The organism is Streptomyces sp. NEAU-174, from assembly GCF_052665095.1.
This window is the reverse complement of the sequence record NZ_JBQTCE010000008.1, coordinates 56,308-113,194: the sequence shown is the minus strand read 5'-3', so window position 1 is coordinate 113,194 and position 56,887 is coordinate 56,308. Positions and strand designations below refer to the sequence as shown.

Below are 56,887 nucleotides of genomic sequence, written 5' to 3'. Positions count from 1 at the left end.
GTCAATCTGCCCGGCTCGACCGGAGGGGTGCGTGACGGCCTTAAGGTGCTCGGCCGCATCCTGGTCCACGCGGTCGACCAGATCCATGGCGGGGACCATCGCAGACCCGCCGACTCCGCCGCCTCCGCCGATGATCCCGCCGATCCCGCGGGGCGGGCCGGGAGCACGCGCTGAACGCCCCCTGGCCGGTCGTGCTGGCGGACGGCGACACCGTCCTCCGCCCCATAAAGCTGCGCGACCAGCGCGCCTGGCGCGAGGTCAACCAGCGCAACCGGGAGTGGCTGCGGCGCTGGGAGGCGACCATCCCGCCGCCCCCTCCGGGCGGCCCCGTCACCCACCGGCCCACCTACCGGCAGATGGTCCGCCATCTGCGGGCGGAGGCGCACGCGGGGCGGATGCTGCCGTTCATCATCGAGTACCAGGGGCGGCTGGCCGGGCAGTTGACGGTCGCCGGGATCACCTGGGGGTCGATGTGCTCGGGCCATATCGGCTATTGGGTCGACCAGGCGGTGGCCGGGCGCGGAGTGATGCCGACGTCCGTCGCGCTCGCCGTCGACCACTGCTTCCGCACCGTCGGACTGCACCGCATCGAGGTGTGCATCCGGCCCGAGAACCTGCCCAGCCGCCGGGTGGTGGAGAAACTCGGATTCCGCCAGGAAGGGCTGCGGCCGCGCTATCTCCACATCGACGGGGCATGGCGCGACCACCTGGTCTACGCGCTCACGGTGGAGGAACTGTCCGAGGGGCTGCTGAACCGGTGGCACCGGACTCGACCAGGAGCATCGCAGAAATGAAATATCTGTTCGAATAGCGGGAGAACATTTCCAACCTGGTCATCCCAACAATCACAAAAAACTTTCGAGATATCAGCCAGATCGTGCGACACACCGCGCCAATTGGCAGATGGCCTCATGCGGACCCCTCTACCGTGTGAGCGTGAGCAGCAGTGGCCTCATCTACGCAGTCATCGTCGGGGCCTGGGCCGCCTATTTGGTGCCGATGTGGCTTCGTAGGCAGGACGAGCTCAATGAGGCCCGTCCGACGGAACGCTTCAGCACCGCCATCCGGCTGCTGTCCGGACGGGCGGGCATGGAGCGTCGTTACGCCAAGAGCCGTGTGGACCTCGAGCGCCCCGGGGACCCGGCGGACGACCCCGCCGAGCGCACCGCCGAGGACGCGGACGCCCCCGCCACGGGTGGCGCCCCCGCCGAGCCGGGGCGCTATGCGGCCGACCCGGAAGCGGTGACCGACGCGGTCGACGTCCGGGCCTTCGCCGAGCCCGTAACCCTGCGTGCCCCCGCCCCCACGGGCGCCGACGCCCCCGCCGAGGGCGCGTCGGCACAGGCGGCCGGGGGCGCGGGCGGTGCGCGGGGCGCGGGCGCCGGAGGTACGAGCGGTGCGCGGGCCCCTGGCGCCGGGGGCGCGAGCGGTGCACGCGGGGCAGGCGGCGGAGGCTGGAGCGCGCTGGACCGCGGGCGGCGCGCCCGAGTGCTCGCGCGCCGTCGCCGCACCACCGTGATCCTCTTCGTCGCCTTCACCCTCGGTGCGATCGTCGCGGCCGTGGGTGGCCTCGCCTTCCTGTGGGCCCCGGGCATCCCGGCCATACTGCTCAGCGCCTATATCGCCTACCTCCGCGCCCAGGAACGCCGTCGCTTCGCCTTCACCATGGATCAGCGCCACGCCGAGCAGGCCGCGCAGCGACTGCGTGAGCGCCGACGTCCGCGGGCCCATCCGCCCGCCGATGGCCCCTCCGCCGAGGACCGCCCCGCCGACCCTCCCGCCCCCGCCGAGGCCGAGCCCGCCCCCGCGAAGGCGCCCTCGCCGCATGCGGCCGGGCGCCGCGCGCTGGTGGAGCAGACCGATCACGCCGAGTGGGTGGACCAGGAGCGCGAGCGCGAGCGGGGCCCGGCGGCCGGCGAGGGCTGGGAGCCGGTGCCGGTCCCGCTGCCCACCTACGTCACCGCCCCGGTCGCCCCGCGCGCCACGGGCAGCGTCGACCTGGCCGCCCCCGACGCCTGGAGCTCGGCCCGCTCCAGCACCGTCGACCCCGCCTCCGCCCATGACCCCGCCCCGGCCCCGGACCCGGTCGCCGCCCCACCCCACGGCACCCGCGACCGCGGCCGCACCCCCCTCTTCGACCAGTACGCCGACGAGGACCGGCCGCGTGCTGCCAACGAGTGACGGGCCCTTCACTGACCAGCGAGGAACGGATTACCAAGCACCCCGGAGGGGATGCTAGAGTTTCACTCGTTGCAAGGGCCTGTGGCGCAGACTGGTAGCGCACCTCGTTCGCATCGAGGGGGTCAGGGGTTCAAATCCCCTCAGGTCCACCGCAGCTCAAAGCCCCCGCCGGGGAAACCTGGCGGGGGCTTTTTCGTGCCGTACAGCAGCGAAGTACAGCAACTACTTCCGACTACTTCCGATCTTGCTTGCCCAAGTGCTTGCCGAGCCTCCGCAGCGCCTTACGGGTGGCCTCGGACGGTACGTGCGTGTAGATCTCCATGGTCACCGCGATCTTGCTGTGCCGGAGGATCTGCATCGCGATGCGCGGGTGTACGTCGAGCGCGGCGAGCAGCGATCCGCAGGTGTGACGGGTGTCATGCAGCCGGATCCGGCGGATGCCCGCCTTGGAGGTCCGATCGGCGAACGAGCGGTTGAAGTTGCGCGGCTCGATCGGGGTCCCGTAGCGGGTGGTGAACACGAAGTCCGAGTCCGTCCACAACTCTCCGGCCGCTTGCTTGGCCGCTTCCTGCTCCTTCCTGCGCACCTGGAGAGCGGTGACACAGATCGCGGGCAGCGGCAGGACGGCCGTTGAGGCTTCGGTCTTGGTCTCGTCGTGCACCAGGCGCCGCTGGATGCGCTGGAGCTGGAGCTGCACGGTCACCTCACCGGCGTCCAGGTTGACGTTCTGCCAGGTGAGCCCGAGTACTTCGCCGCGCCGGAATCCCAGGACGAGGATCAGTACGTACGCCGCGTAGAGCGGATCACGGGCGGTGCTGGCCGCTTCGAGGAACTTCCGGGCTTCCTCCACGGACCAGGGGTCACGCTTGACCTTCCGCGCGGACCGCACCTTGACCAGTCCCGCGACGTTCTTCGAAATCAGCTCTTCCGTCATGGCGTTGGTGAGCGCGGAACGCAGGACGGCACGGGAGTCCTGGACCGTACGGCGGGAGGGGACCTGATCGCAGCATCGGCCGACCGCGCAGCAACGAGGCTCTTCGCGCCGGGCATCCTTGCCCTGTGCGCAGCACTGGCACTGTTCGAGCAGATCGTTGACCCATGTCCGGACGTCCCGCACGGTGAGCTTGTCGATGCGCTTATGGCCGATGCCGGGTGCGATGTAGAGCCGGACGTGCATCGCGTAGGTCTCGGCCGTCTTCGGCTTCAGATCGGGCTCCACGACCTCCCGCAGCCAGTACGTGAGGTACTGCTGAAGCGTCGGCGCACTGGTGGTGACAGGCCCCTTCTTCGCTTCCGCGTGGAGCTTGATCCACTTGTCGTGAACCTCGGTCCGCGTCTTGCCATAGACGTACTTGCGCTTCTTCCTGCCGTCCGGGGTGGTGACCCAGGCGTAGGCGGCAAAGCCGTTCTTGTAGGGGTAGATGGACCCTTCGCCGTTGCCGCGCTTGCCGCTCATGCGGACCACCTCTCGGTGCCGTCCTGGGCACAGCGGTTGACGTACTCGTCGACCCAGGCCGGGAGGATGCGCCGGTTACGGCCGATCTTGACCGAGCGGATCTCGCCGGTCAGGACGAGCATCTTGGTCTTGGACAGCCCGAAGCCGAGCATCTCGGCGACCTCGGCCGTCGTGTGCCACTTACGCGTTATCGCGGTCGGGGTCATCCGGTGCGTTTTCCTTCCGTTCGGGGGGAGGGGACGGGCGGTCATGGCCTCGGGGGCGGTCAGGGCTGTGTGTGTCGTTGGCAGGCCCGTGCTCACAGCCAGGGGTCCCCTTCTGCTTTGCGGCGGTTGGCGTGGTCGCGTGCTTGGGCGATGTCGTGGCGTACCTGGGCGGCGAGGAGTTCTTCGCCGGGGCTGTAGCCGGAGGCCAGGTATTGCCAGTGGGAGACGACGAGGGTGGTTTCCTCGTCCAGCTCGGGCCGGTCCTCTGCGGTGCGTGCTTGTTCGGTGCGCCAGGTGCGGCGGGTGTCGCGGAGTGCGCTGAGGGTGGTGGAGTAGCGGCGGGATTTGCTGGAGAAGTGGCCTCGGAAGCCGAGCATGTGGGCCCACTTCCAGAGCTTGAGTTCGGCGAATTCGGGGAGGTGGCCGAGGTTCCATGCGGTGCGGATCATCTGGCGGACGTGGCTGTGCACGGGCAGGTCCGCGATGGGCTCGGTCTGGCCGGTGCCCTCGCACTCGTCGCACAGGTCGCGGAAGCCGTCGGGGCCGCGCTGGTAGCCGCGCCCGGCGCAGTGAGGGCAGCGCAGGGAGCGATCCACGGTGCCGGAGTCCTCAGCGCTCTTGGTGGCGTACTTCGCGACGTAGGTGGCCACCTTCTGATCAGTCAGTTCTCCGTCGCCCAGGGCGGCGATCTCGCGGATGTCGAGCTGATCGCCCCACCGGAGTTCGCGTTCACCGATGGCTTCGGAAGCCGCAGTGAGCACGACCCGCCCATGTGCTGTTTTGACTGCGTGGGTGAGCGCGTCGGCGGTGGCCCACCGGGGCGGAGGCTCGTTGCTACCCTCAGGACCATCCAGACGGATCACGGCATGGAAGTGGACCAGGCCGCGCCGCTGGTACTCGGCGACCTTCGCGAAGGAGACCCGCAGCGCCGCGTTCAGCGCCTTCTGCGTCATGCCAAGGTGGGCGGCCAGCTCGCGGCGGAGGTAGGTGGTGAAACGGGCCCACAGGGCTCCGGCGTGGGCGTTCCAGAGGACGGCTCCGGTGTAGTCGTAGGTGGCCGGGGACAGCGGGGTGCCCAACGCGGGGTCATCGGCCGGATGGCGGGTGCCGCAGCGGCAGGCCAGGTTCTCGCCCGCCTCCGTGGTGCGGCGGTTGTGCACCGGCCCGAACGACGGAGCGGTCAGCGTGACGAACAGGCGCGGGTGCGTGCGCACGGTCTCCGGCACGCTCTTGCCGCCCGAGAGCCCGGCCCGGATCAGGTGGTAGGTGTCGGCCGCGTACAGGCGCGAGCAGGACGGGCAGCGCGAGGAACGGCGGTTACCGCAGGCGGTCAGCAGCCGCCCAGTGGGTTCGTCAGCGGTGCTGTACGCACGGACAACGGTGCCGCTTGCTGCGTCGCGGGTCTCGGTGGAGCCGACGAGCTGAACCGGTCGGGTGCAACCGCGGATTCGGCTGATCTGGTCTTGGACGCGGTCGAAGTCGGGGAGGTGGGCGAGGTGAATGAGGTCCCGCAGGGCCAGGCTCGCCACGTGGCGCAGGTCCAGAGGGGCTTTCACGGGTGAGGCGTCCTTTCGGGGAAGAGGGGCCCCGGGCAGCACTGGGCCAGGGGTGCGGGTGCTGCTCGGGGCATGACGAATCCGGCCCGCTCGGGGCGGGGGGTTCTGGATTGCCGGGACGGCCGGCACGGGGTCAGAGCTGGGCGTGCGCGGCGGTGGCCAGCGGCAGTGCGACGCCGAGGCGGGTACGGAGCTGAGCCGGGGTGATGGGCTCGCCGTGTTCGGCCCGGTAGGTGTCGGCGATGGTGCGGGCCGCGTTCAGCAGCGGCACGGGCACGGTGACCGCCGGGGAAGTCTCCGGCTTCGGCGCGACCGGGGACGAGACCGGTTCGAGGGCCGGGGCCTTCTCGACCGGAGCGGCAGACGCGGCCGGGGCCGGTGCCGGGGCCGGGGTGGTGTGGGCGACGGTGTGGAAGTGGCGCAGGAGTTGCGGGCCGACGGCTCCCCAGCCCAGGAGGAGGAGCGGGGCGACCGCGTCCACGGCAGCCCGGCCGTAGTGCCCGGCCACGATCGGCTCGGCGACGTTGAGTGCCAGGGTCAGCAGCCCGGACACGTGCATCAACCGAGTAGCGCCCTTGATCTGCTCCGCCGGGACACCTCGCAGGGACAGATACCGCAGGGCGACCAGGAGGCCGACGACGGACAGGTCCACCATCGGCGCGATCAGCGGTGCGATGGGGCCGGGGACGCCGAGGCGCAGGGCCAGGGCCCAGACGTTGCCGAAGGAGAAGACGAAGGCCAGGGCCGCGATGATGCCCATGATCACGGTCACGGTGCGCTGAGTGATCCGGTCCTCAGACATAGAGGATTCACCTCCTTTCGGGTGTCGAGCGAGCGGGACGGTCAGGCTGCTTCGGCCTCCCCCTTGATCAGCGCGTCGCTCTTCCACAGGGCCGAGGACGCCAGTTCTTCCAGCAGTTCGGCGGGGTCGCGGGTCAGGTGCGCGGTGTCGGTGGCGATGCGGGCAGCGTCCGCGTCAGCGACGTAGGGGGTGCGGATGCGGGCGAAGCCGGGGCGGCCCTGGTGCGCCATGGCGGCCACGCCGACATAGGCAGGGTCCTGGAGTGCGGTTGGGCTGGCGTCCGGCCAGTTGCGGATGTCTTCCCCCAGCGCGACCACGGCCGCTTCGGCGGTCTTCTGAGCGAAGGACAGGCCCACCGGGCACACGTCCCGGATGAAGGTGGGGATGGCGTCCCCGGTCGCCTTCTGCGTCGCGATGATCACCAGGATGCCGACGTTGCGGCCCTTCTTCACCAGGTCCTCCACCAGCCGCGCGTTCTCAGCCGCCAGCGCGGCGAGCTTCTTCGTCCGCGTGTCCGACCCCTTGTAGTCACGGAAGTAGGTGTGCGCCTCGTCCACGATGAGCACGGTCAACGGCCAGGCCGCCGAGGGCCCGACGTGCCACATGTTCTTCACGCCCAGCAGGGCACGGATGGACGCCGACCGGTCCCGTCGCAGCTTCACCAGCCGCGTGAAGAGCGCGTTCGCCTCTTCCAGATCGTCACCGACGAACGCGAAGATCCGCTCGGCTAGGTCGGCGTAGTCGCCCTCATGGGATGAGGTCACCTTGCCGTCCGCCACCGCGTACTGCACCGCATCGGACGGCGCCGTATCGCAGATGAACCGGTTGACCAGAGACGTCTTACCGAAGCCGGGCAGCCCCGCCACGGTCACGCCCGGCACGTTGGCCAGGCTCACGCTCACCGGCAGCGCGTACTCATCCACGCCCAGATCCCACACCGCCAGATCCTCCGGCACCGAGCCGGTAGGGGTGTGCTCGGTGGGGACGATCAGCGGATCAACCCGCACCCCACGGATCACCAGCTGTCCCGGCTTGTCCGGCAGGACCGAAACCCGCGTGCACCGCCATGCATCGGCCAGGTACGGGGCCGCCCGCTGGAACTCCGCCAGCCCCACCTTCGGCAGGCACACCGCATGCACCAGCACCCCGTACCGGTCGGCCATGACCCGGATCTTCGGGGTCAGGACCCGGGGCTTGGGCACCTTGCCGTCCGGCGCCACGATCACCGGGGGCGTCTTGTCGGTCACCGACAGCCCGACCATCGGAGCGAGCCGACGCCAGCGTCGCCGTACGCCGATGGCTTGCCGCATGCTGGCTCGCGTCATCTTGTCGGCACGCACATAGCGCACCAGCCACCACAGGGCCCATATGCCGATCAGGGCCAGGGCCGCCCCGGCAACAGCCGGGGCAGACCCGATGACCTCTCCCACCGTCACAGCGCGTCCTTGTTCGTGTAGAGGAATCGGTAGAGGGATATCCGCAGTTCCAGCAGGTCACGGCCGGATGCAAGCTTGGGGTAGCCGTGCGACTCGATCACCTTGGCCACGTCGAAGAGCAGGCCGTTGGTGAACCGCGAGTCGTCATCCCCGCTCTCCGGCGCCACCGGATAGACCGGCTCAGGGGCAGCGGCCGTCACTTGACCAGCTCCAGCGCCGCCGCCCGGTAGGCCACGCCATCGGACAGCTGACCGTTGAAGAGCCGCGCCCACGGAGTGGCGAACAGCTCCGCCACTCGCACCGGCATCCCCGGCTGAAGACCGCCCGGCAGGCCGCTCTCGGGAACGGTGATCTTCATCTGCTCGGCGCGGCCCTCTTCCATGAGGAAGACGGTCAGGGTGTGCAGGGTCTCCCCGGTGTCGCGGTCGGTGGCGACCTCACCCGTGTTCGGGTCCTTCACCTTCGGCACCGGGAGGGTGCCAACGATGAACTGAGTGGAGGGCAGCAGCCCCACGCGTATACGGGTCATAGCCATGCTCGAACTCCCTTTCGTGGCCGACCGCTTGTGCGATCGGGCCACAACTATGACCTAGCCAAGCTAGCTAGGTCAAGCGGGCTAGCTATGAGGGTTCAGGGGTCTGGGTGTGTTAGGTGAGCTAACCCGGCTACCCTTGGACCATGACGCCGTCGACGCACGACGCCCGCCCGCCGTATCAACAGGCAGCCGAGGCCATCCGGGCCGAGATCAAGGCGGGCAAGCTCAAGCCGGGGGAACAGCTCCCCTCGCACCGCGAGCTGCAAGAGCGGTTCGGTATCGCCAACATGACCGCCCGCAGCGCCCTGCGCGTTCTCCGCGAAGAGGGCTTGATCTACACCGTGCAGGGGCGCGGCAGCTACGTAGCCGACGTGATCGGCCCCGGCGGCGAACTGATCGAGGCCAAGCGCTACACGCCTCCGCAGACGACGGCCGGAACGGTTGAGGTCCCGGCGAGCGCAGAACCCACCGGGACCATCACCGAAGCACTCCTAGAGGTCCGGGACCAGCTCCGCACCTTGAACGCGGAGGTGCAGACCCTCAAGCGGGAAGTCGCCGAACTGAAGTCGCGGCAGGGTTCGTAGATCACCCCTTCAAGTCTCGTCGGCGAAGTCGATCGACCGTTGACCTCAACTTAGGTTGAACTTCTAGCGTATCCAGTCATGGAAACCGAACCCGAACACCTCGATGTCTCGGCCCTGGCTGCCCAGCCCGTCGCCTATTGGACATGGGCTACCACCCGTGCGCTTCTCCAGCATGTCCGCAGCTCATTAGCTCGGGTAGACGTCACACAGCAGCAGTGGTGGACACTCAACTATGTCGATGCCGCCGAAAACGGCCTTACACGGGCGCAAATCTGCGCCCGACTGGACGCGTTCCTCGACGAGGTGACCCCCGAAGACATGGGCCACGCTGTTGACAGCCTCCTCCACCGCGGATGGCTCGCTGCTGACGAGGCCGATCGTCTGAGCCTCACGGGCGCTGGGCGAGACGCCAAGGTTCGGATCAAAAGCCTCGTTGCCGAACTGCGCTCGGAGATCCACGAAGGCATCGCAGACAGAGATTATGCGGCCGCCCTCACGATCCTCCAGCGCATGATTCGCAATGTCGGCGGTACGGCGACGCCGCGTTAGCACCGAGAACCACGGCTACCCTGCCAAGGAGTGGTCGTGACCACTGCGTCCGGTGGGTCGTGGGTGACCTGCCGGACACGGCCTAATTTCTTCCACTTGCGCACGTATCTCCTCCAGCTCACCGCGCAGGCGCTCAGCCATGGCCGCGATCTCGGCCAGCAGCGCTCGCTCCTGCTCGGTCAGCACCAGTTCCCCGTTATCGTCTGCGCGTTGGTCGCGCGCATCCCGCATTGCGATCCTTCCGGTGCGAGCTGTTCAGAGTTTCTTTACTGGATCAAGGCGGCCCGCTCGCGCGGCCCGCTCGCGCGGCCCGCTCGCGCGGCCCGCTCGCGCGGCCCGCTCGCGCGGCCCGCTCGCGCGGGCCGCGCGCGCTGGCGGCCCGTGGCCGCCGCCCGCTCCTGTCTACCGCCCCGCTCAGCGGCGCCCCCGTGCCACTCAGCGCGCCACCCCGCACCAGCAGCGCACCTAGCGCAGTCAGCATCTGGAACAGCTCCCACAGAGCTCCTGCCGACCGCAGTGGACGCGCCGACGTAGCAACACGGCCAAGGCCACATGCCCAGTCCTGCCAGCCGTCGAGGGGCGGCTACGCGGAGCGGTTTACATGACCGGCCGTCCGCCGACTGCGGCCATCGTCGTTGTGCGCGTAGCAACGGCCAGCGGGGAGGGGAGGGGTGCCCGGCCGGGGGCATGTCGGTCGTCAGCCCCGGCTCGATGTGGCCGGCCGCCGTACTGTCGCCGTCACGGATGCGAGCGCGTGAGCAGACCGAACTGCCCGGTCCTGGCGGGCGGGGAGCAGCTGCTGCCGCGCGGTGGCTCAGGCCGTCGTGGTCGCTCCGCGTCGGTTTCCGTATCGCGGTGGCCGACCTGCGTGTCGTAGACGCTCTGGTGACCGCCACCATCGAGCCCGCCACTCCGTATCTGCCTCGCACTCGTCACCACCCCTTCGCTTCGACTGAACTCACCTGGAAATGGGCGGCGTCGAAACGAGTACGACAACCACCCCGGTACCATCGGCACCGGGGTCCTGATCACGGACTTCCCACCGGGCTACCCCTTGGCCTGCCAGGGTTTTGAGGGGTAGTCCGGTTTTGCGTTTGCGGTTGTTGTGCTGTGCGGTCCGACTCCCGGCCTCACGGATCGTCTGTTGGGCGCGAGCATGGGGAGCCGGACCGCTGACGGCGGACGGGGCAGTGTCCGCCGCTCCTGGGCGTGGTGGGTGACATCCACGAGGCGAACGGGGCGCTGTCCGCCGCGCAGTCACCACACCCAGGGAGGGCGGGAGCTGCGGGTCCTTCCCATGGGCAGCAGCTCCCGCCCGGTCTCTAGGTCACCCGTCGCTTTCCTGGGCGAGTCCGGAGTTGTTGAGCAGGAACTGACACGTGTAGCCCAGGCTCCGAACGTGCCACTCAGCCGACCGCAAGCCGGAGCCCAGCCCCTGACGCACCTCATGCGGGATGGTGTTCAACCTGCTGCGCTTCGAGTACCAGGCCACAGTGCCCCGGTTCAGACGGTCGATCCGCTTCTCTGCCAGCGGCATCAACGTATGAATGTGCCCCAGCAACGCTTTGTGCAGGTCGCGCAGTTCTTCGTACGGCGGCAGTACCGTCCGCGTCACTAAGGCGTTGACGATCGTCCTCTTGATCTCCTCGACGTCCACTTCGTCTTGCTGCTCGCCTGCGCGTTGCACCGCCGCGCTCATGGCCTTCACCCCGCATGTTTGCTGTCTGTCCGGCCTTAGACATGGTGGGGTTACAGGACGTCCCAATGAAGGCCGCTTAGAGGACTCAAAGAGGACTTCTATGGGACCTGTTAGCGAGGTCAGGAAGGTGAGGGTCCCCAAATGGGCCCTTCAAAGCTACCGTTGGCGGAGCTGACCAGCCCCATCGAAACCGTGAGGAAGTCCAGTGCCCAGGCCAGTGGGAAACGTTCGGCTCAAGGCCGCCCGGCAGGCGGCGGGATACGCGTCTCAGGAAGCGTTGGCGGAGGCCATCCGTAACACCGCTCCTCAGCTCGGCATACGGTCGTTGCAGATCAGCGTGCGCCAGGTCCGCCGCTGGGAGTCAGCGAATCCGCCATGGCCGCAGCCTGACGTTCAGCGGGTACTGACGCATCTGCTGGGCCAGTCCATCGAGGAACTGGGCTTCACCGCACCGTGGGATGGAACGAATTCGACGCGGGAGGGTGCCAGTCGACGGCCCGTCGCAGCATCGGGAGCGCCCGCGATCGGACCCGCCCCCGGACCGTTCCCCAGCGCAAGCAATGCCACGCAACCAGCCACGGTAGGCAGCGACTTCGCCGCGATCACGGCCGCTCACCGACGCCTGTACTGGTCCGTGCAGCCCTCCCAACTCCACGCCACCGTTGTGGAGCACACACGTCTGGGCACAGCGCTCATTGGTGAGACGTCCGGCCGCTGCCGTACGACCCTTGCCGCCGCACTCGCCGAGTCCTACCTTCTGGCCGGACGTATCGACTTCTTCGACCTCCAGCAGCCCAAGGCCGCGAACCACGCGTTTGTGCGTGGCCTCCAGGCCGCCGGGGAAGCCGACGACGCGCTACTGGGAGCGGCGATCCTGGCTCATACCGCGTTCATCCCAGGCTGGGAGGGCCATAGGGAAGACGCCGAAGAGCGCATGTCTGCTGCCCGTGCCTACGCCCGCAGGGGCAACGCCCCCGCGATGATGATCGCTTGGCTTGACGCCGTCGAGGCCGAGTGCATGACACGGTGCAACGACACCCGTACAGCGCTGCGCCTGATCTCCCACGCCGAAGGCGTACTGGCCGAAGGCGATACGGACGAGCCATGCCCGGTGTGGATGGACTGGTTCAGCCCCGTCCGCCTCGCCGCGTTCAAAGGCAACACCCAGCTGATAGCCGGGCACACAGCCCAGGCTCGGGCCACGCTGCTGGGAGTCCTCGACAACCTGCCCGCCGACGACGGCAAGCAGCGGACCATCATCCTCGGCGACCTGGCCGCGGTGGAGGCCGCAGCCGGTAGGCCAGAGGAAGCCTGCCGATGGGCCAACGAAGCGCTCGATCAGCTCAGCGTGACCTGGTACGCCGTCGGCATGGACCGGATACGCGACGTCCGCAAGCGGCTGCACGCATGGCGCGACGAACCGTACGTCCGCAGTCTGGACGACCGGATGTACGGCTGGGGAACGACCGTCAGTGCTCTTCAGCGCTGAGGCTGGCGACCAGCTCCGGCAGCTCGGCGAGGCTGTGAACGCGGAAGGTTGGCACCGCGACGGCGTCCGGCTCATCCCACTGGATCGTTGCCCACGGCCCACGCCGGACCAGCGCCGTCTTCATTCCCACCTTGTCCGCCGGGCGGATGTCGTTGTCCAGCCGATCACCCACGTAAAGGATCTCCTCGGCCGGGCAGGGAGCCGCGTCCGCCACATGGGAGAAGAACGCCGGATCGGGCTTGGACACGCCCCAGTCGTCGGACGTGGCGATGAAATCGGCCGGGAGGTCGAGCGAGCGCAGTATGCCCCCGGCCCGTACCGTCTGGTTGCCCGCGACACCCACCCACAGACCAGCGCCCCGCAGCGCCGTCAGCGTCGGACGCACATCCGAGTACAGGTCGCTGTCATCGAAGTGCTCGGGCTGGCCGGCCTGAGCCCGCTTCTCCCGCTCTTCGTACAGATCAAAGCCAGGGCGGAAGACCTGGAACGTCTCCCGGTAGTCCCGCCCCTGAGCGATCACCGCGCCGAACATCGCCGCGAACGTGTGCCGAGGCACCCCCAGCCAATCCGCCCACGTGCCGTACTCGCGCGTCTCGTCGACCAGGCACTCACCGACATCGAAAACCACAGCTCGGATCATGTTGAGCAGGGTAGGCCAACCGGGTCAGGCGCGGCCCATCGACTCCATGGCACAACAGGTCAGTAAGCGAGTGGTACCCGCGCCGGGACGCCTGCCCTAAGCAGCATCAACGAGCACCTTGCCCCTGGTGAACTACTATTCCCCGGTCTCCGCGTTCCGCCCCCTTCTACGTTCATCAAGCAATGCCAATTCTCCGAGTTTTTCATAATGCGGATATGGGGTCCATCCCAAGTATGCGGCGCGCGACTCAAGGAAGGGCTTTCCGTGACGCTTGTATGTCAAAGCGATTTGACTTCCCCACTCTTCGAGCACCAACTTCTCGTCCACGTATTTGCGTTCTACGTATAGACCCAGAAGGTCGAACATGGCGATAGATTCCGAGATCAGCCAGTGATCTCGTCTGTCATTGCTTGAATAGAGATTGTCGGCCGCCGTCTTGTCGATGATTAGTTCACGCAGGAGCGTGCGGCCCTCCTGGAGGCGCGGCTGCATTAATCGCTCGTTCAGTTGCAGAAATAGGTTGCGTTTTTCCAATCTCTGCGTTGTCTGCCAGACTGCTGTTGAGATGAGAGTCGCAGCTACGGCGGCCAGCATCGAAATTAAGGAGATCATGTCCATAGAGGAAGTCAAGCAGGACTCCCAAGTTCCCGCTTGCTGAATGCGTCGAAACGGTGACACCGGTCGACTCGTACACGGGATGGCGGTTAGTTCCCAGTGGGTAGTGACGGACTGGAGGCTGATGGCCCAAAGCCTGTTCTTAATGGGTCTGGGCGCGGGCCGGTTGCCCACTCAGGACACGGGACACCTTCGCGTCTATCAGTGCCTGTCGGCACGACGGGGGCCAGTCGTGGTGGTGGCAGGACTGCCAACTCATCACCGCCGTGCCGTCTTCGGCTCGCTCCCCGCTGCGGCGAGCAATTCACACTTCACACGGGGAGGGGCACGGTGGTGCTGAAACAGGCCGGCATCGAGGTGGAGCGGGGCGTCCTGGAGCAAGGCTTGGATATGGTGGCGTTCAGCAAGGTGCGACTTAGCCCATGAGGCTCGCCCACACATGATTTGAAGCCATCGTGCCGACCACACCGATGACCCAAGCAAGCAATCCTGGCGACAGAGATACGTGCACGTGTCGGCCTCCGCGAACCTCCAGTCCCTTACGCCCCACGGTCACACTCCATGCGGGCGAGATCTCTTCGTTGTTGGTCACACGTCTTCCTCTCGTTGGGGGCAGTCCTGGTCCTGGGCGCTCCAAGGCGGCGCCCTGTTGATGACTCCATCAGAGCGGTACACACCACGGATGCGCCAGGCAGGCGAACGGATCCGCAAGACAACGGACGCACCCATTGAGTACTGAACAAGCTCACCTGCCTGCCGAACATGACCACGCGCTGATCACGGTGCGGGTAGCGTCCGGGCCTGTTCGGTCGATTCCGTCGCCGTTCGGTGCTGCTTTGCTTATGCTGAGCATGCTTGTACCGATGGGGGGACTCATGCCTGCTGAAGAACGTCCGGAACTAGCGACAATCGGCGACGATGATGCCTACAGGCGAGCGTTGGCCGACTTTGCCGAGGCGCTCGTTGGACTCCATGTGGACTGCGGTGCACCTCCATTGCGGCAAGTCGAGGCGGGCGCGCGGGCAGCGGGCAGAGTGTCTCTTTCGGTGTCTGCCATCTCGGAAGCGCTGAATGGGAAGCGGCTCCCGTCGCTCGACTTCACTGCCGAACTAGTTCGGCAGCTTACTTCTAACGACGTTAACATCTTGCAGCAGTGGAATGAGCGGTGGCGCAATGTAAAGCGACTTCAGCGCAAGGCAGGGAAAATGCAACGGCGTGGTCGCCGACCTGTAAACCAGGGCGCCGCCTCCCAGGAAAGCGATACCCAACCCACGGACGGCGAACCGTTCACCTTTCAGGAATCCTCGACTCGAAAGTTGGCAGAGACCCGCACGGAAAATGAAGCTATTTTAGCGGACGCAAAAACCTACGCGGCGCAATTGATTGGTGAGGCTGAAGCAGAGGCCGCCCGCCTGAGAGCAGAAGCGCAAACGGTCCTGAAGAACACGCAAACTGTAGCGAAAATGCACCAAGAAGAGTTACAGATTCTTCTTGGTGCTGGGAGAGCTGCACTCCGGCAGCGACTACGCCAGCGAAGCTCATTGCGCATTGCTATGGTAGGCCCCCCGGGGAGCGGAAAAGGGACCCAGAGTTTTTTCCTTGCGGAAGAATTCGATGTACCTAGGGTGCATCTCGGAGATGTGTTCCGAGATAATTTGAGACGCGAAACCGCGAACGGCTTAACCGCCAAGGCGCATATAGAATCGAATAGCATTGTGCCGGATGGAATCATAGCTCCAATGATGCTTGAGCGGTTGTCGAACGCGGACGCCAGTCGCGGTTTCCTCCTCCACGGCTTTCCTCACACCCTTGCGCAGGTCGACTTGTTTACGCAGTGGCTTGAAGAAAGAGGTGAGAGGATAGATGTAGCTCTTCTCGTTGATATCCCGGAGGAGGAGGGGCTATTGCGCTACGAGGGTCGTCGAGCCTGCTCCAATGACCCTACTCACGTTTTTCACGTTCAGTTCCTCCCGCCAAGGCGATATGGCATATGCGACTCGTGCGGCGGGACTTTGATTCTTCGCAATGACGATTCGGCGCTGGTCGTCCGCAGTCGGTACGAGTTCTATCAAAGAGAAGTTATGAAGGTGATTCGCCAATACGAGTCGGAGAAAGTGCTTGTCACCATGTCGGGATTGGGCCCCGTCGCAGAGGTGACACAGCATGCTGTGAACGGTATAGCGATGAAGGTCGCTCGTATCGACGGACTCTGCTGATAGCACGAGGGGATCTGTCCGCTGACATCAACAAGGGCACACGCAGCCCCCAACCACTCACTGCGAACCACCGCCCAGCAGGGCAGTGGGTTCGCCACCAATCGGCTGCCTGAGCCAGTGGACTGACGGCAGTCGTTGACGGCAATAGGGGTGCACACCGCCGTATCGCGAGACTCGCCCGCGCACCGGGCGGGCTGGGGCGCGGCGCCGACGGGCTGATCACCACATCAGCGTGACGAACTTGTAAGGCGGAGGTCAGCGAGTGCTGTACAGCAGGGAAGTACCGCAACCACTGCAACCACCGTCGATCGACACCGGCCCCAGCCGACCGGCTGACCAGCCCAGCAGACCTCAGCGACCGCCCCGCGCGTAGTTCGCATCGAGGGGGTCAGGGGTTCAAATCCCCTCAGGTCCACCGCAGCTCAAAGCCCCCGCCGGGGAAATTCGGCGGGGGCTTTTTGGTGTCCGGTGCCCGTGTGGTGGGGATCAGGTGGAGCGGTTTTCCGCGTTGACCATCCAGGCGTGTTTCTCCAGGGAGTCGATGATCGCGTGCAGCAGGTCGGCCGTGGAGGGGTCCTCGGTGTCGACCTGGTCGTGGAGGGTGCGGAGGGTGTCGGCGGTGGCGCGCAGGCGGGCGGTGGTGAGGTCGACGACGGTGCTTACGCTCGCCTCGCCCGGCGGGAACGCGGGGAGTGTGGTGGTCGCTGCCACGGTCTCGGAGCGGCCGTCCGGGATGGCGGACAGGGCGCGCATGCGTTCGGCGATGGTGTCGGCCGACTCGCGGGCGTCGTCCACGATCTGATCCAGTTGAAGGTGGAGGTCGCGGAAGTTGTGGCCGACCACGTTCCAGTGGGCCTGCTTGCCCTGGAGATGCAGTTCGACGAGGTCCACCACGATCTGCTGCAACGCCTGGGCGAGCTGCGGCGAGGCCGTGAATCCGGCGACATCGCTCTCCGAACGTCGGGAACTCCCGGAAGCGGCCATCGTGTGTCCTCCTTCGGAAGCGCCGCGGAGCAGACCCCTGGCAACAGGAGGCCCGTGTTCGTATGCGATCAAGCCTCAAGGAGGTCTCTCCCCGTCGCCACTCCGCTTGATCCGCTCGGGTACCTAGGGGGAATGAGTACCTGGCGCGATACGGCCGTGGGCGGTCAAGCTACAGGGGGCCGCTCAGGTGACGATGGCGATGCTTGCTGGCCTCTCCCTGAGCGTTCGGGAGGCGCGGGGGAGGGTGCGATGTCATGGAATCGTGCTTACCGCGTTCGTGTTTGGTGCGGGCCGGGGGACAGGTGATGGCGCAGGCCAGGGGCACGGGCATAGTAGGTGCCCGGTCCTGTGGCTCCATGGCGTGAAAGCGCCGTAGGGCAGAGGGCGGCACAACAGATCACAGCGCAACAACTGCACCACAACAGGGGGATAAGGCTCCATGCCACTCATACGCCGTTCCACCGTGGCGGCCGCGGCCATGACCGCGCTGCTGGTGGTCTCCGCTTCGGCCTGCGGGCCCGGTGACGACGAGGCGGCTTCCTCGTCGAACTCCTCGGCCGCGTCCACCGGGCAGCAGGCCAAGGACGGGATCAAGCTGCCCGATGGCGTCCCGACGAGTCTGGACGACCTGAAGAAGTGGAAGGAGGGCGGCTGGAAGGACTGGGATAAGTGGGCCCGCAAGGCATCGGAATTCGCCAATCCGATCATCAAGAACTTCTGGCAGCCGTCCAGGATGGCCAAGGCGAAGGACTCGTCGCACACCGTCTCCACGCAGAGCGCCGGCCAGGACCAGGCGGCCACCGACCCCGAGCCGCCCGCCGTGCCGGCCAAGCAGGTTTCGCGGCCGTACCACCAGAACATGGCGCCGGTCGGGAAGGTGTTCTTCGACAGCCCCGAGGGGCCGATGGTGTGCTCCGGGACGGTCATCGACGACCCGGCCCACCCGGGGAAGTCCAACCTGGTGTGGACCGCGGGCCACTGTGTGCACTCCGGCAAGCAGGGCGGCTGGATGCGCAACATCGTGTTCGTGCCCTCGTACAACGACAACGGACTGCCGGCCGAGCAGACCCAGTCGGCGGCGCAGAACGAGGTCAGCCCCTACGGCGTGTGGTGGGCGGACTGGTCGCAGACCTCGTCCGAGTGGATCGCGAACGGCGGTAAGACCGGCGGAGTGGGATCGGCGTACGACTTCGCGGTGCTGCATCTGAAGCCCGAGAACGGCGGCGGCAAGTCGTTGCAGGAGACGGTCGGGGCCTCGGTGCCGGTGTGGTTCGGGGCGCCGTCGGCCGACCAGGTGAGCTCGATCGGCGCGTACGGCTACCCGCAGGCCCCGCCGTACGACGGGGCGAAGATGTTCAACTGCACCAGCAGGCCGGGCCGGCTGTCGTTCTCGCCCACCTCGCCGACGATGTACCGGATTGGCTGCTCGATGACCGGCGGGACCTCGGGCGGTGGCTGGTTCGTCAACCACGGCGGTAAGACGGTGCTGGTGTCCAACAGTTCGATCGGCTCGTACGGACACACCTGGCTCGCCGGGCCGCATCTGGGGGCCGAGGCCAAGGGCGTGTTCGAGGCCATCAGCAAGAAGTTCGCCGGTCGGGGCTGACCGGGGCGCAGAGGTACGAGGGGCCCGCTCCGCGTTTGGAGCGGGCCCCCTCGTCATGGGCTTACGGGAGGGCTTACGGGTGCGCGCCCGTGAGCCCATCCGTGAGGTCCGTCGTGCCCGTCGCGTCCGCCCCACCCGTGGCGTCCGTAAGGAGCTTGGCGTAGCAGCGGCTGCTCTCCTCGAAGCGGTAGACCCCGAACTTAGTCACCGGCGTGTAGCCGGACGAGGTGTACAGCGCGATGGCCTCGGGCTGTTCGGTGCCGGTCTCCAGGACCATCCGCACCCGCCCCGCCTCCCGCGCGCTGTCCTCCAGCGCCGCGAGGATCCGCCGGGCCAGCCCCCGCCCGCGCGCCGAGCGCACCACGAACATCCGCTTGATCTCGGCGTCCCCGTCCTCGTAGCCCTCCTCGTTCCGCTCCTGGCTGCGCCAGCCGCCGCTCGCGACCGGGGTGCCGTCCGTGTCGTACACGATGAGGTAGAGGCCGTGCGGCGGGTCGAAGTGGGCCGCGTCCATATGCGTCAGATCGCCCTCGCCGTAGCGCTCGGCGTACTCCACCTGCACTTCCGCGTCGAGTTTGCGGGCGTCGGGGTGATCGTAGCGAATGACTCGAACGTCCATGCGGCGGATCGTACTTCCACGCGGGGGGAGGGGCCGTTGTTTTTCTCGCGTATCGTGCCGGGCGTGCTCACCGTGACGACCGTGAATGTGAACGGGCTGCGCGCCGCCGCCAAGAAGGGCTTCATCCCCTGGCTGGACGGCACCGCGGCCGATGTGGTGTGCCTCCAGGAGGTGCGCGCCGAGCCCAAGGAGCTGCCCGAGGCGGTCCGCGAACCCGATGGCTGGCATGTGGTGCACGCCCCGGCGGCGGCCAAGGGCCGGGCCGGGGTGTCGGTGTACGCCCGGCGCGAGCTGGAGGGCGTCCGGGTCGGCTTCGGATCGTCCGAGTTCGACGGCAGCGGCCGCTATATGGAGGTCGATCTGCCGGGCGTGACCGTCGGCAGCCTGTACCTCCCCTCGGGCGAGGTCGGCACGGACCGCCAGGACGAGAAGGAGCGCTTCATGGCGGAGTTCCTTCCGTATCTGAAGGAGCTGCGCGAGCGCGCGGCGGCCGGTGGGCGTGAGGCGCTGGTGTGCGGCGACTGGAACATCGCCCACCAGGAGGCCGACCTCAAGAACTGGAAGGCCAACCAGAAGAAGTCCGGCTTTCTGCCGGAGGAGCGCGCCTGGCTGGGCAGGGTCTTCGAGGAGGCGGCGTACGTGGACGTGGTGCGCGCCCTGCACCCGGACGTCGCCGGACCCTACTCGTGGTGGTCCTACCGCGGCCGGGCCTTCGACAACGACGCGGGCTGGCGCATCGACTACCAGATCGCCACCCCGGGGCTCGCCGGGCGCGCGGTCAAGGCGGTCGTGGAGCGGGCCGCCGCCTACGACCAGCGGTGGAGCGACCACGCCCCGGTGACGGTGGCCTACGGACCGGCTCACTGAGGTTCGCGGCTCCTTCAGGCTCACTGACTGGTACGTCCCGGGCCCCCTGACCCGTACCTCCCGGGCTCACTGGTCCCCGGCGTGCCCCCCGGGCGGTGCCTCGCCCAGCTCCGCCCGCATCCGGCGGTTCATGGCCATCGTCAGCTCGGCGTCCACCACGCTGGTGGCCAGTGGCCGCAGCCGTTCCACGGTCTCGCCGACGTCCTCGCCGCGCTCCACGGCGTCCGCCAGCACATGGGCGCGCAGCAGTGTGACGAAGGTCTCGGCGATCGCGTCCACATGCTCACGCACCTCGCGCGCCGCGCCGAGCACGGCGGCCAGCGGGACGCCCTGTTCGACCAGGGTGTGTGAGACGTCCAGCAGGCGGCGGCTGAGGTGGACGATCTCGTCGCCGTCGACGGCCAGATAGCCGAGGTCGAGGGAGGTGCTGAGGTTCTCCGGGGTGACCTCGCCCTGGAAGTAGTCGGCGAGCGCCTCGGGCCTGAGCCGGACCGGGGTCTCGGCGGGCCAGGAGGCGGCGGCGCCGGGTAGTCCGAGCAGCTCGCCGACGTCCCGGCGGCCGCTTTCGAAGGCGGCGAGCAGCTCGGCGATCCCGCCGAGGGTGTGGCCGCGTTCCAGCAGCGCCGCGATCGTCCGCAGCCGGGCCAGATGGTGGTCGTTGTACCAGGCGATCCGGCCCTCGCGGCGCGGCGGTGGGAGCAGCTTGCGCTCCCGGTAGAAGCGCAGGGTGCGCACGGTGATCCCGGCCTTCTCGGCCAGTTCCGCCATGCGGTACTCGCGTACCTCGTCCGCTTCGCTCGTCGCCACGAGGGAAGCCTATGCCGAAGCCCATGCCGAGGCCGGTCGGGTGCAACCGCCGGTAACTAAGTTATCCACAGCCCCTACCGCTTGGTAGATCCCTGTCCTACGCTCCCATCGTGCCAGTGATTGCTGGCACGGTCGTATTCGCGTTCGTGGAAGGCGGCGGCATGGCTGGGCTGACGCATGAGCATGTACGGGTGGCGGTGATCGGGGCCGGATTCGGCGGGCTGGGGGCGGCGGTGCGGCTGCGCCGCGCGGGCGTCACGGACTTCGTGGTGCTGGAGCGCGCGGACGCGGTCGGCGGCGCCTGGCGGGACAACACCTATCCGGGCTGTGCCTGCGATGTCCCGTCGCATCTGTACTCCTTCTCCTTCGCGCCCAACCCCGACTGGCCGCGGAACTTCTCCGGTCAGCCCCATATCCGCGCCTATCTGGAGCGGGTCGCCGACACCTTCGGGCTGCGGCCGCACCTGCGCTTCGGCGCCGAGGTGCGGTCCCTGCGCTGGGACACCGAAGCGGTGCACTGGGAGGTGGAGACGGCGCGGGGCTCGCTGACCGCCGATGTCGTGGTGAGCGCCACCGGTCCGCTCGCCGATCCCCGGATCCCGGACATTCCGGGGCTCGACGGCTTCCCCGGTGCCGTCTTCCACTCCGCGCGCTGGGACCACACCACCGATCTGCGCGGCAAGCGCGTGGCGATGATCGGCACCGGCGCCTCGGCCATCCAGATCGTCCCCGCCATCCAGCGCGAGGTCGGCCGGCTCACCCTCTTCCAGCGCACCCCGCCCTGGGTGCTGCCGCGGATGGACCGCCGGATCAGCGGCCTCGAGCGATGGCTGCACTCGAAGATCCCGGCCACCCGGTCGCTGCGCCGCGGGGTGCTGTGGGGCATCCGGGAGCTCCAGGCCGGGGCCTTCACCAAGCGGCCGGGCGAGATGCGGTTCGTGGAGCGGCTGGCCGGCGCCCATATGCGACGGGCCATCAAGGACCCTGGGCTGCGGGCGGCGCTGACCCCCGACTACCGCATCGGCTGCAAGCGCATCCTGCTCTCCAACGACTACTATCCGGCGCTCGCCCAGCCGCATGTGGACGTGGTCCCGACGGGGTTGAGTGAGGTGCGCGGCAGCACTCTGGTCGGTGCCGACGGCACCGAGACCGAGGCCGACGTGATCATCTTCGGCACCGGCTTCCATGTGACCGACGTCCCCATAGCCCAGCGGGTGACCGGGGCACGCGGGACGACGCTGGCGGAGGAGTGGAAGGGCGGGATGGAGGCCCTGCGCGGCACCAGTCCCGCGGGCTTCCCCAACTTCCTGACCATCATCGGGCCCAACACCGGCCTCGGGAACAGCTCGATGATCCTCGTCATCGAGGCGCAGCTGGCCTATATGGCCGACTATCTGCGCCAGTTGGACACCCTCGGCGGCAAGGTCGCGCTGGACGCCCGGCCGTCGGCGGTGCGCGCCTACACCGACATGATCCAGGAAAGGATGGCACGCACGGTGTGGAACACCGGAGGCTGTGACAGCTGGTACCTCGACAATGGCCGCAACACCACCCTGTGGCCCGGCACGACATCCGAGCTGCGGAGGGTCACCCGACGCGTGGACCTCGCCGAGTACACGGTGGTGCGGCCGCGCACCGGGCCGGTCAAGGCCACGGTGTCCACGGCCGGCGCGGGGAGGGGATCGCGGTGAGCCGGGCCCCTTCGTCGCCCTCGGGGCCGTACGCCCCGCCCGTGCCGGAGCGCGAGCTGACGGTGGTCTCGGCCGACGGGAGCCGGATCCACACGGAGTTGCACGGGCCCGAGGACGCCCCGGCCGTCGTGCTCGCGCACGGCTGGGTCTGCTCCACGGCCTTCTGGGCGCCGGTGGTGCGCGCACTCTCGACCGACCATCGGGTGATCCTCTACGACCAGCGCGGCCATGGCCGCAGCCCGGCCCCGGGGCCCGGCGGCTACAGCACCGAGGCCCTGGCCGACGATCTGGTGGCGGTGGTGGAAGCGGTCATTCCGATCGGTCGGCGGGCCGTGCTGGCGGGCCACTCCATGGGTGCGATGACACTGATGGCCGCCGCCGACCGTCCCGTGTTGCGCGAGCGCGCGGCCGCCGCGGTGCTGTGCAGCACCGGCGCCGCACGGCTGATGGAGCGGTCTCGGGTGGTGCCGCTGCGCTCCCCGCGGGCGCGGGCGCGGGTGCACCGCCTGCTGCTCGGCTCACGCGCCCCGCTGGGCCCGGTCACGCCGCTCTCCAAGCGGCTGGTGCAGTACGTCACGATGGGCCCGGGCGCCGACCCGGCCACGGTGGAGGTGGCCGCGCGGATCCTGCACGCCTGCCCCCGCGTCGTACGCGCCGGATGGGGCCGGGTCCTGGCCGCCCTCGAACTGGACGCGCGGGTCGGCCAGCTGACCATGCCCACGGCCGTCATCGTCGGCACCGCCGACCGGCTCACCCCGACCGAGCACGCCCACGCCCTCGCCGCCGCGCTGCCGCACTGCACCGGTCTGACCGAGCTCCCGGGGCTCGGCCATATGACCCCGCTGGAGGATCCCGAGGCGGTCACCGGGGTGATCCGCGGCCTGGTCGAGGAGTACGGGACCTCCCGGGGAACCGATCTCACAACCCCTCAGGATTCCCAAGTGGAAGCGAAGGAGCAGACGGCATGAGTGCGCGCAGGGGCCTCGAGGGCCAAGTCGCGGTGGTGACGGGTGCGGCGCGGGGCGTCGGCGAGCTGCTCGCCCGCAAGCTCTCCGCACGCGGCGCGAAGGTCGCCCTGGTGGGCCTGGAGCCCGAGGAGCTGAAGCGGGTCTCGGAGCGGCTGCCCACCGACTCCGCCTACTGGCACGCCGATGTCACCGACGCCGAGGCGATGGCACGGGTGGCGGAGGAGGTCGTGGAGCGGTTCGGCGCGGTGGACATCGTCTGTGCCAACGCGGGTGTGGCCCAGGCCGGTCCGTTCCTCGACACCGATGAGACGGCCTGGCGGCGGGTGATCGAGGTCAATCTGCTGGGCAGCGCCACCACGGCTCGTGCCTTCCTGCCCGCGCTGACCGCGAGCCGCGGCTATCTGCTCCAGATCGCCTCGCTCGCCGCGATCGCGCCCGCGCCCATGATGACGGCGTACTGCGCGTCCAAGTCCGGGGTCGAGGCGTTCGCCCACAGTCTGCGGGCGGAGGTGGGCCACCGTGGGGTCCGGGTCGGCGTGGGCTATCTGAGCTGGACGGACACCGATATGGTGCGCGGCGCCGACCGCGACGAGGTGATGCGCGAGCTGCGGCAGCGGCTGCCCTGGCCCGCGGGCCGCACCTATCCGCTGGGCCCGGCGGTCGAGCGGCTGGTGGCGGGTATAGAGCGCCGGTCGGCGCATGTGTACGCGCAGTGGTGGCTGCGCGGTATGCAGTCGATGCGCGGCTATCTCCCGGCGTTCATCCATGCCGTGGGGCGGCGCGAGATGCGCCGCGCCGAGCCGCGGCTGGCGGCGACCCGGGAGGAGCGGGGCGGTCTGGTGGGCGAGGGCGGCGCGGCGGACGAGAAGGCGCGGTCGTCGGGCACCGTGGGCACGGAGCGTCACCAGTAACGCTCCGTCAACCGTCCTGACCTGCGTGTTCTTCGACTCCTCCGGTCCGGAATGCGGAGAAAGTCAGTGCGTGTAACTCTTGTCGGGCCCGACGCCATTCATCCGATGAGGAGTGACACATGGGCCCCAAGGACCAGTCGAACGAGAAGGCTCAGCAGGCCAAGCGGAAGCAGCAGGGCGGGCGGAGCCAGGAGCCGCGGCGCGGTCAGCAGACGCAGTCCGGTCAGCAGACGCAGTCCGGTCAGCAGAGGCAGTCCGGTGAGCGCATGCAGTCCGGTGAGCGCATGGAGGAGCGCTCCCGCCGGGAGCCCGGGCAGGAGCAGCGCCGCGGCCGTCAGGACCGGCCGGAGGCCCAGGGGCAGTCCCAGCGGATGGGCCGTGAGCGCCGTCAGCCGGGCATGGGCGACGAGATGATGGACCAGGAGCCCTTCGAAGAGATGTGACGCACCGAGGGCGGCACAGAGGGTGGGAGGGGTGTATCCCCAGGTTCGACCATGGGGATACACCCCTGCGCCTACACCCTCACTCCCCGTTGCGCGGTGGCAGTTGGGGGCGGCGCAGGTCGGGGACGTCCGAGTAGTCCGGTGGGGTCGCGGCCGGATGCCGCTCCAGCAGATCGAGCGCCGTACGGACGGCGACCCCGAGTTGCGGATGGCGGCCCTCCGCCCAGTCCACGGGGGAGCGCGGCGCCTCGATGTCCGGCTCCACACCGTGGTTCTCCACGCCCCAGCGGTAGGCGTCGAACCACGCGGCGTTCATCGGCACCGTGATCGACGTGCCGTCACCGAGGCGGTGACGCCCGGTCATCCCGACCACCCCGCCCCAGGTGCGCAGCCCCACCACCGGACCGATGCCCTGGATCTTGAAGGCCGCGGTGATCATGTCGCCGTCGGAGGAGGTCGCCTCGTCGGCGACGGCGACGATCGGCCCGCGCGGCGCGTTGCTGGAGTACGACACCGGCTGGGCGTTGCGGGTCAGATCCCAGCCCATGACCTTGCGGGTGAGCTTCTCCACCACCAGCTCGCTGATGTTGCCCCCCGCGTTGCCCCGGACGTCCACGATCAGCGCGGGCAGCGACATCTCGCGGCGCAGATCGCGGTTGAACTGCGCCCAGCCCGAGCCGCCCATGTCGGGGATGTGGAGATAGCCGCACCGCCCGTCGCTCAACTCCCGCACCACGGACCGGCGCTGGGCGACCCAGTCCTGGTAGCGCAGCGGCCGGTCGTCGATCAGCGGGGAGACCGCGACCCGGCGCGGCGGCCCCTCGCCGTCCGGCGACTCGAAGGTCAGCTCCACCGTCGTGCCGCCCGCGGCCGTCAGCAGCGGATACGGACCGGCCACCGGGTCCACCGGGCGCCCGTCGACATGGGTGAGCACGGCGCCGTCCCGGATGCCCAGACCGGCCAGCGGCGAGCGGGCCCGGGAGTCGGAGGACTCACCGGGCAGGATGCGGGCCACCGCCCACCGCCCGTCCTTGGGCAAGCGGGTGAGGTTGGCGCCGAGCAGTCCGATGGGGCGCTGGTAGTGGGACGGCCCCTCGTTGCGCCGGGCGGCGCTGACATAGGCGTGCGAGGTGCCCAGCTCGCCCAGGGTCTCGCGGAGCAGATCGGCGAACTCGTCGGGCGAGGCGACCCGTTCGACCAGCGGACGGTACTGGTCGAGCACCCCGTCCCAGTCGACACCGCACATCCCCGGGTCCCAGTAGTAGTGGCGGGTGATGCGCCCGGCCTCGTCGTACGCCTGCCGCCACTCGGCCGCGGGATCGGCGGTGTGCTGGATCCGCCGCATGTCGAGGTGGACCGTGGAGTCGCTGTCGCCGGACTCGGTGGCGGGCATCGCGCGCAGATCGCCGTCGTCGTAGGCCACCAGCCGGGTGCCGTCGCCGCTGACCACGAACCAGTCCAGCTCACCGGTGAGTTCGGTGCGCTTGGCCTTCGCCAGGTCGAAGTGTTCCAGGGTGGGGCGGCTCGAGGTCTCGCCCGGGTTGGCGAACGTCTCGCCGAGCACACCCGAGATCGGCCAGCGCAGCCACACCAGCCCGCCGCCGCTGACCGGGCGAAGCGAGGAGTACTTGGACGCCGAGACGGGGAAGGCCGTGACCCGGCTGGTCAGCCCCTCCACCTCGACCGTCACCGTGCCGTCACCGTCGCCCTCGCCCCCGCTGACGTCCGGGTCGAGACCGCCCGCCGCCGGGCGCCCCTCGGGGGACAGCGCGAAGGGCGAGGGCGTGGCGGAGGACAGCGGTACGAGATAGGGGCGGCAGCCCAGCGGGAAGGAGAGGTCACCGGTGTGCACGTCGTAGACCGGGTCGAAGCCGCGCCAGGAGAGGAAGGCGAGATAGCGGCCGTCGCTGGTGAAGACCGGCTCCTCGTCCTCGAACCGCCCGTTGGTCACATCCACCACGGACCGGTCGGCCAGCCGCGCGATCTTGATCGAGCGCAGGGTGCGCCCTATCCCGGGGTGGGACCAGGCGAGCCAGGCCGAGTCGGGGGCGAAGGCCAGGTCGCCCACCGGGCCGTTGTCCGACCGGATCAGCTCGGTGACCTCGCCGTCCCCGTCGGGTGAGGTGTCCACCAGCAGCAGCCGCCCGTCGCCCGCGGCGACCGCGAGCAGGTCGCCGTCGGGCGAGGGTTCCAGCTCGTGCACCCGGCCCAGCCGGCCGGCGGCCAGCCGGCGCGGCTCGGTGGGGCCGCTGGCCCGGGGCAGATGCGCTATCTCGATGGCGTCCTCGCCCTCCGCGTCGGTGAGGTAGGCGACCCGGCCGGTCGAGCCCAGCATCACGGGCAGCCGCACCCGGACGCCCGGGGTGTCGGCGAGGGTGCGGGCGGGGCCGTCGCGGTGGGTGAGCCAGTACAGGCTGCCGCGGACGCACACCGCGCTGGCCCGGCCGGTGGTGTCCACCGACAGCGAGTCGATGTGCGAGGCGGCGGGCACCTGGTAGGGCCGCCGCCCGGTGCGCGCCCCGCCGAGCCGTACGTCCAGCCTGCGCGGTTCGCCGTCCGGGCTCAGATCGTCCACCAGCCACAGCTCGCCCGCGCACTGGTAGACGACGCGGGAGCCGTCGGTCGAGGCGTGCCGGGCGTAGAAGTCCGCGTGGTCGGTGTGGCGGCGCAGCTCGGTGCCGTCGGGTAGACAGGAGTAGAGATTGCCGATGCCCTCGTGGTCGGAGAGGAAGGCGATCCGGCCGCCGACGAACATCGCCGCGTCCAGATGCCCGTTCAGCTTCTCCACGAGCCGGGTGCCGTGCAGCCACAGCCGGCCCGTCGCCCCGCCCCGGTAGCGCTTCCAGGTGGCGGGCTCGTGCGGCGGCTTGCCGGTGAGCAGCAGGGTGCGGCGCTCGCCGTCGAGGTCGGCCACCGCGATGTCGGCCACCGGCCCCCAGGGCAGCCGCCCGCCGGGGCTGCCGTCGGTGGGCAGGCTGTAGGCCCAGGAGAAGTGGGAGAACGGCTGCTCATGGGAGGAGACCGCGAGGATCTGGGAGGCGCCGTCCTGGTCCGGCGGGGTCCAGCCGCACACCGTGGCGTCGGTGCTGCCCCAGTAGGTCAGCCGGCGGGCCGGACCGCCGGCCGAGGGGACGAGATAGATCTCCGGGTCGAGGCTGCGCCAGGTGGTGAACGCGATCTGGGAGCCGTCGGGGGAGAAGCGGGGAGGTCCGACACGGGTCCGGTCCGCGGTCAGCCGCCACGCTCGCCCCGGTGGCTCACCCGAGGCGGTCAGCGGGGCGACCCACAGATCGTCCTCGGCCGCGAAGCACAGCAAGTCGCCGTGCAGATGCGGAAATCGCAGGTACGCCTGGTCGTCGTCGCATGCGTAAGGCTCCACCCCACCCATGTTTTCGAGCTACGCCATTCGGAGCAACTCGGTTGTGTGACCGACACCACGAGCGAAACGGCGTAGTTTCGATAGGACCGGGCGTATGCTGGAGGAGTACGAAACCGTTTCGTTCGGAAGTCCGGAAGTCCTGAAGCTCGGAATCTCGAAAAGCTCGGAGGGAGGCGACACCCCATGCCGACCACGGATCAGCCGACGGAGGACCGCGACACCGCCCGGGTGCGCCGCAGCAGACTCTCCCCCGAGCGCGAGCGGGAGCTGTACGAGGCGGTGGTCGAGCTGCTGGGCGAGGTCGGGTACGACGGTCTGACGATGGACGCCGTCGCGGCCCGCACCCGGTCCAGCAAGGCCACGCTCTACCGCCAGTGGAATGGCAAGCCGCAGCTGGTCGCGACCGCGCTGCGGCACACCAAGCCCGTTCTGCTCGAAGGCGTCGACACCGGATCGCTCCGCGGGGACCTGCGGGAGATCGCACGGTGTTCGGAGACCGCCCATGAGCGGGACGCCGCGCTGATGAGGGGACTCGCCCACGCAAGCCACGACAACCCGGACCTGCACCAGGCCCTGCGAGAGTTGTTGATCTTCCCCGAGATCGACGCGCTCCACGCGCTGCTGAGGCGCGCCGTCGACCGCGGCGAAGTCGCCCCGGACCGGCCCGCCCTGAACTACGTCGTGCACATGATGTGCGGCGCGTTCATCACCCGACCGCTCGTCGAGGGCAAGCAGCCGGACCAGACGTATCTCCTGGAGTACATCGACGCCGTGATCCTCCCCGCGCTCGGCGCCGCATAGCCCTTCCTCTCACACTCCCCCGAAACTCCCCCCGATCTCCCCGCACAACCACATAGGACCCCGGCCGGCGCGCCGCTCTCGTCGCCGGTTGGGTCACCCATCCCTGCCCTGCCAGCCAACCGACGGGAGCACTCCTTCTCGTGGCCACCTTCCTCTATAAACTCGGCCGGTTCGCCTTCCGGCGACGCGGCTTCGTCGCGCTGATATGGGTGGCGCTGCTCGCGGTCGCGGGCGTCGGCGCCGCCACCGCCTCCCAGCCCGCCAACGACAGCTTCTCCATCCCCGGCACCGAGGCCCAGAAGGCATTCGACCTGCTGGAACAGCGGTTCCCCGGGGGTAACGCGGACGGCGCCACCGCCCGTGTGGTCTTCCGTGCCCCGAGCGGCGAGAAGATGACCGACCCGGCCAACAAGGCGGTGGTCACCAAGACCGTCGCCGACCTCAAGGCCAGCTCGCCGCAGGTCGCCTCGGTCGCCGACCCCTACCAGGCCCGGGCCGTCAGCAAGGACGGCACTACGGCGTACATCCTGACCAGCTACAAGGTCAACGCCATGGAGCTGGAGGACCCCGCCAAGGACGGTCTGAAGGAGGTGGGGGACAAGGCCCAGAAGTCGGGGCTGACGGTGCAGATCGGCGGTGACGCGCTCCAGGAGATGCCGGAGACCGGCTCCACCGAGATCATCGGCATCGCGATCTCCGCGGTTGTCCTCGCCATCACCTTCGGCTCGCTGGTGGCCGCCGGACTGCCACTGCTGACCGCGCTCATCGGCGTCGGCATCGGCATCTCGTCGATCACTGCGCTCGCCACCACCCTGGGGCTGTCCACCACCACCTCCACACTGGCGATGATGATCGGACTCGCGGTCGGCATCGACTACGCGCTGTTCATCGTCTCCCGCTACCGAGCGGAGCTGGCCGAGGGACGGGAACGGGAGGAAGCCGCCGGACGGGCCGTGGGCACCGCGGGCTCCGCGGTCGTCTTCGCCGGCCTTACGGTCGTCATCGCGCTCGTCGGCCTCGCCGTCGTCAACATCCCGATGCTCACCAAGATGGGCTTCGCCGCGGCCGGTACGGTCGTCATCGCCGTCCTCATCGCGATCAGCCTCATCCCGGCGGTGCTGGGCTTCGCGGGCAAGCGGGTGTTCGGGCGCAAGGCGCGCCGGCGGATGGAGGAGCGTGCCGCGGCGGCCGCCGCGAGCGGCGGGGACGCCCCCGAGGAGAAGCCCAACATGGGCACCCGCTGGGCCCGTTTCGTGCTGCGCCGCCCGCTGATGGTGCTCCTGGTGGCCGTGCTCGGCCTCGGTGCGGCCGCCGTGCCCGCCGCCAGCCTGGAACTCGGTCTGCCGGACGACGGCTCGCAGCCGGTCAGCAGCCAGAAGCGCCAGGCGTACGACGCGATCTCCGAGGGCTTCGGCCCCGGCTACAACGGTCCGCTGATGGTGGTCGTCGACGCCAAGGGCAGCGATGACGCCAAGGGCGCGGCCCAGCAGGTCCGTAAGACCATCACCGGTCTGGACGGGGTGGCGGGGGTCAGCCCGGCCGCGTTCAACAAGGCCGGTGACACCGCGACGCTCACCGTCGTCCCCAAGTACAAGCCGAGCAGTATCGACACCGAGAACCTGGTCGGCGACATCCGGGACAAGGCGAGCGGGTTCACGTCCGACACCGGCGCCGAGGTGCTGGTGACCGGCCAGACGGCGATGAACATCGACATCTCGCAGAAGCTCAACGACGCGCTGGTGCCCTATCTGGTCCTCGTCGTCGGACTGGCCTTCCTGCTGCTGATGGTGGTCTTCCGGTCCGTCCTGGTCCCGCTCAAGGCCGCGCTCGGCTTCCTGCTCTCCGTCGTCGCGGCGCTCGGCGCGGTGGTCGCGGTCTTCCAGTGGGGCTGGCTGGCGGATCTGTTCGGGGTCGAGGAGACCGGTCCGATCATGAGCATGATGCCGATCTTCATGATCGGTGTGGTGTTCGGTCTGGCGATGGACTACGAGGTCTTCCTGGTGACCCGGATGCGGGAGGCGTACGTCCACGGCGAGCGCCCCGGCCAGGCCGTCGTCACCGGCTTCCGGCACGGCGCCCGGGTGGTCACCGCGGCCGCGGTCATCATGATCAGCGTCTTCGCGGGATTCATCGGCTCGTCCGAGTCGATGATCAAGATGATCGGCTTCGGCCTCGCCACCGCCGTTCTCTTCGACGCCTTCGTGGTCCGTATGGCCATCGTGCCGGCGGTGCTTGCGCTGCTCGGCAAGGCGGCCTGGTGGCTGCCGCGCTGGCTGGACCGGGCGCTGCCCAACGTGGATGTGGAGGGCGAGGGTCTGCGCAAGCAGCTCGAGCAGCCCTCCGCGGCCCAGGAGCGCGACAGGGACTCCGACGCCGAGCTGACTCGCGTCTGACCAGCGACTGAACACTGGGGTTACACCTCGGCCCGACGGCGGCCTTCCGGAACCGGAAGGCCGCCGTCCGGCGTTTTCCGCGGGCCCGCGCGATCCCGCGATGTCGGCGCTCTTGCGAACGACTTGCAGGTACGGGCTACCATCGGGCCGATAGTTGCAGCTCAGGAGCGGAGTTCCGCCATGCATGTGCCCGACGGATTCATCGACGCACCGGTGTCGGTGGCGACCGGTGTGGTCGCGGCCGGGGCCGTCGCGGTCAGTTTGCGCGGTGCCCGGCGGGAGCTGGACGAGCGGACCGCGCCGCTGGCCGGGCTGGTCGCGGCGTTCATCTTCGCCGTGCAGATGCTGAACTTCCCCGTGGCCGCCGGGACCAGCGGCCATCTGCTGGGCGGGGCGCTGGCCGCGATACTCGTGGGGCCGTACACGGGGGTGTTGTGCGTCTCCGTGGTGCTGCTGATGCAGGGCGTGCTGTTCGCGGACGGCGGGCTCACCGCGCTCGGCGTCAACATCACCGACATGGCCCTGGTCACCACGGTCGTGGCGTACGCGCTCTTCCGCGCGATCGTGAAGCTGGCCCCGCATCGCCGCCGTACGGTCACCGTCGCGTCCTTCGTGGCCGCGCTGATCTCCGTACCGGCCGCGGCGGTGGCCTTCACGGCGATCTACGCGCTCGGCGGCACGGCCGATGTGGCGATCGGCAAGGTCTTCGCGGCGATGGTCGGTGTGCATGTGCTGATCGGCATCGGCGAGGCGGCGATCACCGCGCTGACGGTCGGTGCCGTCGTGGCCGTACGGCCGGATCTGGTGTACGGGGCGCGGGGGGTGACCCCGCGTCCGCTGGAGATCCGCAGCAGCCCGCTGGCTCCGGCCGCCCCGGGGGCGGTGGCGCGGGCCGAGGGCCCGGCGGCCGAACCCGCCGCGGCGACCTCCGAGAGCCCTGAGCCCGCCGGGACCCCCGAACCCGCCGCGGCGCTGTGGTGGTCGGCCCGGTGCGTGTGGTGGGCCGGGCTCGCGGCCGCGCTGCTGTGCGCCGGGGTCGTCAGCTTCTACGCCTCCGCCAGCCCCGACGGGCTGGAGAAGGTCGCCCATGACAAGGGGATCGACGAGAAGACCGAGGACCACGCCGCCAAGGACTCCCCGCTCGCCGACTACGGCGTCAAGGACATCTCCGACGCCCGGCTCTCCGGCGGGCTCGCCGGGGTGATCGGGGTCGGGGCCACGCTCGCCGTCGGCTCCGGGGTCTTCATCGTCATACGGCGGCGCAGGGCGACGGCCGAGAGCGAGCGGGGCTGACCGTGGGCTCGGGACACGCACACAAGCTCTACCGTGAGGGGCGGTCGCCCGTCCATGCCCTCCCCCCGCACTGCAAGATCGCCGCCGTCTTCTGCTTCGTGCTGGTCGTCGTCTCCACGCCGCGCGAGGCCGTCTGGGCCTTCGGGGCGTACGCCGTGCTGCTGGCCGCGGTGGCGGTGGCGGCCCGGATCCCGGCCGGGTACGTACTGCGGCGGCTGCTGATCGAGATTCCGTTCGTGGCCTTCGCCGTGCTGATGCCGTTCATCGTGGAGGGCCCGCGGGTGGAGGCGCTGGGGATGTCGCTGAGCGAGTCGGGGCTGTGGAGCGCCTGGAACATCCTCGCCAAGGGCACCCTCGGCGTCGCCGCCTCGGTCCTCCTGGCGTCCACGACCGAACTGCGCGCCCTGCTGCTGGGGTTGCAGCGGCTGCGGATGCCCTCGCTGCTGGTGCAGATCGCCTCGTTCATGATCCGCTACGGGGACGTCATCTCCGATGAGATGCGCCGGATGCGCATCGCCCGCCAGTCGCGCGGCTTCGAGGCGCGCGGGGTGCGGCACTGGGGCGTGCTCGCCTCCTCGGCCGGGGCGCTGTTCATCCGCTCCTACGAACGGGGTGAGCGGGTCCACCTGGCGATGGTCAGCCGGGGCTATACGGGCAGCATGCCGGTGATCGACGATGTGACGGCGTCCCGTACCCAGTGGATGTACGCCGCCGCCCTCCCGCTGACCGCGCTGGCGGTCTGCCTGACCGGATGGATGCTGCCATGACCGACCCCGCCACCGCCCCGCCGTCCCTCCGGGTGTCCGGTCTGGCCTACGCCTACCCCGACGGCCACCAGGCCCTCTTCGGCGTCGATCTGACCGTGGCCCGCGGCGAGCGGGTGGCGCTCCTGGGGCCCAATGGCGCGGGCAAGACCACGCTCGTGCTGCACCTCAACGGCATCCTTACGGCGGGCGCCGGGACGGTCACGGTCGCGGGGCTGCCGGTGGCGAAGGCGCATCTGGCCGAGATCCGCCGCCGGGTGGGCATCGTCTTCCAGGACCCGGACGACCAGCTGTTCATGCCGACCGTGCGCGAGGACGTGGCCTTCGGCCCGGCCGCGGCGGGGCTGCGCGGCGCGGAGCTGGAGGAGCGGGTGCGCCGTGCGCTGGAGCGGGTCGGGATGGCGGAGTTCGCCGACCGGCCGCCGCACCACCTCTCCTTCGGGCAGCGGCGGCGGGTGGCCGTGGCGACCGTACTGGCCATGGAGCCGGAGATCCTGGTCCTGGACGAGCCCTCGTCCAACCTCGACCCGGCCTCGCGCCGCGAACTCGCCGACATCCTGCGGTCCCTGGAGGTGACCGTGCTGATGGTCACCCACGATCTGCCGTACGCGCTGGAGCTGTGCCCGCGCTCGGTGGTGCTCAGCGGTGGGGTGATCGCGGCGGATGGCGGAACGCAGGAACTGCTGTGCGACGAGGAGCTGATGCGCGAGCATCGGCTGGAGCTTCCCTTCGGCTTCGACCCGCGTTCGGTGACGGTGCCGGTGAGGTGACGGGCTGGGGGTCCGCCGGGCCTTGCCGCCTGCGGCGGGCTGCTCCCCTCCCCGCCCCTCCCCGAAACCGGGGCCCCGCCCCGGGCCCCGGACTGGGGCTCCGCCCCGGGCCCCGGACTGGGGCTCCGTCCCGGGTTCCGGACTGGGGCTCCGTCCCGGGTTCCGGATCGGGCTCTGCCCTGGGTCCCGGATCGGGACTCCGCCCCGGGCCCCGGACTGGGGTTCCGGCCCCGGGCCCCAGACTGGGGCTTCGCCGCGTGGTCTGTCGGACCGGCGGCCAGCCGGTGAGGTGACCGGTCATCCGGGCCCGCTGGACATGGACATCGGTGCCGGCGTTGCTCGGCATGGGCGGCCGGCCTTGATCCGTTCCACCGCTGCCAGCAGGTCCGCCTGTCCCACCCGCGGCCGTCCCGTCCGCAGTACCTCCGCCGCCGCGTCGATCACCGCACGGCGGATGTCGCGGCCGGTCACCTCGTCCACCCCGGCCAGGCCCTCCGGTGATACGTCCTCGGCGAGGGGCAGTGCCTCGGGCAGATGGCGTCGCCAGATACCGGCGCGCGCCGCCTCGTCCGGCGGCGGGAAGCGCACATGCCACACCCGGCTGTCGAACGCCGTGTCATAGCAGGTCACCAGGTTGGTGGCCAGGACGACCAGCCCCTCGTGGCTGTCCAGGGCGGTCAGCATCTCGCTGCGCATGGCGTTCACCGCGTGTTCCGAGCCATGGGTGGTGGTCTCGAACCGCGAGGACATCAGCGCGTCCGCCTCGTCCAGGAAGAGCACCGCGCCCTGTTCGCGCGCCGCGTGGAAGAGCGCCGCCAGGTTCTTCGGGCCCTCCCCGTGGTACTTGCTCTCCAACTGCGAGGCGCGGGCCGCGATCAGCGAACGCCCCAGCCGGTGGGCGAGGGCATGCGCGGCCAGGGTCTTGCCGGTGCCGGGCGCGCCCTCCAGGTTGATTGCCGAGCCGGGGTGCGGCTGGATCTCGCGCAGCCCCCACTCGTCGAACAGCACCCGGCGCTGCTCCACGGTGTGCACGGCGCGCAGCAGCTGGTCCAGCGTGCGGTCCGGGAGCACCAGGCGGTCGAAGGTGTACAGCGGTGGCGACGCGGTGAACCGCCGCGCCCGCTCCGCGATCGACGGCTCGTCCGGCCCCACCTCCGCCTCCGTCTCCGCTGCCCTGTCCGCCGCCGCGCCCGCTCGCGGCCCCGACTCCGCCGCCGCCCCCGGTGGTTGGTTGGTGACGGTGACGGTGAGCGGCCGTGGTCCGCCGCGGCCGCTGAACTCCTTCGCGGCCTCGATCAGCCGGGTCCGCAGCAGCGCCGCCTCCACATCGTCGGTGCCGCCCGGAATCCCGGTGACGGCGAAGGCGGTACGCGAACCCCTTCCCAGGTTCCTCACTGGATCTCCCCCCTCGAACGCCGGCCGTGTCCCGGCCTCGCAGTCCGGGTCCTCGGACCCGGATTCTCGGCTCCGGAACTCAGCCCCAGACCGCGACCCGGTGGTGCGTATGAGCGCTGCGCACCCGCTGCTCGGCCTGTTTCCCCTCGATCCGGCGGCTTTCGACGAACTGCTCCCGCGAGGTGTCGAAAAGCCCCTGGATATAGCTGACATTGCCGTCGCGGATGGACTCGGAGACGGTGACCGCCCGCAGATCGGGATCGGTGTGCAGCCGCTCGCTCCGGGACCGGAACCAGTCCGCCAGGAGCTCGATGGTCACGCAGACGACATGGACCACCGCGACCGCGCCGATCCCGCCGAGTGCGAGGAGGACCATGCCCAACAGGCTCAGCATGACGGCCCCGCCTCTCCGAAGATGATGAGGTCCTTGTCCCCGAAGGCCGCGCGGAGTTCCTCGTCCAGGCGCCGGGCCCGGCAGACCCAGACCGGGGCGGACGCCTCGGTGTCGCCCAGCGGGACGCCCTCCTGGTCCAGGAAGAAGGTCTGTACGAGGAAGACCGGCCCCTGGCGCCGCCGCAGCACGGCACCGGCGGCCGCCTCCGGTGCCCGTGGGCGGTTGCGGACCAGGAAGGAGACCACATCGCGGTAGCGGAGGACGCCGCGCGGCGATACCCGCCGGACGCCCCGCCCCCGCCCGCGCTCCCGGTCGCTCCGCGCCCCGGGAGACCGGCACTCGAGCCGGGCGTCCGTCCCGCGGAGCGTCACGTCGAAGGTGCCGAGGAGACGGTCGTCGGTGGCCGTCTCACGAGAGCCGCGCTGGTCAGGCATGGGCTTCCCCCGTCTTCCGAATCCGTCGTCCGAACCGGTCGTCCGAAGAGGCGGGCCCCCGGTTCCCCCGGCGAGGGCCCGATACCGATCCTGCGCGCCTCGCGTGTCGCTTTTCGTCCCCCGGGACGGTGGGAAATCCGGGAGATCGCTGTCGGCGCCCGTGACGACAGAAACCGACATCCGCGCGGGCCCGCATCGCCTGGCCTCGCATCACTCGACCCCTCATCGCTCGGCCCGTCACCGCCCGGTCCCTCACCGCCCGGTCCCTCACCGCCCGGTCCCTCATCGCTCCGCCCCGCCCCGGCGCGGCGGATGCGCGCCCAGGTCGGTCAGCCGGCGCAGCAGCAGATCCGGTTTGGTGTGCCGGGAGCACACGTACATCGCGAACATCATGCGAATGTCCGCCGGTTTGGAATTGATCCCGCAGGCGGTCATGGCCCGGTCTATCTGCGTACGGACCGTGGAGACCTTCACATCGAGGTGGGCGGCCGTCTCCTCGTACGAGTACCCGTCCGCGTACCACTCCAGCGCCCGGACCTGGCCCTCGCTCAGCCCGGCGGCCCAGGGGGAGAACACCACGGGCTCATGGGCGGGCGGCTGCTCGGCCGACGAGGCCATGTAGAGCGCGTCCAGCAGGGTCAGCTGGCCGAGCCCGGCCCGGGCGCACTGCATCCGGAAGTCCCGCAGATCCTCCCCGTACCGCTTCTCGCTGACGCCAAGCTCCTCCAGGATCCAGGCCACCCGGCCGCCACGGGCCGTGCGCTCCAGCAGATCGGCGAAGTACGGCGGCACACTGAGCCCGCATTCGCGCACCGCCGTCTCCAGGGCGGAGGCCAGATGCGGTTTCAGCCAGTGCGGATGGTTGCGGGCGTCCCATACGGCATTGGCCAGGACCGCCGCGCCGACCGTCTTGCCGAAGACCGCCTTCGCCCCGCACACCCAGGGGGCCACCCGCTGGCGCCACTGCTCGGCCGCCGTGCACACCACCACATCCGAGCGGCGCACCAGATCGGCGAACTGCTCGGCGGTGCCGACCCCCATCATGTCGGCCACGCACACGTCGTACTCCGCACCGCTCACCTCGAGCTGCTCCACGGAGTCCACCTCGCTGACCACGGTCAGCCGTGGATCGGCGTTCAGCGCGGCCACCAGGCCGCGTCTGGTCATCTCATGGTCCTCGACCACCGCCACCTGGAGTGGCTGCTTCGGTCCGTACTCGGCCGACTCGTCTCTCATCCGACGCCCCCTTGACTCGGCTCGGTCGTGTAACTCGTCTCGGTGTCGTTGTCCCGTTGGATCGGCAGGGTGAGCGTCACCTGGGTGAACCCGGGGACCGACCGCACCCGCAGCGCCCCGCCCCGCTCGCGCAGCAGGCTCTCGTGCAGCGCCAGCGACCGCATGGCGCCGACCCCGCGGGCCAGCACCCCGGGCGGGAAGCCCACGCCCTCGTCGGTGACCACCAGCTCCACCAGCTCGCCGCCGTCGGCGTCCTCGACGAGGTCCACATGCAGCACCGCGTCATGCACTCCGGCGCTGCGCGGCACATTGATCAACAGGGCGCGCAGCGCGGGCTCCAACAGCTCCACCTGGGACGGCAGCACCCGGGCCGCGGCGCCGACCACCCGCTCGGTGACGATCGGCTCCACGGTGAGGGTGTCGTTGGTGGCCAGGGCCACCTGCCGGTGGACCATGCCGATCAGCGGCACCGACTCGCTGAACCGCCCGGTGCCGATGAAGGTGGCCAGCCGCTCCCGCGCCACCACCGCCGATCTGCGCAGCGAGTCGATCTGCTCGGGGTCCGAGGCGTCGATCCGCTGGAAGGCGTTGAGGGTGTGGCCGAGGTGGTTGTGGAGCTCGATGGCGAGCAGCTTGCGCTGCTCCTGCTCATGCAGCTGAAGACTCATATCGCCCAGGTCGGCGGCGAGTTGCAGCAGGAACGCGGCGCCGCGGCGGATGAGATACGCCAGCGCTCCGTAGCCGGTGAGCCCGATGAGCACATCGGAGCGGGCCAGCGCCGCCGGGCCGCCGTCGCCCAGGGCGACGACCGCGGCGTAGGAGGCGGCGATCGCGCAGGTGCCGATGACCAGCACCCGCCGCGGCCGGCCGAGCGCCGAGCCGATGCCCGCGGCCGAGATCTGCTCGGTGGTCAGCACCAGCAGCGGGGCCATGTCCTGCGACCGGTGCGGGCCCATGACCAGCGCACACGCCCACAGGAACAGCACGGCCGAGCACAGCTCCACACCGGCCGCCATACCGTCGTACGTGGTCGGCGGCGGATCCCGCGGATCGGGCCGGACGCCCGCGCGCTCTCGCTCGGTGTCGTCCGCGAGCATCCGCCGGTGGTTGCGGACTATGCGCGCGACGAACCACAGGGATTCGGCCACCACCGCGATCAGCAGCAGCAACGCCCCGCCGCGGTGCGGCAGACGGCCCGCGATCCCGGGCACCGTGACCGCCAGCTGGATGCCGTGCATCAGCCGGAAGATCAGCAGGATGCGCAGCATCTGCCATTCCATGTCCCGGCGGGCCAGCCGGTGCCGGTCGGCCGGCGGTTCGGTGACCTGGTGATATCCGTCGGTGGGGCGCGGCGCCCGCCCGCGCCCCCGCTGTCGTTCCTCGCGTGTCCACGCCCACACCCACGTCCACGCCCATGAACGCGGCCGCAGCCGCCCCCGTAACCGAGCCACGTGCCCCCCGATTTCCCCCGGATTCCAGTGTGCGGTGGCCGGGGGCGGCGCAATAGGGACCCTTGGCCCTGGCGGACCCGCGTGTGCGGGTGCGGGAGGGCGCTCGGAGGCATACCGGGGGCGCGTGGCGCCTGCTCTTCCACGCCGCCCCACCGCAACCAGCGGCGGGCCGTTCCGTTACGCCTCCCGCGCCGCCAGGCTGGCCCGCACCGCGCGCACGAGCGCCTGCGCACGCGGGTCGGCGGTGACACCGCGCCGCATACCGTTGGTGACGTAGGCAAAGCCGATGCGCGCCTCCGGGTCGGCGAAGGCGAGGGACCCGCCGCGCCCCGGGTGGCCGAAGGAGCCCGGACCCAGCAGCGGGCAGGCCGGGCCGTGCAGCATATAGCCGAGGCCGAAACGGGTGCCGACGACCAGGACCCGGTCCGGGCCCGCGGACTCCTCGGTACGGGCCATCGTCAGCGTCGCCGGCGCGAACAGCCTGCCCCCCGAACGGGCCGTACGGGCCGAGGGCAGCGGGCCGATCAGCGCCGCGTAGAAGCGCGCCAGCGCCTCGGCGGTCGCCACCCCGCCCGAGGCGGGCAACTCGGCGGCCAGATACGCGGGGTCGTTCTCGTCCGGCAGCGGGGTGATCGCGGCGAACGCCCGCCGGGTCAGCGACTCGGGGTCCCGGTACGCCTCGGCGACCGACCGCTTGGGGCGCAGCCGCGGCCCCTGGGCGGCGGGCGCGGCGAGCGCCTCCACCGCCGCGATCCGGCCCACCCGGCCCCGCTGCTCCGCGGGCAGCCCGAGCCACAGGTCGAGCCCCAGCGGCCGGGCGATCTCCTCGGCGATCCAGCGCCCGATGGTCCGCCCGGTGACCCTGCGCACCAGCTCGCCCAGCAGCCAGCTGTACGTCTGGGCGTGGTAGCCGTGTGCCGTACCGGGCTCCCATACGGGCCGCTGGGCGGCGACGGCCCGCGGCCCGGATATGCCGTCGATGGCCTCGGCGGGGGTCAACGGGGTGTCGAGCACGGGCACGCCGGTGCGGTGCGCGAGCAGATGCCGCACCAGCACCCGCTCCTTGCCGGCCGCCTTGAACTCCGGCCAGTAGGTGCTGACCCGGCCGTCCAGGTCCAGCTGGCCGCGCTGGTGCAGCAGCAGCGGCACGGCGGCGGCCACGCCCTTGGTGACCGACCGGACGACCTGGGCGGTGTCCTGGGCCCAGGGCTCGGGGCCGTCGCCGGCCTCGGGACCGTTGTCGGCCCCGGGACCGTTGTCGCCGTCGTTGTCGGGGGTCTTCGTACCGCCCCACAGATCGACGACCTTCTCGCCCTCCCGGTACAGGACCACGGCCGCGCCGCGCTCACCGTGCCGGGCGAAGTTCGCCGCGAAGGCGTCCCGGACCGGTTCAAAACCGTCCGCCACCGTGCCCTGGACGTCCACCACTGTCCGACTCCCGCCATGCCGACCCGAGCGTGTGTGCTGAGTTTCTCTTATGGTGCAACGCCCCGCGCGGGAGGATCATGCCGGGGCCGGGCATGATCCCGGCGGACCCGCCGCGATGGGGCGGCGGCGGTCCCGGAGCCGACGAGAAGGGGCACACGGTGCGGAGATTCGAGGGCTACGCGGTCATGCTCACCGGCGCGGGGCGCGGGATCGGGGAGGTGACCGCCCGCCGGTTCGCCGACGAGGGCGCCAGGGTGCTGATCACCGACCAGGACGGCGAACGGGCCGCGAAGGCCGCCGAGTCCATACGGGCCGACGGCGGCGAGGCCGAGTCGCTGGGCTGCGACGTGGCCCTGCGGGCGGATGTCGAGGCGGCCGTGGCGCACGCCGTAAGGAGCTTCGGACGGCTGGACGTCCTGGTCAACAGCGCCCACTCGTGCCACGTCGACACCCCGCTGTTCGAGGACCAGGCGGACGACGAGTGGCAGCAGGACATCGATGTCACCCTCGGCGGCGCCTTCCGCTGCTCCCGCGCCGCGCTGCCGCACCTGGCCGCCGCGGAGGGCCGGGGGGCGATCGTCAACGTCGGCTCGGTCAACGGCCTCCAGGACTTCGGCAACCACGCCTACAGCGCCGCCAAGGCGGGCCTGGGCAGCCTCACCCGCACCCTGGCCGCCCACGCCGCCGCCCGGGGCGTCCGCGTCAACCTCGTGGCCCCCGGCACGATCCGCACCCCCGGCTGGGACGGCCGGGAGGACACCCTGCGGCGCGCCGCCGAGGTCTACCCCCTCGGCCGGGTCGGCGAACCCACCGACATCGCCGCCGCCATCACCTTCCTCGCCTCCTCCGACGCCGCCTGGATCACCGGGATCACCCTCCCCGTGGACGGCGGCATCACGACCACGAACGTGGCGGTGCGCAGGGCCTTCGGTCACTTGGAGACGCCCAGCGAGACATAGTCGTAGCCGCCCTGCCAGGGGTCGCTCGTATAGACGTTGGTCAGCTGGGAGCCGCGCCAGAGCACGCTCTTCTGGAACAGGATGGGCAGATACGCGGCGGAGTCGGAGATCCTCCGATCGATCCGCGCGTAGTCGCTCCCGGCCTTTTCCGGGTCCTGTTCGGCGATCGCCGTGTCGAAGAGGTGGTCGATCGTCGGGTCGTCCACCTCCGCGACATTGAGGTTTCCGGTTTTCTCGATGAAACGGCTGTCGGCGAGCAGCCGCAGAAAGCTCTGACCTGTCGGGACGTCGGGACCCCACCGGTAGATGACGATGCCGTATCCCTTCTTCTCCACCGCCTCGGGCGCGCCCATCGTCACGCCGTACTGGGCGCCGTCGACCTGGTCGATATCGGTGTCGATACCGACCTTCTCCAGCGACGACCGGAGCGACTCGGCGACGGCCACGTCGGCTGGGCGGTTATTGCGCACCGCGATGGTGGTCGTGAAGCCGTTCGGCTTTCCGCACGCCTTCAACTCCGCTTTCGCCTTGGTGGTGTTCGGCCTGCCGCGCTTCTTGCGCGTTTCGTATGGGTCGTAGGAGGAGTCGGAGCCCGTGACGGTGGGCGGGAGCATCTGGGGTGCGATATCGCCGGAGAGCACACCGCCGGAGGCGGTTTGCATATTCTCCCTGTCCGCCGCGTAGAGGACCGCCTTACGGCAGTGGACGTTGTCCAGGGGTTTGACGGAGCGGGGGAGGGCCGCCAACACGACTCCCTGGGTGTACGGGTTGTCCAGCCGGGCACTCAGGTCGGAACCGCTCCTGGCCTTGGTGAGGGCGGCCCCGGTGAGTCCGGAGGACCCCAGGTCCAGGTCGTACTGGCCGGAGAACAGGGCTCTCGCGTTGGCCTGCTCATCACCGTTGACATCCACCGTGATCCGGTCGGGAAGGGCGGTGCGGATCGGGTCGGACGACCGCTTCCACTCGGTGTTGCGGACCAGCTCCAGTGACTTGCCCGGCTGGTAGTAGCCGAATTTGTACGGCCCCGAGGAGAACGGCTTTTCCGTGTACTTGCCCTTGGTGTCCTTCTCCTTTTTCACGGGGGATCCGGACGGTGTGGCGAGCATGCGCTCGAAGTCGCCGTTGGGCTTGGGCAGATTGAAGACGATGGTCCTGTCGTCGGGGGTGCCGATGGCCTTCAGCCCGAGCTTGTCCTTGGAGTTGTCCTTGTACGGCCCTTTGTAGGTGAGGTCGGGATCGAGCGTCTCCTGGAGAAAGATCGGGCCACCCCAGATCTCGTCCTGGGCCCAGACCCGCTCAATGCCGTACTTGATGTCATGGGACGTGATCGGGGAGCCGTCCTCCCAGGTGATCCCCTGGCGCAGGGTGTAGGTGTACGTCTTACCGCCGTTGGTCACCTTGGCCGTCTTCTCCGCGAGGTCGGGGACCAGTTCGGCGCCGTCCTTACCGGGCTTCGGGGCGTAGGTGACCAGTTGGCGGGCGTAGTAGCGGGAGAAGTTCCAGATGTAGCCGTAATAGGTGCGTTGGGGGTCCCAATAGTCCGCGTCGTTCCGGCTGATGAACTTCAGCGTTCCGCCCGATTTCGTCGAGGCGTTGACGACGGCGCCCTTGGCCGCGGCGTTGTACCCGGAGGTGGGGCCCGGCTTCGCTTTGCCGGAGGACTTCGGCTTCGACGGGTGCTGTCCGGAGTCGTCCTTGGAGGAGTCCTTGGACGAGTCCTTCATCCAGGACATCGCCAGGGGTACGCCCGCGGCCACCAGAGCCACGACGAGCGCTCCCGCCAGCCCGTAGGTGACGGCGCGGCGGCGGCCCCGGGAGGCGGCGCCGCCGGGGGAGGGGAGCGGGGCGGGCGACGGCAGGGCCATCGGCGACCAGGTGGGCATCGGCGGCACGGCGGGGAGCGGCGTGGGTGGCGGCGTCGGCTCGTGGGCGTACGGTGTGGGCTCGTGGTCGTACGTTGTGGCCGGGGGTGTCGGCTCGTGGTCGTACGGCGGGGGCGGTGGGCCGAAGCCGGGCGGTGCCCAGGCGGCGTTGCGCGCCAGGGCGAGCCTGCCCGCCGTATTGCGGTCGCGCTTCTGTGGCAGCGGCCGCCCCTTGGCCCGCAGCGCCGCGTACACCTGCGCGTAGACCGTGTCCAGGTCCAGTAACTCCGGCCCGCCCGGCACCCCTTCGCGCAGCAGCCGCAGCAACTCACCCGTGAAGGCCGTATGGGTCTCACCGGGCGGGGCGAGCGCGAAGCTGGTGTCGGGGACGGAGGCGAGCAGATAGGTGCCCTCGATCTCCACCTGGTCGATGACCGCCCCGGCGCTCGCCGCGCTCATGAAGCCGAGCACGCGCCCGCTGAAGCAGCAGTCGAGCAGCATCACCTGGCGCCCGGCCCGCCCGTCCAGCACGACGTCGCGCAGCGTGCCGTACGGCAGCCCGGTGTAGGAGCGGTGCTGCATGGACCCGGTCAGCCCCAGGAAGAGCTCGCCGCGGCGCGGTTCCACGAGGCCGTGTCCCGCGAAGTACACCAGCAGGGTGTCCGTGGCTTCCTCGGCCGCGGTCCGGACGGCCTCGAGGACCTCGACCGCGGTGCCGGGGTCCTCGACGACCGTGCAGTGCTCGGGCGCCAGCCCCCAGGAGCCCCGGGCGCACAGGGCCGCGGCCAGTGCGCTCAGGTTGTTGGCCACCGCCGGGATCTGCTCCAGGTGGGCATAGCGGCTGGTCCCGATGAGCACAGCGCGGCTGACGGCCGGATCGGGCAGAACGGCCACCCCTATCGCCCTTCCCCGCCGCCCTGACGGTGCGGTTCCGGTTCCCGTTCCGGTTCGGGGGCGGCCGGGCGCTCCAGCGCGTCGATCAGCCGCCGCAGCTCCTCGTCGCCGCCGTCGATGTCGACCGTAAGGTCACCACGGCGCACGGTGATCCGTCGGCCGTGCGGCCGCGTCTGCCGCCAGGTGGACAGCGCCAGCGCGAAGGAGGCCGCGCTCCAGGCGTTGTCGGTGATGAGCTGTAGCACATCGGTGAGCACGCCCATGTGGCCCGGCGACGGCTCGGCCCGGACCAGCTCCACCTGGGCGCCATGGCGCGTGCCCGGATCCCGTCTCAGCCAGTCGTGGAGCGAACGGAGCTCCGCCTCCCCACCGGTCACCGCTACGTCGATCCGCACCAAGTCCCCCTTGTGACGAAGGTCTCCCCGATTCTCTCGTACCCAGGTCCGCCCGCGCAGGACCAATGAACGCGGTCAACCCGCGTGCAGCATCAGTCCGATGCCCGCCACCATCAGCCCCGCCGCCGCGATCCTCGGGCCGCCGAACCGCTCCTTGAAGAACAGCGCCCCGATCGCAGCGCCCACGATGATCGACGATTCGCGCAGGGCCGCGATCGGGGCGAGTTCGGCCCGGGTCTGGGCCCACAGCACCAGGCCGTAGGCGGCGACCGACAGCAGCCCGCCGAGCAGTCCGCGCGCCGCGACCGGCCGTAGCTGCCGAAGGAGCGCACCGCGCCGGATCGCCAGGGCGCAGACCGGGATGGCGAAGCCCTCAAGGATCATCAGCCAGGCGATGTAGGCGGGCGGGCTGCCGGAGGCGCGCACCCCCAGGCCGTCCACGACGGTGTACGCGGCGATGGACAGACCGGTGGCGATGGCAGCCGTAAGGGCGAGCCACTGCGGCGCGCCCCCGCCGTTCCCCTCGCGTTCGGCGTGCCGCGCCCCCCTGACGCCCCACAGCGCCACGCCCACCAGCCCCGCCGAGGCCACCGCGATGCCCGCCGCCTGCCAGCGGTCCGGCCGCTCGCCGACGAAGACCGCCGCGGCCACGGTCACCACCAGCGGGGCGGTGCCGCGCGCGATGGGGTACATCTGGCCGAAGTCGCCCAGGTGGAACGAGCGCATGAGCAGCAGCTGATAGACCACGTGGATGGCCGCGGAGGCCAGCAGATACGGCCAGGCGTCCGCCGCGGGCAGCGGGGTGAACGGCAGCAGCGCCAGCCCGCACAGCGCCCCGCCCCCGCCCACGAGGGTGAAGGCGAGCAGCTGGTCCCTGATCCCGTGCGCGATCGCGTTCCAACTGGCGTGGGTGACGGCCGCTATGAGTACCGCGGCCGCGACCAGCGGGGTCACGCGGACCGCTCGCGCACATCCACCACGGTGCCTTCGGCATGCGCGATCAGGGACTTGGGGTCGAGCGGGAAGACGGTGTGCGGATTGCCCGCCGCGGCCCATACGGTCTCGTGGTCCAGCAGCCGGCGGTCGGCGAGGACGCGGGTACGGGTGCGGTGGCCGAAGGGCGGCACCCCGCCGATGGCGTAGCCGGTGGTCTCCCGCACCAGCGCCGCGTCCGCCCGGCGGACGCTCGCGGCGCCCAGTTCACGCCGTACGAGCTCGACATCGACCCGGGACGCCCCGTCCATCAGCACCACCACCGGCTGTCCGTCCGCCTCGAAGACCAGCGACTTGACGATCTGGCTCAGCTCACAGCCGATCGCCGCGGCGGCCTCGGCGGCGGTACGGGTGGCGTCGGGGAACCGGCGCACCTCGACGTCCAGGCCGAGCTCGCGCAGGGCGGCGGCGAAGCGGGGGTGGGCGGCGGTGTCAGGGGTGGAGTCGACCATGGAACGACGCTATCGACGCCCCCGCGCCCGCCGCCACGACATTTCCCGCCGGTGGCGTCCGGGTCCCGCTGACGGTTGCCGTCCGGGCCCCGCCGTCCGGCGGCGTCCGGGCCCCTGACCGGTCAACCGGCCGAACACGAAGGAGCCGGACGGGCGCTCGACGCGCCCGCCCGGCTCCCGGGCGTATCCGCAAAGGCTCAGCCCGCGCGCAGCAGCGCGGCCACGATCGGGCCCGCCGTGTCGCCGCCGTGGCCGCCCTCGGGGACCACACCGGCGGCCGCGACGTCGTCGCGGTACGCGCTGAACCAGCCGTTCGGCTTCTCCTGGTTGTCCACCTCGGCGGAGCCGGTCTTGGCGCCGAAGTCACCGCTCATCCCGGCCATCGCCTCGGCGGCGGTGCCCGAGGTGGCCGTGAGCTTCATGAGCTTCTTCAGCTGGTCGTGGGTGCTGGACTTCATCGTCCGGCTCGCCTTGGCCAGCGTCCGGTCGTCCAGCGACGGCGAGACCAGGTACGGCTGGTGGAAGGTGCCGGTGGTGGCGGTGGCCGCGACCGACGCCATGTTGAGCGGGTTCATCCGCACGCCGCCCTGGCCGATCAGCGAGGCGGCCTTGGAGGCCGCGGACTGCACCGGCACCGCGCCGTCGAAGGTGGGCACGCCGGTCTGCCAGTTGAGCCCGATGCCGAAGACGTCCCGGGCCTCCTTGCTCAGATCGTCGTCCTTCAGCTTCCCCGCCTGGCTGATGAAGGCCGTGTTGCAGGAGCGGGCGAAGCTCTGCTCGAAGGTGCCGTTCTTGATCTCGAACTTCTTGTCGTTCTGGAACTTCCAGCCGCCGTACTTGAAGTACTTCGGGCACGGATGCGGCTTGCCGTACGCCGCCAGACCCTTGTCCATCAGCGTCGTCGAGGTGATGATCTTCATCGTCGAGCCGGGTGCGTACGAACCCTGGAAGGCGGTGTTGAAGCCGCTCGCGGGGGAGTTGGCCAGCGCGAGGATCTCACCGGTGCTGGGCTTGACCGCGACCACCGACGCCTTGGTGCGCTTGCTCACCTGCTGCTCGGCGGTGCGCTGGAGCGATGCGTCGATCGTGGTGCGGAGCGTGCCCGGGGTGCCCTTGGAGAGCACCTTGAGGGTCTTGTCGGGGGTCTTGGAGCCCTTGGCGCGCTGGATCCAGGTCTCCACGCCCGCCTCGCCGCCCGCCTTCTTGCCGTACCGCTCGCGCAGCGCGGCCAGGACGGTCTTGAGGGTCGGGTGGTCGGAGGCGGTCAGCTCCTTGCCGTCGCGGTCCACCGCCTTGATCGGCGGCGCCTCGGACGCGCCGGTCTTGAGCGTGTCGCCCTCGGCGAGGTCGGGGTGCACCACGGTGGGCTTCCAGGCGACGACCGGCTTGCCGGTCTTGGTGTCGCGGGTCACGGTCAGCGAGGATTCATACGTCCAGGGGACGCTCTCACCGCCGGAGGAGAGCTGGGCGTTGACGGAGAACGGCACCTTGGCGCCGCTCGCCTGCCCCGCGTCCAGCGTCACCTTGGCCACCTTGGCCTTTGTGCGGTAGCCGCTCAGCGCCGTGGTGGCCGCGCCGCTGTCGTCCGTAAGGGCGGCGGCCTTCGCCGTCTCGCCCGCCGACCAGGCCGCCAGGAACGCGTGGGCGGTGGTCTTGACCTCGGCCGCGCTGGGCGGGCCGGTCTTCACCTTCTTCAGGGACGGCTTGTCGTCACCCGAGCCGGCGCTCGCACCGTCCTTCGGGCCGGATGAATCGTCCTGGCCGCTGCCGCAACCGGCCACACCGACCATGGCGGCGAACACCGCACCGACGATCGCGGCTCTCGCGCCACTCCGCATTTCAGAACCCCCACACTGTGTTCTCGGTTCCCCCCATCAGTCGATGGGGGTCGCGGTGCCCGGCACTCTACCGGCACCACGTGAAGCCCCCGCGCCCTCACCGTAGGGGGGCGCGGGGGCCGTGGCCGGATCCATGCGGTGGGCCCGGGGCCGAGCCGGGCCGAGCCAGGGTCAGATCCAGGTGTCGAGCCACATCCGGGCGCGCCAGGCGTCCATGGGCATCGTCTGGCCCGTGTACAGCGGGAAGAAGTAGATGAAGTTCCAGATGATCAGCAGGACGAGCGCGCCCGAGCCGACCGCGCCGACCACCCGGCGGGTCTCGCTCGCGCCCGGTGGCCCCAGCAGCGCGCCGATCATCATCGCCACCCCGAGGCACAGGAAGGGCACGAAGACGACGGCGTAGAAGGAGAAGATCGTCCGGTCCTGGTAGAGGAACCACGGCAGATAGCCCGCGGCGATCCCGCACAGGATCGCGCCCGCCCGCCAGTCGCGCCGCAGCGCCCAGCGGAAGAGCAGGTACAGCAGCGCGAAACAGGCCGTCCACCACAGCAGCGGGGTGCCGATGGCCAGCACCTCGCGGGCGCACTTCTCGGCGGCGTCCTTGGGGCAGCCCTCCTGGCCGGCCCGCGGGGACTCGTAGAAGTACGAGACCGGGCGGGACTGGACCAGCCAGCTCCATGGATTGGACTGGTAGACATGCGGCGAGTCGAGGTTGACGTGGAACTTGTAGACCTCGGACTCGTAGTGCCACAGGCTGCGCAGCGGGTTGAGCAGCCAGTCGAAGGCGCCGCCGGTGCCGTGGCCGCCGCCGCCGTCGGACTTGGCGGACTCGGCCCAGTGGCGGAAGTAGCCGCTGTGCCGCCAGCCGCGCCCCTGCTCGTAGCTGCCGCTCGCGGTGAACCAGCCCGACCAGGAGGCGATGTACGTGAGGATCGCCACAGGCACCAGCGAGACGAACGCCCAGCCCAGATCGCGCCGCAGCACCGCACGGTAGGGGCGGAGGGCGCCCGCGGTGCGGCGGCTGCCCACGTCCCACAGGACGGTCATCAGGCCGAAGGCCGCCAGTACGTACAGCCCGTTCCACTTGGTGCCGATGGCCAGGCCCAGCAGCACCCCGGCCGCGATCCGCCACGGCCGCGCGCCCAGCTTCAGGCCCCCGGCGACGGCCGGGTCCGGCCGCGCCGCGCCGTCCTCATTGGTTGGCAGCGCCGCCGCCAGCCTGGCGCGCGCCAGGTCCCGGTCCACGAGCAGACAGCCGAAGGCGGCCAGCACGAAGAACATCACGACCAGGTCGAGCAGCGCCGTGCGGCTCATCACGAAGTGCAGCCCGTCCACGGCCATCAGCGCGCCCGCGAGACAGCCGAGGAACGTCGACCGGAACAGCCGCCGCCCGATCCGGCACAGCATCAGCACCGAGAGGGTGCCGAGCACCGCGACCATGAACCGCCAGCCGAACGGGTGCAGCCCGAAGAACTGCTCGCCGAGCCCGATGACCCACTTGCCCACCGGCGGGTGCACCACATACGAGGCCGCGTCGCTGAGCGGGATGTGCTGCGGGGCGTCGAGGATCCGGTCGTTGGCGGATTTCGGCCAGGTGCCCTCGTAGCCGTACTCCCAGATCGACCAGGCGTCCTTGGCGTAGTACGTCTCGTCGAATATGACGTTGTCCGGGCTGCCCAGATGCCAGAAGCGGGTCAGCCCGGCGCACAGCGCGACGAGCAGCGGACCGCCCCAGCCGCTCCAGCGGGCGATTCTGGCCGCCGCCGAGGGGGTCGCGCCGAGGATCTCCCAGAGCCGGGTGCCCGGCTCCGCGTACGGCGGGACCAGCCGCTCCCGTACGCCGGGCCTGGTCTGGCCCGCGTATCCGAAACGGCGCAGCCGGCGCTGCCAGGCCGGCGGCTGCTGGCCGGTGGCTTTGCCCGGCTGGGCGTGGGTCGCGGTGTCACTGCTCACCGGGCCATCGTAGGGAAGCGGTCTGTGAGTGTGGCGGGGAAAGGCGGCGAACGGGGATTCGTGCCCAGGGCGGCGGCCTGGGGGCCGAGCCCGCGGCCGCGTCGGAGCCGAGCCCGTGGCCGGTCTCCGTCGGCCCTGCGGCCGGTCGTGGGCGGTCTCGGTCGACCCCGTGGCCGGTCGTGGCCGGTCTCCCTCGGCCCCGTGGCCGGGCTGTGGGTTATTTGTTCCCTGTTTTTTGGATAGGGGTGTGATGGGAACGCTCGTACTGGCAGGGACCCCCATCGGCGACACGGCGGACGCGCCCCCGAGGCTGGCCGCCGAGCTCATGGCCGCCGATGTGATCGCCGCCGAGGACACCCGGCGGCTGCGCCGCCTCACCCAGGCCCTGGACGTGCGTCCGGCCGGCCGGGTGGTGTCCTACTTCGAGGGCAACGAGTCGGCCCGCACGCCCGAGCTGGTCGAGTCGCTGGCCGACGGCGCCCGGGTGCTGCTGGTCACCGACGCGGGCATGCCGTCGGTCTCCGACCCCGGCTACCGGCTGGTGGCCGCCGCCGTGGAGCGCGGGATCACCGTCACCGCCGTGCCCGGCCCGTCCGCGGTGCTCACCGCCCTGGCCGTGTCCGGGCTGCCGGTGGACCGCTTCTGCTTCGAGGGGTTCCCGCCGCGCAAGTCGGGGGAGCGGCTGACGCGGCTGCGCGAGGTTGCCGACGAGCGCCGCACCCTGGTCTGGTTCGAGGCCCCGCACCGGCTGGACGACACGCTCGCGGCCATGGCCGAGGTGTTCGGCCCGGACCGCCGCGCCGCGGTGTGCCGGGAGCTGACCAAGACCTACGAGGAGGTGCGGCGCGGCCCGCTGGCCGAGCTGGCCGCCTGGGCGGCGGAGGGCGTACGCGGCGAGATCACCATCGTGGTCGAGGGCGCCCCCGCGCCCGGCCCCGACGAGGCGGGCCCCGCCGAGCTGGCCCGCCGGGTCGCGGTGCGCGAGGAGGCCGGTGAGCGCCGTAAGGAGGCCATCGCGGCGGTGGCGCAGGAGGCCGGGGTGCCCAAGCGGCAGGTGTTCGACGCGGTCGTGGCGGCGAAGAACGCGACGGGAAGCGCGCCACGCGGAGGTAAAGCCCCGTAGCGAAATGCAAAGCTCAGGTTAGTAGCCGGGCAGTTGCACGCCAGTTTCTCCATCGCCGTTGCCAAATCTCGCTCAAAGAGAGGGAAGAGGCCGTGCGATGGCGCCGGGAAAGGCGTCCACTGGTTGTGGAAGACCTGGGGCGATCCCATCCCGGAAGACTTGTCCTGTGTGACAAGAGGAGCTGCCATGAGCGATATAGCGGGAACCTCGAGCGGTGCTCATCCGATAGCCGCCCACACCCCCTCCGAACAGTCCGGCGAGGTGGCCCACGAGGCGTACGCCTTCGCCTGCATGAAGTGCGGGCACGGCTGGGAGCGGTCGTACGACATCGAACACCACGTGGACGGCGAGGGCCGCGCCTTCGTCGTGTACTTCACCGGCGGTCGGCGAGTCCCGTCCCCGCTGACGAGCCCCGACTGCGTCAACTGCGGTGCGCATCTGGTGCGGATCATGCGCTCGGGTCAGGTCTCCTCCGTCCTGGAGAGTGCGCGGCGCGGGAGGCCGCACACCACCCGGGGCCGGAAGGACGACACCGGCGCGCCGGACACCGAGACGGACGCCGCGCCGGACCACGGACCGGAAAACGAGGGCCCCGCAAGGCGCCGTGGGCACCATTGGCACCTTCCGAATCTGCTGCATCCCTTTCAGCACCACCGCGACTGAGTACGATCCGGTTCATATGAGCTGTTTCACATGAGCCGGTTCGAGTGGGTTCGTATGGTCCGGTTCCGGAGCCGGTTCACCTGAGCCGGGCGCGGGTCAACTGAGCGGCTGGACGCGATTCACCTCACATTCACCGGGATTCATAGAATCGCGCCCATGGCGAAAACAGCATCGACCCCTGGCGGCAGTGGCAAGGCGAGTGGCGCGCAAAAGGAAAAGGACGCGCCCCCGCCGCCGCCGGAGCCCCTGCGGGTCCCGGTCGCCGATTCCCACACCCACCTGGACATGCAGTCGGGCACCGTCGAGGAGGCACTGGCCAAGGCCGCCTCGGTCGGCGTGACGACCGTCGTCCAGGTGGGCTGTGATCTCGCCGGGTCGCGGTGGGCGGCCGAGACCGCGGCGGCGCACGAGAGCGTATGGGCCACCGTGGCCCTGCACCCCAACGAGGCGCCGCGCATCGTCCTGGGCGACCCGGACGGCTGGTCCCGGCAGGGCGCCAGGGAGCCCGGCGGCGACGCCGCCCTGGACGCGGCGCTCGACCGGATAGCGGCCCTCGCCGCGCTGCCCCAGGTGCGGGGCGTGGGCGAGACCGGTCTGGACTACTTCCGCACCGGCCCGGAGGGCATGGCCGCCCAGGAGCGCTCGTTCCGCCGCCACATCGCCATCGCCAAGGAGCACAGCAAGGCGCTGGTCATCCACGACCGGGAGGCCCACGACGACGTGCTGCGGGTGCTCACCGAGGAGGGCGCGCCCGACACCGTCGTCTTCCACTGCTACTCCGGTGACGCGGCCATGGCGAAGATCTGCGCCGAGCGCGGCTACTACATGTCGTTCGCGGGCAACATCACCTTCAAGAACGCCCAGCCGCTGCGCGACGCCCTCGCCGTCGCCCCGCTCGACCTCGTCCTCGTCGAGACCGACGCGCCGTTCCTGACCCCCGTCCCCTACCGCGGACGGCCCAACGCCCCGTATCTGATCCCGCTCACCCTGCGGGCCATGGCCGAGGTCAAGGGCGTCCCCGAGGACACCCTGGCGACCGCCGTGGCGGCCAATACGGCGCGTGTCTTCGGCTATTGATCGGCCATTGATCGGCCGCTGAGGGGCGGTGGCGAGCCGAGGCCGGTGATCACACTGCGTGATGATCTTCCTTTGGAGAGTCACCCCCACTCCGCTACAGTCCCGGACCCAACGCCCTGACCAGTGGACTTGTGGAGTGTTACCGGAGTGTTGTCGTGAGCCGTAGGGCCAGCCACCGCGTCCCGGGCGGCCGTGCCGCCGCCCGCCGAGCCGCCCGGCGCGGTGCCACCGGCCGGACCGATCCGATGCGCCGACTGCTGCCGCAGGCGATGGTGGTCGCCGCCCTGGCCGGCGGCACCTCCGCCTTTGTCGCCCAGGACAAGGCCGTACGGCTCAGCGTCGACGGCGACGCGCGCACGTTGCACACCTACGCCGACGACGTGGGCGAGCTGCTGGCGGACCAGGACGTCCGCGTCGGCGCGCACGACATCGTCGCCCCCGCGCCCGGGGAGCGGCTCGGCGACGGCGACGAGATCGCCGTCCGCTACGGCCGACCCGTCACCCTCACCCTCGACGGGGAGCGCCGCCGGGTGTGGACCACCGCCCGCACGGTTGACGGCGCACTGCGCCAACTGGGCGTACGTGCCGAGGGCGCGTATCTGTCCGCCTCCCGCTCCGCGGCCATCACCAGCCGCGGGCTGCTCCTGCACGTCCGCACCGAGCGCACCGTCACCTTCCTCGCCGACGGGCGCCCCCACGTCGTCCGTACGAACGCCGCCACCGTCGGCGAGGCGCTCGCCGCCGCCGGGCTCACCCTGCGCGGCCAGGACACCACCTCCGTGCCGCGGGACAGCTTTCCGCGCGACGGCCAGACGGTGACGGTGATGCGGATCACCGGCGGCAAGGAGGTCCGGGACCATCCGGTGCCCTTCACCACCGTCCGCCGCGCCGACCCCACCCTCCCCAAGGGCACCGAGCTGGTGGCCCGGCCCGGTGAGCCGGGCACCCTGCGCATCACCTACCGGGTGCGCAGTGTCAACGGCGTACGGCAGCGGCCGCGGAAGATCGGCAGCGAGATCGTCAAGGCGCCCGTGGCCCGGATCGTCCGGGTCGGCACCATGACCGTGCCCACCGCCGTCGGCGGCCCGGCGGACGGGCTCAACTGGCGGGCGATGGCCCGCTGCGAATCGGGCGGCCGGCCCGACGCGGTCGACGGCTCCGGCCGCTACGGCGGCCTCTACCAGCTCGACCAGGGCACCTGGCACTCCCTCGGCGGCCACGGCCGCCCCCAGGACGCGCCACCGTCCGAGCAGACCTACCGGGCGAAGAAGCTCTACCAGCAGCGCGGCGCCAGTCCCTGGCCCAGCTGCGGCTCCAAGCTCCACCGGTGACGGGGCCCGGCCGGAAGCCCCGGCCGGAAGCCCCGGCCGGAAGCCCCGGCTGGCTGTCCCGGCCGGAAGCCCCGGCCGAAAGCTCCGAGCCCCGCCGAGCGTGGGTGCGCCCTGTCGAGCGCCCTGTCGGAGCGCCCCGTCGCGTACGCCGAGCCCGGGGCCCACGGCGCGGCCGTAAACTCTCCGGGTGAGCTCCACCGACTCCGACGTTCTGCTCGGCCCCGCCGACATCCGCGAACTCGCGGCGCGGCTCGGCGTACGTCCGACCAAGCAGCGCGGCCAGAACTTCGTCATCGACGCCAATACGGTCCGCCGGATCGTCCGGACCGCAGGGGTGCGCCCGGACGACGTGGTCGTCGAGGTCGGCCCCGGGCTCGGTTCGCTGACCCTCGCGCTGCTGGAGGCCGCAGACCGGGTCACCGCCGTCGAGATCGACGACGTCCTCGCCGCGGCCCTCCCCGCGACCGTCGAGGCCCGGCTGCCGCACCGCGCCGACCGGTTCGCGCTGGTGCACAGCGACGCCCTGCGGGTGACCGAGCTGCCGGGCCCCGCCCCGACCGCGCTGGTCGCCAACCTGCCGTACAACGTCGCCGTGCCCGTGCTGCTCCACATGCTCGGGCGCTTCCCGACCATCGAGCGGACCCTGGTCATGGTCCAGTCCGAGGTCGCCGACCGGCTCGCCGCCCCGCCCGGCTCCAAGGTGTACGGAGTCCCCTCCGTGAAGGCGGCCTGGTACGCCCACGTCAAGCGGGCGGGCGCGATCGGCCGCAACGTCTTCTGGCCCGCCCCCAACGTCGACTCCGGCCTGGTCTCGCTGATCCGCCGGGACGAGCCCCCGCGCACCACCGCCACCCGGGAGGCGGTCTTCGCGGTGGTGGACGCGGCGTTCGCCCAGCGCCGCAAGACGCTCAGGGCGGCGCTCGCGAGTTGGGCGGGTTCGGCGGGGGCCGCGGAGGCGGCCCTGAAGGCCGCCGGGGTTTCGCCGCAGGCGCGCGGCGAGTCGCTGACGGTGGAGGACTTCGCCGCGATCGCCGAGCACGGCCCGGCGACCTGACCGCGGGCCGCCCCCGCGACCAGGCTTGCTCCCCGCCCCGCAGCATCCGATGCCCGGCTCCGCCGCGTACCGAGGTCCGGGGGCTCCGCTCCAGGCCCCGCTTCGGCCGTATACCGGCTGGGGCCAGGGACGGGGGTTTTCCCCACCCCGCCCCTTCCCGTAACCGGGGCTCCGCCCCGGACCCCCGTTTGGGCCTCTACCCCCGGGCCCCTGCCGGGGCTCCGCCCCTCGGGCCCCGCTGGGGCTTCGCCGCGGGCCTCGCTTCGGTCGGGTACCGGCCGGGGTCAGGGGCCGGGGCTGCGAACCTGGGGTCCGGCGCCTCGCCGGGGCGCGGGGTGCGACCCCGGGCGTGACCCCCGGGACAAAGCCCTCTGAATGGGGGCTGGACGTGGGCTGGGGCGGAGGTGGCCCATCCCCCAGCCCCTCCGGCGATTGAGGAGCGGGGTCCAGGGGCGGAGCCCCGGCGGGGGTTTGGGGGCGGAGCCCCCATGACGGGGGCCGGGGCGGAGGCCCGGTTATGGGGAGGGGCGGGGTGGGGGGCAAGGCCGTCGCGGGCTCAACCCCGCAGGCGGGACAATGGCCGCACCGGAACACCCGAACCCCACCGAGGAGCCCCGTGAGCCGTCCCGTGACCGCCCGTGTGCCCGCCAAGGTCAACGTCCAGCTCGCGGTCGGCGGACTGCGTCCCGACGGGTTCCACGACCTGGCCAACGTCTTCCTCGCCGTCGGGCTCCACGACGAGGTCACCGCGACCCCCGCCGACGCCCTCCGGATCACCGTCGAGGGCGCGGACGCCGGTCAGGTGCCGCTGGACCGAAGCAACCTCGCGGCCCGCGCCGCGCTCGCGCTCGCCGAGCGGTACGGCATCGAACCCGGCGTGCACCTCCACATCGCCAAGGACATCCCCGTCGCGGGCGGCATGGCGGGCGGCAGCGCGGACGCCGCCGGGGCGCTGCTGGCGTGCGACGCGCTGTGGGGCACCCGGGCGACCCGGGCCGAACTCCTCGAGATCTGCGCCGAGTTGGGCAGCGACATCCCCTTCAGCCTCGTCGGCGGCGTGGCACTCGGCCGTGGCCGGGGCGAGCTGCTGACGCCGCTCGAGACCGGCGGCACCTTCCACTGGGTGTTCGCCGTGGCCGACGGCGGGCTGTCCACCCCCGCCGTCTACCGCGAATGCGACCGCCTCCGCGAGGAGTCCGGCACCGGCGCGAGCGCCGCCGACGTCCCCGACCCCGAGCCCTCCCACGCGCTGCTGGACGCGCTGCGCACCGGCGACGCCACCGCGCTGGCCGCCGCCGTCTCCAACGATCTCCAGCCCGCCGCGCTCTCGCTGCGCCCCGCGCTCGCCGACACCCTGCGCGCCGGCGCGGACGCGGGCGCGCTCGCCTCCCTCGTCTCCGGCTCCGGTCCGACCTGCGCCTTCCTGGCCAAGGACACCGAGGCCGCGCAGGGGGTGGCGACGGCGCTGGCCGCCTCGGGCACCTGCCGTACGGTCCGGGTCACCTCCGGCCCGGTCCCCGGAGCGCGCCTGGTCGGCGACGCCTGAGCGGCCGGTCGACGTGTGAGCCCCGGTCGACTCGATGCCCGAGCGGCCGGCCGGCGCCTGCCCGAGCGGCCGACCGGCGCCTGCCTGAGCGCTCGGCCGACGCCTGAGTGAGCGCCTGAGCTAAGCAGATCGGAGGAAGTCCACTACGG

General features: G+C 70.6%; 51 protein-coding genes and 1 tRNA gene (1 of these 52 cut by a window edge). 26 read left to right on the top strand and 26 right to left on the bottom strand.

From position 1 onward, the window contains the following. The 4 genes from ACT2CW_RS23770 to ACT2CW_RS23755 all read left to right on the top strand — a co-directional run. Positions 1–174: the end of a MogA/MoaB family molybdenum cofactor biosynthesis protein gene (locus ACT2CW_RS23770; RefSeq protein WP_164432404.1), read on the top strand. Its footprint begins 387 nt before the window's first position; 174 of the gene's 561 nt are visible here — the last part of the coding sequence; its start codon lies beyond the left edge, outside the window; it ends in the stop codon at positions 172–174. Then, positions 171–794 (top strand): GNAT family N-acetyltransferase, encoded by a 624-nt coding sequence (locus ACT2CW_RS23765; protein WP_445518409.1) that lies wholly within the window; start codon positions 171–173, stop codon positions 792–794. The genes ACT2CW_RS23770 and ACT2CW_RS23765 overlap by 4 nt, the downstream gene beginning before the upstream one ends. A gap of 142 nt (positions 795–936) precedes the next feature. Further along, the gene (gene sepX, locus ACT2CW_RS23760) at positions 937–2,181 is read left to right on the top strand and encodes a divisome protein SepX/GlpR (protein ID WP_445518198.1); all 1,245 of its coding nucleotides are present in this window, start codon (positions 937–939) and stop codon (positions 2,179–2,181) included. Between the two features lie 75 nt (positions 2,182–2,256). After that, positions 2,257–2,330 (top strand) — tRNA-Ala (locus ACT2CW_RS23755). Positions 2,331–2,413: 83 nt separating this feature from the next. Here ACT2CW_RS23755 and ACT2CW_RS23750 read toward each other — a convergent pair. From ACT2CW_RS23750 to ACT2CW_RS23720, 7 genes are all read right to left on the bottom strand, one after another. After that, on the bottom strand, positions 2,414–3,637 hold the full coding sequence (locus tag ACT2CW_RS23750; RefSeq protein ID WP_445518197.1) for a site-specific integrase: 1,224 nt from the start codon (positions 3,635–3,637) through the stop codon (positions 2,414–2,416). Further along, positions 3,634–3,843, bottom strand: a complete 210-nt coding sequence (locus ACT2CW_RS23745) for an excisionase family DNA-binding protein (protein WP_405539136.1) — start codon at positions 3,841–3,843, stop codon at positions 3,634–3,636. The genes ACT2CW_RS23750 and ACT2CW_RS23745 overlap by 4 nt, the downstream gene beginning before the upstream one ends. A gap of 92 nt (positions 3,844–3,935) precedes the next feature. Then, on the bottom strand, positions 3,936–5,399 hold the full coding sequence (locus ACT2CW_RS23740) for a replication initiator (RefSeq protein WP_445518196.1): 1,464 nt from the start codon (positions 5,397–5,399) through the stop codon (positions 3,936–3,938). A 133-nt stretch (positions 5,400–5,532) separates the two neighbouring features. Further along, positions 5,533–6,201, bottom strand: a complete 669-nt coding sequence (locus ACT2CW_RS23735) for a DUF2637 domain-containing protein (RefSeq protein WP_445518195.1) — start codon at positions 6,199–6,201, stop codon at positions 5,533–5,535. A 41-nt stretch (positions 6,202–6,242) separates the two neighbouring features. Beyond that, positions 6,243–7,637 carry an FtsK/SpoIIIE domain-containing protein gene (locus ACT2CW_RS23730; RefSeq protein ID WP_445518194.1) on the bottom strand — a complete coding sequence of 465 codons (1,395 nt, stop codon included), beginning with the start codon at positions 7,635–7,637 and terminating at the stop codon, positions 6,243–6,245. Then, positions 7,634–7,837 carry a hypothetical protein gene (locus ACT2CW_RS23725; RefSeq protein ID WP_286090990.1) on the bottom strand — a complete coding sequence of 68 codons (204 nt, stop codon included), beginning with the start codon at positions 7,835–7,837 and terminating at the stop codon, positions 7,634–7,636. Before ACT2CW_RS23725 ends, ACT2CW_RS23730 begins: the two co-directional genes overlap by 4 nt. Continuing rightward, the gene (locus tag ACT2CW_RS23720; protein WP_286090989.1) at positions 7,834–8,172 is read right to left on the bottom strand and encodes an SCO3933 family regulatory protein; all 339 of its coding nucleotides are present in this window, start codon (positions 8,170–8,172) and stop codon (positions 7,834–7,836) included. Before ACT2CW_RS23720 ends, ACT2CW_RS23725 begins: the two co-directional genes overlap by 4 nt. A gap of 143 nt (positions 8,173–8,315) precedes the next feature. On the opposite strand from ACT2CW_RS23720, the gene ACT2CW_RS23715 reads away from it, so the two are divergent. Both ACT2CW_RS23715 and ACT2CW_RS23710 read left to right on the top strand, forming a co-directional pair. After that, positions 8,316–8,756 carry a GntR family transcriptional regulator gene (locus ACT2CW_RS23715; RefSeq protein ID WP_286090988.1) on the top strand — a complete coding sequence of 147 codons (441 nt, stop codon included), beginning with the start codon at positions 8,316–8,318 and terminating at the stop codon, positions 8,754–8,756. 78 nt (positions 8,757–8,834) lie between these two features. Further along, positions 8,835–9,305 carry a MarR family winged helix-turn-helix transcriptional regulator gene (locus ACT2CW_RS23710; protein WP_445518193.1) on the top strand — a complete coding sequence of 157 codons (471 nt, stop codon included), beginning with the start codon at positions 8,835–8,837 and terminating at the stop codon, positions 9,303–9,305. A gap of 1,327 nt (positions 9,306–10,632) precedes the next feature. Here the strand turns inward: ACT2CW_RS23710 and ACT2CW_RS23705 are convergent. After that, positions 10,633–11,004, bottom strand: coding sequence for a DUF6415 family natural product biosynthesis protein (locus ACT2CW_RS23705; protein WP_445518192.1), 372 nt, complete (start codon positions 11,002–11,004; stop codon positions 10,633–10,635). 664 nt (positions 11,005–11,668) lie between these two features. Here ACT2CW_RS23705 and ACT2CW_RS23700 point away from each other — a divergent pair. Continuing rightward, entirely contained in the window at positions 11,669–12,493 is an 825-nt protein-coding gene (locus tag ACT2CW_RS23700; protein ID WP_445518191.1) for a transcriptional regulator, read from the top strand. Here the strand turns inward: ACT2CW_RS23700 and ACT2CW_RS23695 are convergent. Beyond that, a complete protein-coding gene (locus ACT2CW_RS23695) occupies positions 12,474–13,133 on the bottom strand; it encodes an HAD family hydrolase (RefSeq protein ID WP_445518190.1) in 660 nt (219 codons plus the stop codon). The two genes, ACT2CW_RS23700 and ACT2CW_RS23695, sit on opposite strands and share 20 nt — an antisense overlap. 135 nt (positions 13,134–13,268) lie before the next feature. Continuing rightward, positions 13,269–13,751, bottom strand: a complete 483-nt coding sequence (locus ACT2CW_RS23690; RefSeq protein WP_445518189.1) for a hypothetical protein — start codon at positions 13,749–13,751, stop codon at positions 13,269–13,271. A gap of 872 nt (positions 13,752–14,623) precedes the next feature. On the opposite strand from ACT2CW_RS23690, the gene ACT2CW_RS23685 reads away from it, so the two are divergent. Further along, complete coding sequence (locus ACT2CW_RS23685; protein ID WP_445518188.1) at positions 14,624–15,964, top strand: adenylate kinase family protein; 1,341 nt, start codon at positions 14,624–14,626, stop codon at positions 15,962–15,964. A gap of 486 nt (positions 15,965–16,450) precedes the next feature. Here the strand turns inward: ACT2CW_RS23685 and ACT2CW_RS23680 are convergent, their stop codons facing one another. Continuing rightward, positions 16,451–16,948, bottom strand: a complete 498-nt coding sequence (locus ACT2CW_RS23680; protein WP_445518187.1) for a Dps family protein — start codon at positions 16,946–16,948, stop codon at positions 16,451–16,453. Positions 16,949–17,387: 439 nt separating this feature from the next. Between ACT2CW_RS23680 and ACT2CW_RS23675 the strand changes: the two genes are divergently transcribed. Continuing rightward, a complete protein-coding gene (locus ACT2CW_RS23675) occupies positions 17,388–18,554 on the top strand; it encodes a trypsin-like serine peptidase (protein WP_414084763.1) in 1,167 nt (388 codons plus the stop codon). 73 nt (positions 18,555–18,627) lie between these two features. Here ACT2CW_RS23675 and ACT2CW_RS23670 read toward each other — a convergent pair whose 3' ends face one another. Further along, positions 18,628–19,173: a GNAT family N-acetyltransferase gene (locus ACT2CW_RS23670; protein WP_445518186.1), complete on the bottom strand. Its 546-nt coding sequence runs from the start codon at positions 19,171–19,173 to the stop codon at positions 18,628–18,630. A gap of 63 nt (positions 19,174–19,236) precedes the next feature. On the opposite strand from ACT2CW_RS23670, the gene ACT2CW_RS23665 reads away from it, so the two are divergent. Next, positions 19,237–20,040 carry an exodeoxyribonuclease III gene (locus ACT2CW_RS23665; protein ID WP_445518185.1) on the top strand — a complete coding sequence of 268 codons (804 nt, stop codon included), beginning with the start codon at positions 19,237–19,239 and terminating at the stop codon, positions 20,038–20,040. 66 nt (positions 20,041–20,106) lie between these two features. On the opposite strand, the gene ACT2CW_RS23660 is transcribed toward ACT2CW_RS23665, so the two are convergent. After that, on the bottom strand, positions 20,107–20,847 hold the full coding sequence (locus tag ACT2CW_RS23660) for a MerR family transcriptional regulator (protein ID WP_445518184.1): 741 nt from the start codon (positions 20,845–20,847) through the stop codon (positions 20,107–20,109). Positions 20,848–21,008: 161 nt separating this feature from the next. Here ACT2CW_RS23660 and ACT2CW_RS23655 point away from each other — a divergent pair, with 161 nt between their 5' ends. The 4 genes from ACT2CW_RS23655 (at position 21,009) to ACT2CW_RS23640 (ending at position 24,860) form a co-directional block, all read left to right on the top strand. Beyond that, positions 21,009–22,538 carry a flavin-containing monooxygenase gene (locus ACT2CW_RS23655; RefSeq protein WP_445518408.1) on the top strand — a complete coding sequence of 510 codons (1,530 nt, stop codon included), beginning with the start codon at positions 21,009–21,011 and terminating at the stop codon, positions 22,536–22,538. Then, positions 22,535–23,506, top strand: coding sequence for an alpha/beta fold hydrolase (locus ACT2CW_RS23650; protein ID WP_445518183.1), 972 nt, complete (start codon positions 22,535–22,537; stop codon positions 23,504–23,506). Before ACT2CW_RS23655 ends, ACT2CW_RS23650 begins: the two co-directional genes overlap by 4 nt. Then, a complete protein-coding gene (locus ACT2CW_RS23645) occupies positions 23,503–24,417 on the top strand; it encodes an SDR family oxidoreductase (protein ID WP_445518182.1) in 915 nt (304 codons plus the stop codon). Before ACT2CW_RS23650 ends, ACT2CW_RS23645 begins: the two co-directional genes overlap by 4 nt. Before the next feature lie 119 nt (positions 24,418–24,536). Then, positions 24,537–24,860, top strand: a complete 324-nt coding sequence (locus ACT2CW_RS23640) for a hypothetical protein (RefSeq protein WP_438491751.1) — start codon at positions 24,537–24,539, stop codon at positions 24,858–24,860. Positions 24,861–24,939: 79 nt separating this feature from the next. Here ACT2CW_RS23640 and ACT2CW_RS23635 read toward each other — a convergent pair whose 3' ends face one another. Then, complete coding sequence (locus ACT2CW_RS23635) at positions 24,940–28,239, bottom strand: S41 family peptidase (RefSeq protein ID WP_445518181.1); 3,300 nt, start codon at positions 28,237–28,239, stop codon at positions 24,940–24,942. Positions 28,240–28,422: 183 nt separating this feature from the next. Here ACT2CW_RS23635 and ACT2CW_RS23630 point away from each other — a divergent pair, with 183 nt between their 5' ends. The 5 genes from ACT2CW_RS23630 to ACT2CW_RS23610 all read left to right on the top strand — a co-directional run bounded on the left by ACT2CW_RS23630 (position 28,423) and on the right by ACT2CW_RS23610 (position 34,260). Beyond that, positions 28,423–29,040, top strand: coding sequence for a TetR/AcrR family transcriptional regulator (locus ACT2CW_RS23630; RefSeq protein ID WP_166484484.1), 618 nt, complete (start codon positions 28,423–28,425; stop codon positions 29,038–29,040). Positions 29,041–29,180: 140 nt separating this feature from the next. Next, positions 29,181–31,433, top strand: a complete 2,253-nt coding sequence (locus ACT2CW_RS23625; RefSeq protein ID WP_445518180.1) for an MMPL family transporter — start codon at positions 29,181–29,183, stop codon at positions 31,431–31,433. Positions 31,434–31,613: 180 nt separating this feature from the next. Continuing rightward, positions 31,614–32,726, top strand: coding sequence for an energy-coupling factor ABC transporter permease (locus tag ACT2CW_RS23620; RefSeq protein ID WP_445518179.1), 1,113 nt, complete (start codon positions 31,614–31,616; stop codon positions 32,724–32,726). A 2-nt stretch (positions 32,727–32,728) separates the two neighbouring features. Beyond that, positions 32,729–33,493 carry a cobalt ECF transporter T component CbiQ gene (gene cbiQ / locus ACT2CW_RS23615; RefSeq protein ID WP_445518178.1) on the top strand — a complete coding sequence of 255 codons (765 nt, stop codon included), beginning with the start codon at positions 32,729–32,731 and terminating at the stop codon, positions 33,491–33,493. Further along, positions 33,490–34,260: an energy-coupling factor ABC transporter ATP-binding protein gene (locus ACT2CW_RS23610; RefSeq protein WP_330811569.1), complete on the top strand. Its 771-nt coding sequence runs from the start codon at positions 33,490–33,492 to the stop codon at positions 34,258–34,260. Before cbiQ ends, ACT2CW_RS23610 begins: the two co-directional genes overlap by 4 nt. Positions 34,261–34,557: 297 nt before the next feature. Here ACT2CW_RS23610 and ACT2CW_RS23605 read toward each other — a convergent pair whose 3' ends face one another. The 6 genes from ACT2CW_RS23605 to ACT2CW_RS23580 form a co-directional block, all read right to left on the bottom strand. Continuing rightward, positions 34,558–35,655, bottom strand: coding sequence for an ATP-binding protein (locus ACT2CW_RS23605; protein ID WP_445518177.1), 1,098 nt, complete (start codon positions 35,653–35,655; stop codon positions 34,558–34,560). A 79-nt stretch (positions 35,656–35,734) separates the two neighbouring features. Continuing rightward, positions 35,735–36,049 carry a hypothetical protein gene (locus ACT2CW_RS23600; protein WP_037948258.1) on the bottom strand — a complete coding sequence of 105 codons (315 nt, stop codon included), beginning with the start codon at positions 36,047–36,049 and terminating at the stop codon, positions 35,735–35,737. Beyond that, complete coding sequence (locus ACT2CW_RS23595) at positions 36,043–36,483, bottom strand: hypothetical protein (RefSeq protein WP_445518176.1); 441 nt, start codon at positions 36,481–36,483, stop codon at positions 36,043–36,045. Before ACT2CW_RS23595 ends, ACT2CW_RS23600 begins: the two co-directional genes overlap by 7 nt. 282 nt (positions 36,484–36,765) lie before the next feature. After that, positions 36,766–37,719 carry a sigma factor-like helix-turn-helix DNA-binding protein gene (locus ACT2CW_RS23590; protein ID WP_445518175.1) on the bottom strand — a complete coding sequence of 318 codons (954 nt, stop codon included), beginning with the start codon at positions 37,717–37,719 and terminating at the stop codon, positions 36,766–36,768. Further along, positions 37,716–39,119 (bottom strand): hypothetical protein, encoded by a 1,404-nt coding sequence (locus tag ACT2CW_RS23585; RefSeq protein WP_445518174.1) that lies wholly within the window; start codon positions 39,117–39,119, stop codon positions 37,716–37,718. The genes ACT2CW_RS23590 and ACT2CW_RS23585 overlap by 4 nt, the downstream gene beginning before the upstream one ends. 228 nt (positions 39,120–39,347) lie before the next feature. Then, on the bottom strand, positions 39,348–40,598 hold the full coding sequence (locus ACT2CW_RS23580) for a serine hydrolase domain-containing protein (RefSeq protein ID WP_445518173.1): 1,251 nt from the start codon (positions 40,596–40,598) through the stop codon (positions 39,348–39,350). A gap of 158 nt (positions 40,599–40,756) precedes the next feature. Between ACT2CW_RS23580 and ACT2CW_RS23575 the strand changes: the two genes are divergently transcribed. Next, positions 40,757–41,557 carry an SDR family NAD(P)-dependent oxidoreductase gene (locus tag ACT2CW_RS23575; protein ID WP_445518172.1) on the top strand — a complete coding sequence of 267 codons (801 nt, stop codon included), beginning with the start codon at positions 40,757–40,759 and terminating at the stop codon, positions 41,555–41,557. Here ACT2CW_RS23575 and ACT2CW_RS23570 read toward each other — a convergent pair. From ACT2CW_RS23570 to ACT2CW_RS23545, 6 genes are all read right to left on the bottom strand, one after another. Further along, on the bottom strand, positions 41,530–44,313 hold the full coding sequence (locus tag ACT2CW_RS23570; RefSeq protein ID WP_445518171.1) for a caspase, EACC1-associated type: 2,784 nt from the start codon (positions 44,311–44,313) through the stop codon (positions 41,530–41,532). The two genes, ACT2CW_RS23575 and ACT2CW_RS23570, sit on opposite strands and share 28 nt — an antisense overlap. Positions 44,314–44,315: 2 nt before the next feature. Next, complete coding sequence (locus ACT2CW_RS23565) at positions 44,316–44,708, bottom strand: effector-associated constant component EACC1 (protein ID WP_445518170.1); 393 nt, start codon at positions 44,706–44,708, stop codon at positions 44,316–44,318. Positions 44,709–44,783: 75 nt separating this feature from the next. Continuing rightward, complete coding sequence (locus ACT2CW_RS23560; RefSeq protein ID WP_182471678.1) at positions 44,784–45,662, bottom strand: EamA family transporter; 879 nt, start codon at positions 45,660–45,662, stop codon at positions 44,784–44,786. Next, positions 45,659–46,153, bottom strand: coding sequence for a YbaK/EbsC family protein (locus ACT2CW_RS23555; protein WP_445518169.1), 495 nt, complete (start codon positions 46,151–46,153; stop codon positions 45,659–45,661). The genes ACT2CW_RS23560 and ACT2CW_RS23555 overlap by 4 nt, the downstream gene beginning before the upstream one ends. A gap of 197 nt (positions 46,154–46,350) precedes the next feature. Next, complete coding sequence (locus ACT2CW_RS23550) at positions 46,351–47,991, bottom strand: penicillin-binding transpeptidase domain-containing protein (RefSeq protein WP_445518168.1); 1,641 nt, start codon at positions 47,989–47,991, stop codon at positions 46,351–46,353. Between the two features lie 171 nt (positions 47,992–48,162). After that, complete coding sequence (locus ACT2CW_RS23545) at positions 48,163–49,944, bottom strand: dolichyl-phosphate-mannose--protein mannosyltransferase (protein WP_182471675.1); 1,782 nt, start codon at positions 49,942–49,944, stop codon at positions 48,163–48,165. 247 nt (positions 49,945–50,191) lie between these two features. Between ACT2CW_RS23545 and rsmI the strand changes: the two genes are divergently transcribed. The 6 genes from rsmI (at position 50,192) to ACT2CW_RS23515 (ending at position 56,738) form a co-directional block, all read left to right on the top strand. After that, positions 50,192–51,067, top strand: coding sequence for a 16S rRNA (cytidine(1402)-2'-O)-methyltransferase (gene rsmI, locus ACT2CW_RS23540; protein WP_445518167.1), 876 nt, complete (start codon positions 50,192–50,194; stop codon positions 51,065–51,067). Between the two features lie 186 nt (positions 51,068–51,253). Continuing rightward, positions 51,254–51,730: a hypothetical protein gene (locus ACT2CW_RS23535; protein ID WP_445518166.1), complete on the top strand. Its 477-nt coding sequence runs from the start codon at positions 51,254–51,256 to the stop codon at positions 51,728–51,730. A 156-nt stretch (positions 51,731–51,886) separates the two neighbouring features. Continuing rightward, positions 51,887–52,807, top strand: coding sequence for a TatD family hydrolase (locus ACT2CW_RS23530; protein WP_445518165.1), 921 nt, complete (start codon positions 51,887–51,889; stop codon positions 52,805–52,807). A 131-nt stretch (positions 52,808–52,938) separates the two neighbouring features. Then, positions 52,939–54,138 carry a ubiquitin-like domain-containing protein gene (locus ACT2CW_RS23525; protein WP_414085147.1) on the top strand — a complete coding sequence of 400 codons (1,200 nt, stop codon included), beginning with the start codon at positions 52,939–52,941 and terminating at the stop codon, positions 54,136–54,138. A 187-nt stretch (positions 54,139–54,325) separates the two neighbouring features. Beyond that, the gene (gene rsmA / locus ACT2CW_RS23520) at positions 54,326–55,192 is read left to right on the top strand and encodes a 16S rRNA (adenine(1518)-N(6)/adenine(1519)-N(6))-dimethyltransferase RsmA (RefSeq protein ID WP_445518164.1); all 867 of its coding nucleotides are present in this window, start codon (positions 54,326–54,328) and stop codon (positions 55,190–55,192) included. A gap of 616 nt (positions 55,193–55,808) precedes the next feature. Continuing rightward, a complete protein-coding gene (locus ACT2CW_RS23515; RefSeq protein ID WP_182471671.1) occupies positions 55,809–56,738 on the top strand; it encodes a 4-(cytidine 5'-diphospho)-2-C-methyl-D-erythritol kinase in 930 nt (309 codons plus the stop codon). Positions 56,739–56,887 lie beyond the last annotated feature (149 nt).

Excerpts from the sequence above, each read along its gene's own strand:
- ACT2CW_RS23750 (WP_445518197.1), bottom strand. The coding sequence starts at position 3,637 with ATGAGCGGCAAGCGCGGCAACGGCGAAGGGTCCATCTACCCCTACAAG.
- ACT2CW_RS23745 (WP_405539136.1), bottom strand. The coding sequence starts at position 3,843 with ATGACCCCGACCGCGATAACGCGTAAGTGGCACACGACGGCCGAGGTC.
- ACT2CW_RS23735 (WP_445518195.1), bottom strand. The coding sequence starts at position 6,201 with ATGTCTGAGGACCGGATCACTCAGCGCACCGTGACCGTGATCATGGGC.
- ACT2CW_RS23720 (WP_286090989.1), bottom strand. The coding sequence starts at position 8,172 with ATGGCTATGACCCGTATACGCGTGGGGCTGCTGCCCTCCACTCAGTTC.
- ACT2CW_RS23715 (WP_286090988.1), top strand. The coding sequence starts at position 8,316 with ATGACGCCGTCGACGCACGACGCCCGCCCGCCGTATCAACAGGCAGCC.
- ACT2CW_RS23710 (WP_445518193.1), top strand. The coding sequence starts at position 8,835 with ATGGAAACCGAACCCGAACACCTCGATGTCTCGGCCCTGGCTGCCCAG.
- ACT2CW_RS23705 (WP_445518192.1), bottom strand. The coding sequence starts at position 11,004 with ATGAGCGCGGCGGTGCAACGCGCAGGCGAGCAGCAAGACGAAGTGGAC.
- ACT2CW_RS23695 (WP_445518190.1), bottom strand. The coding sequence starts at position 13,133 with ATGATCCGAGCTGTGGTTTTCGATGTCGGTGAGTGCCTGGTCGACGAG.
- ACT2CW_RS23690 (WP_445518189.1), bottom strand. The coding sequence starts at position 13,751 with ATGGACATGATCTCCTTAATTTCGATGCTGGCCGCCGTAGCTGCGACT.
- ACT2CW_RS23685 (WP_445518188.1), top strand. The coding sequence starts at position 14,624 with ATGCCTGCTGAAGAACGTCCGGAACTAGCGACAATCGGCGACGATGAT.
- ACT2CW_RS23680 (WP_445518187.1), bottom strand. The coding sequence starts at position 16,948 with ATGGCCGCTTCCGGGAGTTCCCGACGTTCGGAGAGCGATGTCGCCGGA.
- ACT2CW_RS23675 (WP_414084763.1), top strand. The coding sequence starts at position 17,388 with ATGCCACTCATACGCCGTTCCACCGTGGCGGCCGCGGCCATGACCGCG.
- ACT2CW_RS23670 (WP_445518186.1), bottom strand. The coding sequence starts at position 19,173 with ATGGACGTTCGAGTCATTCGCTACGATCACCCCGACGCCCGCAAACTC.
- ACT2CW_RS23655 (WP_445518408.1), top strand. The coding sequence starts at position 21,009 with ATGGCTGGGCTGACGCATGAGCATGTACGGGTGGCGGTGATCGGGGCC.
- ACT2CW_RS23645 (WP_445518182.1), top strand. The coding sequence starts at position 23,503 with ATGAGTGCGCGCAGGGGCCTCGAGGGCCAAGTCGCGGTGGTGACGGGT.
- ACT2CW_RS23640 (WP_438491751.1), top strand. The coding sequence starts at position 24,537 with ATGGGCCCCAAGGACCAGTCGAACGAGAAGGCTCAGCAGGCCAAGCGG.
- ACT2CW_RS23630 (WP_166484484.1), top strand. The coding sequence starts at position 28,423 with ATGCCGACCACGGATCAGCCGACGGAGGACCGCGACACCGCCCGGGTG.
- ACT2CW_RS23620 (WP_445518179.1), top strand. The coding sequence starts at position 31,614 with ATGCATGTGCCCGACGGATTCATCGACGCACCGGTGTCGGTGGCGACC.
- ACT2CW_RS23610 (WP_330811569.1), top strand. The coding sequence starts at position 33,490 with ATGACCGACCCCGCCACCGCCCCGCCGTCCCTCCGGGTGTCCGGTCTG.
- ACT2CW_RS23600 (WP_037948258.1), bottom strand. The coding sequence starts at position 36,049 with ATGCTGAGCCTGTTGGGCATGGTCCTCCTCGCACTCGGCGGGATCGGC.
- ACT2CW_RS23595 (WP_445518176.1), bottom strand. The coding sequence starts at position 36,483 with ATGCCTGACCAGCGCGGCTCTCGTGAGACGGCCACCGACGACCGTCTC.
- ACT2CW_RS23590 (WP_445518175.1), bottom strand. The coding sequence starts at position 37,719 with ATGAGAGACGAGTCGGCCGAGTACGGACCGAAGCAGCCACTCCAGGTG.
- ACT2CW_RS23555 (WP_445518169.1), bottom strand. The coding sequence starts at position 46,153 with ATGGTCGACTCCACCCCTGACACCGCCGCCCACCCCCGCTTCGCCGCC.
- ACT2CW_RS23550 (WP_445518168.1), bottom strand. The coding sequence starts at position 47,991 with ATGCGGAGTGGCGCGAGAGCCGCGATCGTCGGTGCGGTGTTCGCCGCC.
- ACT2CW_RS23535 (WP_445518166.1), top strand. The coding sequence starts at position 51,254 with ATGAGCGATATAGCGGGAACCTCGAGCGGTGCTCATCCGATAGCCGCC.
- ACT2CW_RS23530 (WP_445518165.1), top strand. The coding sequence starts at position 51,887 with ATGGCGAAAACAGCATCGACCCCTGGCGGCAGTGGCAAGGCGAGTGGC.